Source organism: Longimicrobium sp., from assembly GCF_048594345.1.
Taxonomy (GTDB): Bacteria; Gemmatimonadota; Gemmatimonadetes; order Longimicrobiales; family Longimicrobiaceae; genus Longimicrobium.
The window spans coordinates 1-57,270 of record NZ_JBMDXM010000049.1 but is presented as its reverse complement, the minus strand read 5'-3'; the positions used below and the strand labels follow the sequence as shown (position 1 = coordinate 57,270).

The window sequence follows — 57,270 nt, the reverse complement described above, 5'->3', positions numbered from 1 at the left end:
AGGACAAGCGCCTCGAACTCGGCGAATCCGGATCCAGCGGCGGCGATAGGAAAGCACATGCACCCAATGTAAACTGGACGGGTGTTTGGGCGAGACCTCCCGCCGCGTCACGATGTCAACTTGGACAAAGTCGAGCTCAGAATGACAGCGATCGTCCCATACCCACGGGACTTGTGGTTCGGTAAGATCGTCCGCCGCAACACTGCCAAAGAAAAGCACGCGCCGGGAGCCGAGCCTCACCCTCCCGCACGTTCTGGTGAGAATACCATTGGATCGAAAACCGTTCCCCCATAACTTGCACCCAGGCCCCCGCGCGAACTTCCGCGGAGCGTATGATCCCTCGCGGCATCACGGTCCCCCGTGGCAGGCCGGACCGATCCCTATCCCCCCAGGGCAGACCGGCGAACGTGTCCACCCCCTCATCAGTCCGCTCCCGGATACCCCGCACCGCGATCCTGGCGGCGATGGCGGCGCTCGTGGCCGCCGCGTCGGGAACCCTGTACGTGCCCGCGGCCGTGCGCCTGGCGGAGCCGGTCGTGTGCGGCAAGGAAGCGCGCATCGAGTATCAGCGAGTGCGCTATCCCAACCAGGAATCCACCAGTTCCATCCTGGAGGTGAACTGCGTGGATCGCGCGGGAGCCAGGCGGGACGTCCTCGTCCCGGCGATGGGCACCCTGTTCGTCATCTACCTCGCCGTGCTCTTCCCCGCCCTGCTGTTTTGGCCCCGGTCTCCATCCAGCGCTCGCCCACGAGGCATGTAGCCGGCGGTGCGTGTCAGGATTCGTGATTCGCCCGATGGGCCAGGATGCCGCTCGCGGGCCATTCGAACATGATGTCGCCGCCGCCAAGGTTGAAGACAATGCCGTGGCCGGCCGGCAGCACGGTGATCAGCCAGTCAGCCCCCACACGAAGCCGGTACGGGTACTCCGGCCGAAAGTGGGCGTACTTTCCGTCCAGCTCCAGGTCGGTGAAGACGACGAGGAACTGCTCGCCATCCGCATCTTTGGAGACGGTCGCCGGCTTCCAGCTGATCAGGCGGGCACCCTCCATCACCGGCTGCTCGGCCAAGGGGATGCTGACCTGCGCGGCCAGGATCGACTGCAGCATCTGCTGGATGGGGAGGCGTCCAGCGCGGGCAGCGCGAATGGCCTGGCCAGCCGCAGCCCTTCCGCCGTCTTCCGGATTGTGGGTCAAAGGGTCGGTTCTGGTTGATGTGTACCGCAGGCCGGCTCCGGCCGGGGCTGCGTCCGCGCGTGCATGGCCCGAGGCGCGGACCGTTGAGCCTTGCAAGAAGGGACGCGACCGGCGCCGCCTTTTGTCATCACCTCAGTTGCTGCGTAAGGCAGGCCATCGTGCGTCGCTCCTCGCGGGTAAGAAAGGAATGCACGAAGGCCGCGCCCCGTCCAACGGAGCGCGGCCTCGACCAGCACGGGATGCCGTCGATCAGCACTCCTCGGTCAACACCCTGATCGGGTCGCAGATGCAGGGATCGGTCGGGGCGTAGCATGAGACACAGGAGGGCTTGGTCCCGGTGGCCGCCTGGCCGTACACGGTGCCGCGCACCGCCGCCGCGGCGGGAGAGGTGCCGAATGATTCCACCTTCAGGGCGTCGAGTTCCAGCATCAGCTTGGCCATGGGAGCTTTCTCGATTCAGGGAAAACAAGAGGAGAGGACGCCGCCTCTCATTCCTTAACTAATGGCTTAAACTGTTAAATATGCAAGGGCGCCGCTCCGCCATTTAGTGTGGCCAGGATGACCGTCGCTAGAACTTTGCGTTTTTGCACAATCACGCTTTGCGCTTTTCCCCTCTGCAGCGGGCGGGTTGATGCCGTGAGTAACGCTAGCCGGTTTTAAGCAGCCCGTTGTGGTGCAGCGCCAGGACCACGTCCATCTGCGAATTGTGCGACGCGGCCTTTGCCTCTACACGATTCCAGAGCGTCCTTCTCCCCTTTGTGGCGAGTTCCGGAGCCTCGCGAAGCAGTTCCACGGCCCTAAGCGCATACGCCTTGTTGTCGATGGACCTGGAATAGCTTCCCGCCGGCACGTCGCGCACCAAGCCCTCATCGCACAGGCCGAGGAAAGCGCCGCGTGGACATCCTTTCTGCTGTCGATGTATACGGCCTGGAAAGACCTCGCGCGCGGCCTCATTCCACGCCGCACGCGGCGAATCAACGGTTCCGCTCCGAATCTTTTCTACAGCCCGGATTGCTACATCCCCGTATTCGTTGATCGATTTTGTCTCAACGCGGTTTTTCATATCGCATCCTCATCACTCGAAGCAGGTGCCAGTTCGCGCGCCAAGTACGACGCCCTGCGACTCGTCACGGCGCGGGCCACGACGGCGCGCGGGCCGGCGGCGACTACGTGGGCACTCTCCTCCCCCGCCCCGGGGCCGCGTCGATCACCCAGTCGCCGCCGGGGATCAACACGTATTTCAGACGGAACGTACGCCACCCTTGTTTGGCGGTGCGTCAGCACTGGACGAGCGTTGGCGCCCGATGCGAGGGCATTGGTGCCGGGCTGGTCCCGCGCGCTGTGTTCGAACGGTGGATATCCGGGTGCCGAACCGAGCACCGCGCTCAAAAGCGAGGATGCCGGGCTCGCGGCCCGGCACCGGATGGCCTCAGCAGCAGTCGGTCCCGAGGCAGCGCGAGCACCAGGTGTTCCAGGTGTAGCACGGGTCGGTGGTGGGCGGCATGTCTTCGTGCGCCTTCACCGTGCCGTCCGCCGCCGCCCTGGTCTCCACATCGAAGCTCGTCACGGACAGTTCTTCAACCTGGAGTGTCAGCTTCTTCTTTTGCATGGTGGCCTCTCGGTGTGCGGGGGAACCGATAGATACGCGCGTGAAGGCGCGTCCGGAGCATCATCCAGCGCAGCAGATTCCCGGCCAGCAGCTCTCCCGCCGTGCAACTCGAACAGGTGCAGGTTTCTGGCGGTGACGATTGGAGCCGATGATCACCCTGTGATCGGCACCGCCCCTCCCGGCAATCAGCGCCTGCTCCCTTCGTTGCGCTCACTCCCTAACCTGCGCTCCCGCAACAGCTAAGGCGCCGTGCGGCTCTCCGGCGTCTGCGCCACGAGGGCGGGCCGGCCGGCGGCGACACGCGTCCGCTCTCCTCGCCCGCCCCAAGGCCGATGTCGATCAGCCAATCGCTGTCGGCGATGACGTGCATGTCGTGCTCCACCACCACGACGGTGCTGGCAGCGACCGTTTCATTAACCGGTCAACCCCGGTCTAAGCGTATGGGACGTTACTATTTAGCCGCTACAGGAACGGTAAGTGCTAGCCATTCTTGCAGATGGACATAATCGCGCAAGGAAAGCCGATGACGTAGCTGCCGCTGGAATTCTTTAGCTTCTTTTGTGAAATGTGATGTGGTAACCAATATGCCAGCACTCGCTCGTCTTTGTTCAACTACACCATGCAACGCACGCACCAGTTGCACACCCACTGTTTTATGGGGTGCATATCGTTTACATTCGACCAGATACAAAAACTCTCCCAACCCATCTTTCCAGGCCGCATACATGTCGAACCCACCATCCTTGGATTCGGGAGTCAAAGAGATATCATAACCCAGCTTGTCGAGAATTTCCGCCACTATCTCTTCAAACTTGCGTGGTGGTAGAGTATACAACAATGACGGATTATTCCGGAGCATTTTCAAGATCTGCTCATTCGTGTTGATAACGTCTGTGATGATCTTGCTTCCGGTCAGTTCCTCTCGGGTAAGGGGATATCCGTCAGGACCCAGAATGCCAGGATGGTCAAAATTGTGTGGACCGGTTGGTGTTACTATTGCACCTGCATCATTGCGCCTTAGTTCGTCATGCTCTAATCGCCTCCAAACCGTTACCTCGTCTCCTGCCAGCATGGCGCGCACTTCTCGCGCGGAAATCCCCTCACGTTCTAGATGACTCCGCAGCAACTCGCGGAGCCTAGGAATACGTCGGTACAGCGGCTTCTGTTCGAGCTGCAGTGCGCGTGCAACGTCGGCCACGGTGAGGTTATTGGCATAATACAATCGTACAATTAATCTTTCCTCCGGCTCCAAATGCCCCAAGGCACGCTGCAGCGCTGCCGCGACCTCAGTGCGCCACGTCGCTAGCTCTGATTCGACTACCCGGGCATCAGCACTACTATTAGCGGGTATCCATTTCAAAACAGCATCAGAACTCACATCGATGGGTCGGAGCGGCACCCGTTCGGGTAGCTGAGCAAGTATCTGGGCTAACTCGAAATCAGACAACGTGGTTTGATTGGAAGTACGCAGCATTTCTCCCGCTTGCGACAGTGAATAGCCGTCTCGGCGTACGAGTCGCTCCAGCGGTACCGCTGGCGAACCTCGACGCACCGCTTCGGCTGACGGCCGCCATCGGCCCTGCCGCTCGCGCATATAAGCACTGAGGTGCCGCAACACCACGACCATTAGATAGCTTCGCAGACTTGACTCACCACGAAATCGACGGAGTATTGCATAGTCATCTTCGATCATCCGCATCTTGGCCCAAGCTGCGAAGTCCTCGGCATCATCACCCCGTAGACCGTGTCTCCTACAGACCAGAGAAATGACTTTCTCGATCCAGCCGAGGTGCGTGAGGAATGCAACCTCTGCGTCAAATGGCTCGGGCATGCAGATCGGCGGGTGGGAGTAACCTGTTCATTGTATCGTGCCTAATCATACGATTTGAGACGTACACAGCAATGCATTTAGCGCGGTTCACACCACTCTCTGTGGAGGTTGCTACGTTGCCGTACAGTCAACCATTACAACTAGCCCAACCATTAATGGGCTCAAAGCTGGGGTCTAGGCCTACGTAAACACCTCGACTCACCCGTCCCCATCACTCCCATCCCGTCACCCCACTTGACGCGCCAAGTAGGGCGCGGTGCAGCTCTCCGCCGATTGCGCCACAACTGTAGGCGGACCTTCTGCCACCACTCGGCCGCCCTCCTCCCCCGCTCCAGGGCCGATGTCGATCACCCAGTCGCTGCCGGCAATCACGCGCATGTCGTGCTCCACGACGACGACGGTGTTTCCGGCCCCCACCAGGCCGTGCAGCTGCGCAACCAGCTTCTCCACATCGGAGGGATGCAGGCCGGTGGTCGGCTCGTCGAGCACGTAAAGCGAGTGGCCGCGCTGCTGGCGTTGGAGCTCCGCCGCGAGCTTGATGCGCTGCGCCTCGCCGCCGGACAGCTCCGTCGCCGGCTGGCCCAGGCGCAGGTAGCCGAGGCCGACCTCGCGCAGCACGTGCAGCGCGCGCCGCACGGCATCTTCCCCCGCGAAGAAGTCGTACGCGGCATCGACCGTCATCCCAAGGACTTCGGCGATGTTGCGGCCCTGGTAGCGGATCTCCAGCGTCTTCGCGTTGTAGCGCGCGCCTTGGCAGACGGGGCAGGGCGCGTAGACGCTGGGGAGAAAGAGCAGCTCCACCATCACGAACCCCTCGCCCTCGCAGTTCTCGCAGCGCCCCTTGGCCACGTTGAACGAGAACCGCCCCGCATCGTAACGCCGCTTCTTCGCTTCCGGCGTGGCGGCAAAGAGGCGGCGAACGTGGTCGAACAATCCCGTGTACGTCGCCAGGTTGCTGCGCGGCGTGCGGCCGATCGGCTTCTGATCGACGCGGACGAGCCGGCGGATGCCCTCCATCCCGCCCGCGATCCGCCCGCCGAGCGTTGCGGGGGATGACGACGGATCGGCATCGTCCTCATCCTCCGCTGCCGTCGTGATCTCGTGGCCCAGGTGCGCGGCGACGAGCTCCACCATCACCTGGCTCACCAAGCTCGATTTGCCCGATCCGGATACGCCACTGACGCTCGTGAACACGCCGAGCGGAATCCGCACGTCCAGCCCGTGCAGGTTGTTGCGGGTGACGCCCTCCAGCACCAGCCAGCTCTTCGGCTCGCGCGGGGTGCGCTGTGGCAGCCGGTCCTCGCCGAAGAGGTGGCGGCGCGTCTGCGATTCCGCGACATCCGCGAGGCCCGCGGGCGGGCCGCTGTAGAGCACGCGCCCGCCCTGCTCGCCCGCCGCGGGGCCCACGTCCACGATCCAGTCCGCGTGGCGCACCACGTCCATCTCGTGCTCCACCACGAAGAGCGAGTTGCCCGCGGCCAGCAGCCCGTCCAGCGCGCGGAGCAGCGCCTCCGTGTCCGCCGGATGCAGCCCGGCCGATGGCTCGTCCAGCACGTAGACCACGCCGAACAGGTTGGAGCGCACCTGCGTGGCCAGCCGCAGCCGCTGCAACTCCCCTGGGGACAGCGTGGGCGTGCTGCGCTCGATGGACAGGTATCCCAATCCCAGGTCCAGCAGGGTCGTCAGCCGCGCAGCCAGGTCCTCCGCGATCCGCTGCGCGACCAGCGCCTTTTCGGGATGATCCGCATCCGCCGATCCCGCCGCCGTTCCGTCCGCGTACGGCTGCACGAGCGCCGCCACGCGCGACAGCGGCAGCCGCGACAGCTCGGTAATGTCCATCCCCGCGAACGTCACCGACAGCGACGCGGGATTCAACCGTTTTCCGCCGCAGACGGGGCAGTCGGTGGCGAGCATGTACTGCATCACCCGCCGCCGCATGGACGCGCTCTGCGTGTTGGCGAAGGTGTGCAGCACGTGCCGCCGCGCGCTACTGAAGGTGCCCATGTAGTTGGGCTCCTCTTTGCGCTTGAGCGCCTTTCGGGTCTCCTCCGGCGTGTAGCCCGGGTAGACGGGGACGACGGGCTGCTCGTCGGTGAAGAGGATCCAGTCGCGGAGGTCCTGCGGCAGCTCGCGCCACGGCCGGTCCACGTCGTGGCCCAGGGTGACGAGGATGTCGCGCTGGTTCTGCCCGCCCCACGCCTGCGGCCACGCGGCCACGGCGCGCTCGCGGATGGTGAGCGACGGGTCGGGCACCATCGACTGCTCGGTGACCGTGTAGATGCGGCCATGCCCGTGGCACTCGGGGCAGGCTCCCTCGGGGGTGTTGGGGCTGAACGCCTCAGCGTAGATGATGGGCTGGCCGGGCGGATAGTCGCCGGCGCGCGAGTACAGCATCCGCAGCAGGTTGCTGAGCGTGGTGACGCTGCCGACGGACGAGCGCGTGGTGGGCGTGCCGCGCTGCTGCTGGAGCGCCACGGCGGGCGGGATGCCGTCGATCTCATCGACGTCGGGGATGCCCATCTGGTGGAAGAGCCGCCGCGCGTAGGGCGCCACGGACTCCAGGTAGCGCCGCTGCGCCTCGGCATACAGCGTGCCGAACGCGAGCGACGACTTGCCCGACCCCGACACGCCCGTGAACACCACCAGCGCGTCGCGCGGGATGTCGACATCCACGTTCTTGAGGTTGTGCTCCCGCGCCCCCCGCACCCGCACGAACTCGTGCTGCCGCGCGTCGTCCGACCCGTCCGGCGTGCTACTGCTCTTCCCTGCCCTCATCCGCGCCCCGCCTGCCCGATATGTTCCTGATGATGGAGATGTGGGCACAAGCTAACGAGGAGGAACGTTTAACACGACGGGAGCCTCACCGCGCGAGGCTGCTGGGAATGCTTCCGGACCGCTTCGGCGCCTTGAAGGCCGTCGCGTACTCCTCGATGAAGCTCTCCCGCTACATATCCGAGTGCGAAATGTCAATGGATCTGCTGGTTGCCGAGGCGGTGCTGGAGTTCGGAGATAACCCGCGCGAGGCGGGCCGCAACGTCGATCTCGTCGGCGGCGGGGATCCGCTTTGGTGGAACAGTTGCGTAGCCAACCCACTAGCCCGTTGGCGAGTGCTCCACCATGTTCTCCTGCGGAGTGCGTGTAATTCGTATCCATTCCAGTACATACTTGATTATGAACAAACACAACTCTACCTTCTTATAGGAGCGTAACAAATGCGCCGTTCCTCATATTCAGCGCCAGGAGCGTCCCATGAAGAAGTTGACCTTGAACATTGAGCAGTTGCAGGTGGACTCGTACGAGCCGAGCACCAGGAATACCAGCGAGCGCGGCACGGTCCAGGCCAACGAATGCAGCACCTACACGAATACGACCCGGCCCAACGAGTTCAGCCGACTCGGGACTACCTGCATCGCCGCCTGCTAGGAGCGGGAGAGCGAGGAGGTCGGGATGAAAAGCGCGCAGCCGCCCCGTTATGACGCCTATGTGTGATCCGGTCATACGAGGCGGAGTAGCGGGACGGCTCGCGTTCATGCAGGTGCTCGTCACCGAATCCCGTTTCGTCCGCCGCCAGAAGCGGCTTCTCCACGCGGATGGACGAGCGCGTGGTGGGCGTGCCGCGCTGCTGCTGCAGGGCCACGGCGGACAGGATGCCGGATGTCGACGTCCACGTTCTTGAGGCTGTGCTCCCGCGCCCCCCGCACCCGCACGAACTCGGATCATCCGCCGCGTCCGGGGCCCTGCTGCTCTCGCCTCATTCATCCGCCCCACCCGCCCGATAATCATCCCTGAACTTGGGGTGGTTGATGAGCGTCGACGGACGGTAGTGCGACCGAGCAGCGAGCTCCCGCGCAGCCCTTCTACGCGAAGCGACGACTATCCAGCCGACTGCCCGGCTGCCTTGTGGTCCATCTCGTCGGTGTCGAATTCGGCGGGTTCAATGTCCAGCAGCGTCAGTTCGCCTGCGTGATTGAAGATGAAGTTCAGCCCGGTGCTGCCGATCACCGTCCAGGCGGCGTGGCCATCTCGTCGCTTCTGCGCGTGAGGGGCCCCAGTACAGCCTCCAGAACGCCGACGGATGTGGTGCTCGTGACCTCCAGCAACGTTCCGCGCTCGTTCTGCAGCGCAATCCGGCAGGGAAAAAATTCGGGGAACTCGTCCGCCTCCCCACCAGCGCCCGCCTGGAACACGCAGGTGAAGACGAGTACCTCGGACTTTGCTCCCAGCGCAACCGCCCAGCCCCCGTGGCGCATAGGCAAAGAGCCGCGTTTGGACCGGTCTAGGGTTGCTTGGCTTTCCGAGCACGCTCAGCGCGTCGAACGGGCGTCAAAGGCAATCCCATTCATCTCGCCGCGCAACGTCGAAACGAAGCGGAGTTGTGCCGCTGGCCGGCCAGTTGTGCGTGGGATCTTTGCGGGAGAAGAAGTTGAGCAGGGCCATTCCTAGTGCAGTTCCACACGACAAAGTATGCGAAGTAAACAACGAGGTGTTATCTTGGAGGGATGAACTCCAAGAAGCCACCGCCGTTGTTTGTACGCGAGCCATCTTCTGAGGAACGCGCCGGCCTTGAAGCGGCTCTCCGCTCGGCGGATGCATTTCCGGTTCGCCGGGCCCAGGTGCTACTGGGCAGCGCGCGCAAGGAGCGCGTGTCGAAGATTGCGCGCTCCGTGGGCTGCTCCATGCAGATGGTGCGGAACGTGATCCACGACTTCAACGCACGTGGGGTGGAGAGCCTTGTGCGAGAGTCAACGCGTCCGAAGACCAGCCAGCCGGTTCTGGACGAGGTGCGCCGGGAGCAGTTGCAGCACCTGATGCACCAGAGCCCGCGCGCCTTCGGGAAGCCGAAGAGCCTGTGGACGCTGGACCTGGCAGCCGAGGTCTGCTTTGAGCAGGGGATCACGCCCGAACGGATGAGCGACGAAACCATTCGGCGTGCGCTGAAGCGGCTGGGCACGTCGTGGAAGCGTGCGAAACGGTGGATCACGAGTCCGGATCCGCAGTACCTGCGTAAAAAAAACGCCGGGACTACCTGATCGAGCTGGCGGGGCGCAACCCCGACTGGGTGCTGGGCTTCGAAGACGAGGTGTGGTGGAGCCGGTTGGCCCAGCCCAACGTGTCTGCCTGGGCCACCGAAGGCACCCACCTGCACTTGGAGGAGCAGCAGGAAGCAAAGGGCGAGAAGACAGAGCCCAAGGCATTGGCTTGCTACGGCTTGCTGCGCTACGACACCGGGGGCATGCTGTTGCGCTTCGTGGAGGAGCGGCCTGTCAGCAATGTGACCACGCAGTTTCTTGGCTGGAGTTGCGAGGTACTGGAGGCCGAAGGCAAACGCGTGCTGGTGGTAGTCTGGGATAACGCCGCGTGGCACGTAAGCCGGGAGGTGCGCACCTGGATCAAGGAGCACAACCGCGCAGTCAAGCAGGCAGGTGCGGGAGTACGCATCCTGGTCTGCCGGCTACCGACAAAGAGCCCGTGGCTGAATGCGATTGAGCCCAAATGGGTGCACGGCAAGAAGCAGGTGGTGGAGCCCATGCGAAAGCTGAGCGCCACCGAACTGAAGCAGCGGGTTTGCAGCTACTATGGGTGCGACCTGCTGGACCCGCTTGCAAAGCAGGTCGCGTGAGATTGCACTAGATCGGATACCGTGGTTGTAGAGTCGCCCGTAAGCGGGCTCATCTGGTGAACAAGCCGCCGCGCGTATGGCGCCGCCGACTCGGGTAGTACCGCGTACAGCGCACCGAACGCGAGCGACGACTTGCCCGACCCCGACACGCCCGTGAACACCACCAGCGCGTCACGCGGGATGTCGAAATCCACGTTCTTGAGGTTGTGCTCCCGCGCCCCGCACCCGCACGAACTCGTGCTGCCGCGGATGATCCGCCGCGTCCGGGGCCCTCCACCCTTCCCTGCTCCGCAACCCCGCCCGCCCGTGATGTTTCCCGGCAGTTGAGATCATCCTTTCGTTGCGGTCACTCCAGCCGCCACGTCGAGCGCCACCGCCAGCGTGGTGCCTGCAGCAAACGGATGGAGAGCAGGTGCCCGATCTCGCCACGGTGCTGCGGATTTTGCAAACCCTGCACACCAGCGCCTCAAATCCGTTACTGCGAACGGGTGACGACGGATTGCGGGTCGGACGGCGGCGGGATACGTATCCTCTTGCGGACGATGCGGATGGACGTCGGGCGCGGGAGGCGCACCCCGCCGCCGCGCCGTCCGCGCGAGGCGGAGTGGCGCGTCCGCCCCGGGAGGGTCACGCGGGGATGCGCGGCATGCAGATGAACCCGGCACCTGACAGGAGAATGGACGCGGCACACGGTTCCGGCAACACGGACGGAGAGATGGTCGCCCTGGTGCGCGCGCACGACTGGGCGGCCACGCCGCTGGGGCCCGCGGAGCAGTGGCCGCAAAGCCTGCGCGCGGTGGTGCGGCTGCTGCTCACCTCGCGGTTCGCCATGTGGATGGGGTGGGGGCCGGACCTCACCTTCCTCTACAACGACGCCTACCGCCGCATGACACTGGGGGCCAAGCACCCCTGGGCACTGGGCCGTCCGGCCGGCGTGGTGTGGGCCGAGATCTGGGACGACATCCTGCCCCGCGTTCAGGCGGTGATGCGTTCGGGCGAGGCCACCTGGGACGAGGGGCTGCTGCTGTTCCTGGAGCGCAGCGGCTACCGCGAGGAAACGTCCCACACCTTTTCCTACAGCCCCCTGCACGACGACGCCGCCGCAGTGGCGGGGCTGTACTGCGTGTTGACGGAGGACACGGACCGCGTGATCGCCGAGCGCCGCCTGCGCGTGCTGCGCGAGGTGGCGGCGGCGATTGCGGGCACGCGCACCCAGGCGGACATGTTCGCCGCGATGGGCGAGGTGCTGGGCGCCGGCACCCCCGACCTCCCGTTTCTGCTGGTCTACCTCCCCGAGGCGGATGAGGGGCAGGCCCGGCTCGCCTTTCACGCCGGGGTGGATGCGGGCGATCCCGCCGCGCCCCCGCTGGTGCCGCTGGCGGACGGGGGCGGTCCCTGGCCGCTGGCGGCCGCGCTCGCCGGGGAGCAGGCCGTGCGGGTGGACCTGGCGCAAGCCGGGATCCCCGCGCCCCTGGGCGGCCCGTGGGACGTGCCGCCGTCGCACGCCCTGGTGCTTCCCCTGGCGCGGCCCGGGCAGCCCCGTCCCGCGGGCGTGCTGGTGGCGGGGCTGAACCCCTTTCGGCTGCTGGACGAGCCCTACCAGGGCTTCGTCGACCTGCTGGCGGGCCAGGTGGCCGCGGGGCTGGCCACCGCGCACGCGTATGAGGAAGAGCGGCGGCGCGCCGCGGCCCTGGCCGAGCTGGACCGCGCCAAAACGGTGTTCTTCAGCAACGTGTCGCACGAGTTCCGCACGCCGCTCACCCTCATGCTGGGCCCGGTGGAGGACGCCCTGACGGAGCCGGTGGACGACGAGCAGCGCGAGCGGCTGGAGATCATCCACCGCAACGCACGGCGGCTGCTGCGCCTGGTGAACTCGCTGCTGGACTTCAGCCGCATGGAGGCCGGGCGCGTGCATGCCTCGTTCGAGCCGGTGGACCTGTCCGCGCTCACTACCGAGCTGGCCAGCATGGTCCGCTCGGCCACCGACCGCGCGGGGCTGCGGCTGACGGTGGACGCGCCGCCGCTGGCCGAGCCGGTGTACGTGGACCGGGAGATGTGGGAAAAGGTGGTGCTCAACCTCCTGTCCAACGCCTTCAAGTACACCTTCCGCGGCGAGATCGCCGTCACCGTGCGGGCCCTGCCGAGAGGCCGGGTGGAGTTGCGGGTACGCGACACGGGAACGGGGATCCCCGCCGCGGAGCTCCCCCACCTGTTCCAGCGCTTTCACCGGGTGGAGGGTGCCCAGGGCCGCACGCAGGAGGGCTCCGGCATCGGCCTGGCCCTGGTACACGAGCTGGTGAAGCTGCACGGCGGCGAGGTGTCCGTCACCAGCGTGCCGGGCGAAGGCAGCACCTTCGTGGTGGTGCTTCCGACCGGGGCCGACCACCTGCCCGCGGAGCACCTGGCCTCCGGCGCCCCCGCTCGCGGGGGCGGGGCCGCGGCGGCGTTCGTGGACGAGGCGCTCCGCTGGCTGCCGGCCGGTGCGCCGTCGTCCGCCGCCGGCATGGCCGGCGAAGACACGGAGTGGGAGGACGACGACGAGACCGCGGATCGTCCCCTGGTGCTGCTGGCCGACGACAACGCCGACATGCGCGACTACGTGGGACGGCTGCTGCGCGCCCGTTACCGGCTGCGCACCGCCCCCGACGGCGCCGCCGCCCTGGCCGCCGCGCGCGAGCAGGTGCCCGACCTGGTGCTGTCGGACGTGATGATGCCGGTGCTGGACGGATTTGGCCTGCTGCGCGCGCTGCGGGAGGACCCGGCCACGCGCGAGGTGCCCGTGATTCTGCTTTCCGCGCGCGCGGGCGAAGAGTCGCGCGTGGAGGGGCTGCAGGCGGGGGCCGACGGCTACATGGTCAAGCCGTTCTCCGCCCGCGAGCTGGTGGCGCAGGTGGGGTCGCAGCTGGAGCTGGCGCGCGTGCGGCGCGCTGCCGCCGAGGTGCAGCGTGCCGCGGCCGAGGAGAACGAGCGCCTGTACGAGGAAACGCTGCACGCCAAGGAGCTGCTGCAGGAACAGGCCGCCGAGCTGGAGATGCAGGCGGAGGAGCTGCAGACGCAGGCCACCCACCTGGAAGAGGTGCAGGTGGAGCTGGAGGTGGCCAACGACGAGCTGAGCCGCGCCAACGAGGGGCTGCGCGAGAGCGAGGAGCGCTTCCGCAACATGGCCGACAACGCGCCGGTGATGATGTGGGTGACGGACCCGGCCGCGGTGTGCACCTACCTGAACCGGCGCTGGTACCAGTTCACGGGCCAGACGCCGGAGACGGGTTTGGGCTTCGGCTGGCTGGACGCCACGCACCCGGACGACCGCCAGCGTGCGCACGACATCTTTATCGACGCCAACCAGCGGCACGCGGGGTTTCGCCTGGAGTACCGGCTGCGCCGCCACGACGGCGCGTACCGCTGGGCCATCGACGCGGCGGTCCCCCGCGTGGGCCCCGCCGGCGAGTTCATGGGCTACATCGGCTCCGTGATCGACATCACCGACCGCAAGCTGGTGGAGGAAGAGCGCGAGATGCTGCTGGAAGAGTCGGAGCGCGCCCGCGCCCTGGCCGACGACGCCAACCGCGCCAAGAGCGAGTTCCTGGCCAGCATGAGCCATGAGCTGCGCACGCCTCTGAACGCCATCGCGGGGTACCTGGACCTGCTCAGCCTGGGCATCCACGGCCCCGTGACCGACGCCCAGGTAGACGCCATGGGGCGCATCAAGCGCAACCAGGAAGTGCTGCTGTCGCTCATCAACGACGTGCTCAACTTCGCCAAGCTGGAGGCGGGGCGGCTCACGATCGAGATGGAGGCCGTGGAGGTGGGCCCGCTGCTGGAGGCGCTGGAGCCGCTGATCGCGCCGCAGCTCAACGCCCGCTCTCTGCAGTTCCGCTGCGTGGCGTGCGCGCCCGGGCTGCGGGTGACGGGTGACTACGAGCGCATCCAGCAGATCCTGATCAACCTGCTCACCAACGCCATCAAGTTCACGCCGCACGGCGGGCACATCGAGATCGGCGCGCACGACGGGGACGGCGTGGTGCGCATCGTGGTAGCGGACACGGGGCGCGGGATCCCCACCGAAAAGCTGGAGGCGGTCTTTGATCCGTTCGTGCAGGTGGACCGCCGCGGCACCCTGGCCGAGGTCAGCCAGCAGGGCGTGGGGCTGGGGCTGGCGATCAGCCGCGAGCTGGCGCGGGCCATGGGCGGCGAGCTGACCGCGGAAAGCACCGTGGGCGCGGGCTCCACCTTCACCCTCACCCTGGCCGGCGTGCGGGACTGAGCGCCCGACCGCGATCCGCGCGGCTCCGCGGGAGACGGGCGATCTGCCCGACAACGCGGTGAGCGACGCGTATCATACCATCTGCCGGATTTCGATGTGCAGTGAGGGGAAAGATTTTCACGCGGAGGTGCGGAGAAAACCGAAGAGGCGCGGAGGGAAAGCCAAAACCTCATCAGTTCCTCCGCGCCTCCGCGTGATGCTTTTCCGTCGTTCCTCTGATTGCACAACGAACTGCGAGAAAGGGGTATCACTCGTTCGGGCGATCATCGTACGGGGTTTGATGTGTCCGCCATCCGGCGACGATCCGGCCCGGTCGGGCGCGCGGGCGGCCGGTTGGGCGAACGACGCTTGAGCAGCGCGCAGGGACACGGCACCGTTGGCGCACGTAGCTGTTCCGATCCCCGCAACCGTTGCGAGCGATGATATCTCTCCGCCGTCTCCTGATCCTCCCCCTCCTCCTCACGTCAGCCGTGGCGTCCCCCTCGCACGCGCAGGGGCGGCCCGACGTTGCCGGCAACTGGCTGGTGCGCGTGGCGGGCCCGCAGCCGTTCACGTTGGTGCTTTCGGTGGATGAGCACGGTGGCGTGCTGACGCCGCGCGCCATGTCCCGGTACCAGACGATTTTCCCCAGCTCCGCCGCGCGGACGGATTCGGGGTTGGTGGTGGCGGCGGCGGCGTGGGAACGCGAGCACGCGCTGGACGTGGCCGTGCGCGGCGATTCCCTGCGAGGCAGCTGGAGCACCGCCGGCCAGGCGCCCGCCCCCGCTTCCGGCGTGCGCCTGCCGCGCGAAACGCTGGCGCCGTTGACCGGGACGGCGGTGTTCGACAGTGTTGTGGGGGTGCTGGAGCGGCACTTCTACGATCCCGGCTACAACGGCGCGGACTGGGCCCGGCTGGTGGCCGAGGCGCGCCCCCGCGTCGCCGCCGCCCGCTCCGACGGCGAGGCGTACGCCGTCATCAGTGGGCTGCTTCGGGCGATCGGCACCTCGCACCTGTACTTTACCGCCGTCCCACGCATCTCTCGGCCGCCCTCCACGAGCACGCAGACCCCCACCGCGCCGGCCGCTTCCACCCCGTCCGTGAGCTGGCAGGTCCTGTCGCCGTCGCTGGGATACCTGCGCATCGCGAGCTTTGAACCGTCGGGCGAGTCGCTGCCGCCCGAGGTGGCGCGGATGGACAGCGCGTTCGCGGAGATGGCGGAGCTGCCGGCGATCGTGATCGACCTGCGCGGCAACGAGGGCGGCTCGGTGGACCTGGCCTACCGCCTGGGGCAGCACCTGCAGCGCGAGCCCGTGGCCGCCGGCTACTTCGTCATCCGCCACGGCTACGACGCGCGGGGAATGCGGGCCGCGGCCGCGCTGGATACCGTGATGGTGCCGGCGCTGCCCACCGACGGGTCGGTGACCGGCGCCATGCTGGGGCAGGCGGTGTACGCCGCCGGAGGCGCGGCCATGCTGTACATCGGCGGCGGACTCGCGCGGCCGTACACGGGGCGCATCGCCGTGCTGACGGACGAGAACACGGGGAGCGCCGCGGAGGCGGTGGCCGCCATGCTCCAGGAAGCGCGCGGCGCCGTGGTCGTCGGCGCGCGCACCGCGGGGGCCATGCTCTCCTCCGCCGACGTGATGGTGGCCCCCGGGTGGCGGCTTCGGTATCCCGCAATGGATTATCGCACCGGCGCCGGCCGCCGCTTGGAAGGCGACGGCGTGGCGCCCGACGTCCCCGCGCCGCCCGCCGACCGCGCGGCATTGCTCCGCGCGGCCGCCCAGGCCCTGCGCGTACCCCCTCCCTGATCCGCATGACCGATGCACCGACCGCCGGCTCCGGCCGGCGCCGCTGGATCCTGTACGCCGCGGCCTGGCTTCCCATGCTGGCGGCGTACTTCGGCGCCATCATGGCCGGCGGCGGCTCCGCACTGGAGAGCTTTCTGCTGGCGCTGCACAACGTCGTTCCCGCCGCGCTGGCGGGGATCGGCGTGGTGCTGGCGTGCGCGCGAATCCCGTGGGGCAGCCGCGGCCCGGTCGCGTTCCTGGGTATCCACGCCGCCCTCGCCATCGTCTACGCCCTGGCGTGGGCCGGCGGGATGATCGCCACGCGGACGATCGTGGAATCGCTGTGGACGGGCCGCACGCGGGTGTTCACGCTCACCTTCGACGAGCTGCGCTGGCAGATGGGTGCGGGCGTGCTGCTGTACCTGACCATCGCGGCGATGCGGTACGTGACGGAGGTCGGCGGGCGCCTGCGCGAGCAGGAGGCGCGCGCCGCGCGGGCCGAGGCTCTGCGGGCGCGCGCGGAGATGCAGGCGCTGCGCGCGCAGATCAACCCGCACTTCCTGTTCAACACGCTACACTCGCTGCTGGAGCTGGTGAGCGCGGGCGACGGGCGGGCGGAGGAGGCGATCGAACGCTTTGGCGCGCTGCTGCACCGCACCATCGACGTGCGCCGCAGCGCCGCCGACGACGTGCCGCTGGACGAGGAGATCCAGCTGGTGCGCGACTACCTGTGGATCGAGCAGCTGCGCCTGGGCACGCGCCTGCGCGCCGAAATCGAGGTGGATGACGATGCCCTGCCCTGCACCATCCCCTCCTTCGTGCTGCAGCCGCTGGTGGAGAACGCCGTGAAGCACGCGGCGGCCACCCGCGTGGCGCCCACGTCCATCCGCGTCCGCGCGGCGCGGGAGGGCGGCCGGCTGCTGCTGTCGGTGGAGGATGACGGACCGGGCGCCGTCCTGGAACAGGTGGAGCGGGCGGAGGGCGCCGGGCTGCGGCTGGTGCTCGGGCGGATGGAGGCGCGCTACGGGGGGGATGGGCAGGTGCGGATCACCACGGCGCCGGGCGCGGGGTTCCGCGTGGACCTCGCCCTCCCCTCCGGCGCGCCCGCGTCGATGATGGCGGCACGGCGATGAGCGGGATGATTATGCGGACGGTGGTGGCGGAGGATGAGCCGCTGGCCCGGCAGCGGCTGCGGCGCTTTATCGAGCGCGACCCGCGCCTGGAGCTCGTTGGCGAGGCGGAGAGCGGGATGGCGGCGGTGGAGCTGATCGACACGCTGGCGCCCGACCTGGTGTTTCTGGACGTGCAGATGCCGGAGTGCACCGGGCTGGAGGTGCTGGAGCGGGCGGCGCACCGGCCCGCGCCGGTGTTCACGACGGCGTTCGCGGAGTATGCCCTGCGCGCCTTCGAGGTAGAGGCGTACGACTACCTGGTAAAGCCGTTTGGATGGACGCGCTTTCAGGCGGCGGTGGACCGCGTTGCGCGCCGCCTGGCTGCCCCGCCCGCGCCAGTGCCGGTTTCGACGCCGGCCTCCGCGCCGGAGCCGTACCTGGAGCGGCTGTTCGTGCGCCGGGGCGGCGAGATGGTGCCCGTGAGCATGCGCGACGTGCACCGCATCGACGGCGCGGGCGACTACGTGACGCTGTGCACTGGCGCCGGCCAGGTGCTGGCCGACATCAGCCTGAACGAGCTGGAGCGCCGGCTGGACCCGGCGTGCTTCCTCCGTATCCACCGGGCGCACATCGTGAACCTGGACCACGTTTCCGCCATCCGCCCGTACGACGAGCGCCGCCTGTCCGTCCGCTTCGCCGACGGCTCCGAGGTGGTGGCCAGCCGCGCCGGCTCGCAGTCGCTACGCGAGATGGTGCGCTGACCGGCCAATCCCCTCGCCTGAAGGTCGTCCAGCTTCTGTGCCGGCAGAGGGTGTTGCTAACCCCCTATCGTAGCAATGGCTTCCTTGAGCGTGTGTTTACGAATCTACCAAGAGCTTGATTTCCTGAGGGAGGCGCCGCTCCGAACCTGCTGTACAGAGACACTTGGCGCCGACCGAAGGATCTCGCTGGCAGCGCGCGGGGGCTGGATCTGTGCCGTGGAGCAAGCCCCGCGATCGCCGAGACGAGATCCTTCAGTCGCGCACAAGCGGTTGAGCAACTCCACTTCCGGAGGCGCGCTCCCTCAGGAAATCAATCCTGGGGTTATCCGAAAATCAGATCGTAAACACACTCTGATATTAGCAGAGGACGGCGGACTACAGGAAACAGAGGTCAGGGTACAGAGGAACGGGGAACAGCCAGAGGAACAGTGAAGTGAATGCGGATCACCTCTGTTCCTCTGGCTGTTCTCTGGCCCTCTGTACCTTCCAGTGTTGTTTGTCCGGATTCAGGATTGGTCCCGCGTCACGAACACCGGCTGCACCCACGCGGCTCCCCCGCCCGAATCCAGGACCCGGGCGCGAACGTACGCTTCCTCGCCGGTGAGGGTGAACACGGCTGGATTGGCGTCGGACCGGGCCAGCACCCTGCCCCCGCTTCCGATGAACTCCGTTCGATATCGGAAGTCTCCGCGCTGCCGGATGTGCACCCGCAGCGTGGAGGGCGTAACCACCACGTCCTCCAGTTCCACGCCGGTGCTCGCGTAGAACTGCCCCGCCTCCAGGTTTCGCAGGATCTCGCCCGCGTCGAGCCGCCGTGCGCGGACCGCGATCCAGCCCCGGCCCGGGTTGGACCGCTCCGGCGCAAACTCGCCCTGAAAGTGGTGCGCGTCGTCCACGGCAATTCCGTAGATGCGCTTGCCGCGCGTGAGCAGGCTGTCCCACATGGCCTCCAGGCCGGGAACGTCGCCGCCGCCCTGGTTGTGCACGTGCGGGTGGCCGTTGAAGATCTCCAGCAGCTTGTCGTCGCGTACCTGCGCCAGGACGCGGTGGTCGAACGCCCAGTGAAAGTTGGGATGATTGATGTGCGGCACGCCGCGCACCTCGCGCACCGCGTCCACGTTCGCCTGGATGGTGCCCACGAGCGTGGAGTCCTGCCGCGGCGCGATTACGTGCGGGATGTTGAGGCCGTTTACGTGCACCGGCCGCCGCTGAAACGAGGTCGTCAGCTCCTCGCCGGGGATCAGCAGAAAGGTGGAATCAGCCAGGTGCGCCAGCTGCGCCGGATCGGTAAAGACGTTGTGGTCGGAGAGCACCAGGAACGCGTAGCCATGCGCCCTGTACCAGCGCGCCACCTGCTCCGGGGGCGTGTCGCCGTCGCTGTTGAGCGTGTGGGTGTGGGTGTTCCCCTTGAACCACCGGCCCCCGCTCACCTCGGGAACTTCGAACCGGAACGTCTGGCCGGCGTGCATCGGCCCGCTCTCCACCGCCGGGGCCCGGGTGGCGGGCGCACCGGAACCGGCCTGCACGGACGGGCGTGGTGCGCACGCGGCGAACAGCAGAAGCGCGAGAATCCGGATCATGGCGTCGCGATGAGTGGATGCGGAGGGTGGGGTCGGCGGCCGGGTACCGCGCAATCGATCATCGGGCACACCGCCACAAGAGTGCCGTGTCTCGGGTCGTGCTCAGGTTTCGCGCAACGGGCTGGCACCGACCGAAGGACCTTGTCTATCCGACCGAGGGACTGGAACGGCTCCCGGGGGCTGGGCCTCGCGCGACCCGACAAAGATCCTTCGGTCGCGCGCAAGCTTTTGTGGTTATGAAGGTTGCAGGCGTGCGCTCCCTCAGGATGACAGTGGGCCTCAGGAGCAGGTGAGGTTTGGCACCACCCTCTCCTCAGGAAGTCGATGCTCGGGTATGCGGTGTCGCCAGACCCAATCCGAAGCGTCGGCTTCTTGAGGCTCACGATGACAACAGGCCCCGGAGAGCGGTGCGGATGCGCGGACGATTCCGCGCATCCATTCGTCTCGTGCGCGGTCAGGAAGCGGCGGGCTTTCTGGGCGGCGGGGCCAGGCCCACGAAGATGACGACGCCGTCGCCGCCGGGGTCGCCGCCCTCGGGATCGAAGTCGCTGGCGAAGCCGGGCTTCCAGTTGTTCACCACCCACACGTTCCCCGCCGCGTCGATCTGGCAGCTGGTGGCGCGCATGAAAGGGGTGTAGCAGACCTTGCCGTCGGTGTACACCAGATCGCCGTTGGGAAAGGTCACCGGCATGCCGCCGGAGCGCAGCGTGTAGCCGGTGGGCGGCGAGAGCGGCGTGCCGGTATCCACCCCCTCCGGCTTTGCGTCGCGGTTGGTGCCCTTGAGCCGGGAGAGCGCGCCGGAGAACTCCTGCGTCACCCCCATCTGCCCAAAGTTGGCCACCCAGACGTTGTCCTCCCCATCCACCGCCAGCCCCCACGGCCCGTCGATCCCGCCGCCCTCGTAAGCTCCGCGAATGGCTCCATCGAAGCCCACGTGGTAGACCGTGTTGTCGCCGCTGGACGCCACCCACGCCTCGTTGCGCGAGTCGACCGCGATCACCTTGGTGGCGCGGCCCACGGGCTGCGGCGGCAGCGTCAGCTCCAGCGTGTCGGCGTCGCGCAGGCGAAAGCGGGTCACGGTGCCCTGGTTGGCCGTCGGCCAGCCCAGCCCGCCGCCGTTGGTGACCCACACGTTGTCGTTGCCGTCGATCGCCACGCCGAACGGGTAGCTGCCGCTGTCGCCCCACAACGCGTTGTCGGGGTCGCCGCCCACGTAGACCACCACGCGGCCGTTTTCATAGCTCGCCATCCAGACGTTGCCGTGCCGGTCCGCCACCGTGGCCTGCACGCGGTGCTCGGGTCCGTGCCAGCCGTCCTCGGGCGAGACGGGCCTGCCGTCCAGAAGGAACTCCGAAACGCTGCCGTGGTGCGGGTTCTCCTTGTCGACCCCCCAGCCAAAGTTGCCCACCCACACGTGGTCGTCGGGGGCGATGGTGATCCCCCACCCCGGCCCCTTGATGCCGCCGCCGTACACGGGCGACACCGGCCGTCCGTTCATCCCGCCGCGCGCGGGCCTGCCGTCGGGCCGCAGGACGACGATGAAGTTCCCCGAGTTGGGCGTGCCCTGGGTGACGTTGTTGGCGATCCAGGCGTACCCGTCCTTGTCGAACGCGATGTTGGCCGGGCCGCCGAACGGGACCTGCTCATCCCCCGTGTCGTTGAACTTGACGGCCAGCGTCCAGGCATCGGGCGCGCTCTCCAGCGCCGGGCCAAAGTACTGCACCGCCCTGCGCGACAGGTTGAACAGTCCGGCGACGTTGTGGGCCGGATGATGGGCGATGTTCTGCATCGCCTGAAAGATGTTCGCCGGGGCCGCGCGGCCGGGGACGGTGGTGAGCTTGAAGAACTCCTCCTCGAAAGCGCCGCCGTAGCGCACGCATTGAAAGAGCAGGTTGCCCAGCGAACCCAGGGTCTGCAGCCCGATGGTCTGGTTGGCGTTCGGGGGCGTGAGCAGCACCGGCGACTGCATGCCGATCCCCGGCGCGACCAGGTTGTCGTTCATCCCCGCCGCGATGCGCAGCCCGAACGCGTTGCCGGCGATGCGCGTGCCGTCGCTGAACTGCGCCATGCTGTACGCCGCCGCCACCGTCGACAGCTCGTTGAGGGTGGTGCGCCCCGCGATCCGCGGCCCCACCACGGCCACCAGCAGCACCGTGGGTCGATACTGGGCGGTGGCGTAGTAGATGGTGTCGGCCTCGGGATCGGCGACGGAGATGGTGAAGGCGCCGTCCGCGTCCGTCACCGCCTGGCCGATGGTGACGGGGACGTCCGCCGTGGCCCGGTAGAGCGTCACCGGCACGTTTGGCAGCGGCGTAAAGCCGGCGGCGCCCGACTGCACGGTTCCCACGAGGATGCTGTTTTCCATGTGCACGAATCCGGAAAGGGAGAGAAAGGGAGGTCATGAACCGCGGCCTGCCCGTCCATGATTGCGCCTCCCCCGCCGAATGGGCAACGCTGGTCTGAGGAATGGCGGAGTTGGCGTCAATTCTATTGGCCGCGTGCCCTGCGAACGCCACCGGCCCGCGTCATCCATCCGTCGGGTCCTGCCGCTCTGCCCCACCCCGCTGCTTCCCCGGTTTTCTGGTGATGGAGATGATGAGGACGGGGTGACGATCCTCCGCGCCCGTTCTCCGTGTCCACGATGCCTCGCCGCCCAACCCGGAGGCGTGACCCTATTGGGGAGAGGGCCTGGGACGCTCAGTCAGCGAGTGGTAATCAGGATAAAATCAACTGACGATTCGGCTTGGTGCACGACCATTCTGCGTACTGAGAACTGCTTCCCCCCCCGAGACGTGATCGGTGTCTCAAATTCTGCGGCTGAGGCGCTGACGGGGCGTTCCTCTGGCGCCAGCCGTGGTCTGAGCCATATGATTCCGCCGAAAGCTGTCGCGGCAAACTGGTCGCTCGACCCTGCTCGGCATCACCAGAAGTACGTCTCTTCTCTCAAGTACTGATCGGCTCGCATCCCCATGTCAGATATAGCCGTTTTCGCAGCATCGAAGCTGACTCTTCAGCAACTCGAGGCACACCTGTGGGGTGCCGCCGACATTCTGCGTGGCAGCATCGATTCCGGCGACTACAAGCACTACATCTTTGGGCTGCTCTTCTTCAAGCGCCTCTCCGACGTATGGGAGGAGGAGTACGAGGAGCGCATCGCCCAGTATGGCGACGAGGAGCTCGCGGCGGACCCCGACGAGCACCGCTTCCACATTCCGGCGGGTGCATTCTGGAAGGACATCCGGAAGCACTCCACCAACATTGGCGAGCACCTGAACAGCGCCTTCCACGCGATCGAAGACGCGAACCTGCGGCTGAAGGGTGTCTTTCAGGACGTGGACTTCAACAACAAGGAGCGGTTTCCCGACGACGCCCTGGAACGCCTGCTCCAGCACTTCGAGAAGTACCGGCTGCGCAACGCGGACGTCGAGGCCGACATGCTCGGCAACGCGTACGAGTACCTGATCGCGGAGTTTGCCGACGACGCGGGAAAGAAGGGGGGCGAGTTCTACACGCCCAAGATGGTGGTGCGGCTGATCGTGGAATGCCTACGCCCGCAGGAGGGGATGAGCGTCTACGACCCTGCCTGCGGCTCGGGCGGCATGCTGCTGGAGGCCGTGCACTACATGGAGCGGAACGGAAAGAACCCCAAGTCGCTGCACCTGTTCGGACAAGAGCGCAACCTGAACACCTGGGCCATCGCCCAGATGAACCTGTTTCTGCACGACCTGGGTGACTTCGACGTACGCCGCGGTGACACCCTGCGCGACCCTAAACACGTGCTCCCTGGCGGCAAAGGACTGATGACCTTTGACCGGGTGCTCGCAAACCCGCCGTTCTCGCTCAAAGACTGGGGACATGAGGTATGGAGCAAGGGTGACAAGTGGGCTCGTGACGCATACGGCTCGCCTCCAAAGAGCTACGGCGATTTGGCATTCGTGCAGCACATGCTCGGTAGTCTGAAGGCCGACGGGATGCTCGGAGTAGTACTGCCGCACGGTGTGCTCTTCCGCGGCGGCACTGAGGGAACGATCCGCGAGGGGCTGCTCAAGGACGATTTAGTCGAGGCTGTGATTGGACTCGGTTCGAATCTTTTCTACGGCACCGGCATTCCCGCTTGCATTCTTATCCTCCACCGCAACAAGCCGGCGGACCGGAAAGGAAGGGTGCTCTTCGTCCATGGGGCGGACGAAATGGTGCCAGGAAAAAACCAGCATACACTTTCTCAAACCAACGTAGACCGGCTCGCGGGCGTGTTCCACGCTTTTGTTGACGAGGAGCGATTCAGCCGTGTTGCCACATTAGAGGAAATCGCCGGGAATGACTACAACTTGAACATCACCCGCTATGTGCAAGCGGGAGATGATGAAGAGTGGATCGATGTGCCGACAGAGGTCGCGCGTCTGGTGGAACTGCGTACCCAAAGGGATGCTGCCGAAACCCGAATGATTGGTTTCCTGCGAGAGCTCGGGTATGCAGAGTAGCCTCGAGCCAGCGCCTGGTACGCCCCAGATCTGCATTTGGAACCAGCCTGCCCCTGATGGATGGCGGATTGTCCGGATGTCAGACGTTTTCACGCGTATCACTCGCAAGATCCAGACACACGACCTCCCCATCCTGACGATCTCATCCAAGATCGGCTTCATGAAGCAAGAGGATCGTTATAACCGCTTTATGGCTGGGGAGAGTCTCCTGCGCTACACCGAGCTACACCGAGGTGAGTTCGCGTACAACAAAGGTAACTCAAAAACGTACCCATACGGATGCGTATACCCACTCGACGAGTATGAGAGAGCAGCGGTACCGCATGTGTATTACTGCTTTCGGAGCCACATTGAGATCGATCCGGTTTTTTTCACGCAATATTTTGCTGGTGGTGGCCTGAACGGCCAACTCGCACGGATCAACAACGCGGGTGTGCGGGGGAACGGTCTCCTCAATATCGGAGCTGATGATTTCTTCCAAATGGAAGTGCCGCTCCCACCTCTAGCCGACCAGCGAAGAATCGCATCGATTTTAGGAAGTGTGGACGAGACGATCCGAGCAGCCAAAACCGTCGTTGACCAATCGCGTCAAGCTAAGCGCGGGCTGATGCAGTTACTACTTTCAGGAGGCTTGAGGAAGTCCCCTTTGAAGAGGACTGCCATAGGTTACATTCCTGAATATTGGACGACTGCGCGCCTCGGAGACACGTGTGATTTGTTCAACGGAAAGGCGAGCGGGACAGGAGGTACCCGACTGCGCGTCTTCAAGACAAAGCACGTGTACGATGGACCACTTCTCATGCACCAGCCTGAGTATGTTCCAGATGACCGAGCCGGACATATTCCGCTGCGCGCCCACCTCCAGGATGGAGACGTCCTGACGCCGAACATGGCCCATGGCACCATCGGGCGGGTCGCTTTTGTCGAGAAGGCAGAGTCTGATTGGACAGTAGACGGACAGGTCACGGTAATCAGGTCTCGTGACGCACAACGCCTTCTCCCTCGCTTCTTATTCGATTACCTGTCGTCGTCTGTCGGCCGGAAGCAGATCCTAGAGCGTGAGATCGGGAGTGTCTTCGGTGAGCTTCGCGGACAAACGCACCTCTATCCAAAAGATTTGGCCTCAATCCTGATCCCCGTTCCTCCTGTGGATGAACAGGTTGAGATAGCTAATCAACTGCAAGCGCTCGATTGCTATTCCGCTGAGGAAGAACGTGTGATGCAGCAGTCACGCGTGCTCAAAAACGGGCTATTGCAAGACCTCCTCACCGGCCGCGTTCGCGTCCCCACCATCTGAGGCTGCAATGAGCGAGTACAAACTCGCGGAGAAGCCCACGCTCGACACTCTCCAAGCGCTCGGCTACACGTACCTGCCGCCGAGCGCCCATGCCGCGCACCGGGACGGGGAGAACCACGTCCTCCTCCGCGCCGAGTTCGTACAGGCCGTGCAGCGGATCAACGGCGTTTCCGAGGATGTGGCGCGGCAGGTATACTCCGAAGTGGTGGGCAAGAGCGACAACGAGGAGTGGCTTTCGCTGCTGCGCGGCAATTACAGCAAAACGGTGCCGGGCGAGGCAAAGAAGAAAACCATCCGCCTGATCGACTTCCGCACCCTCGGCAACAACACCTACACCGTCACCAACCAGCTGAAAGTCAGGGCGGAAAAGACCCGTATTGCCGATGTGGTGGTATACGTAAACGGCATTCCGCTGGTGGTGATCGAGGCCAAGAGCCCGCTCGCACCCGGTGACAAGACGGGACAGGCCTTTGACCAGATCAAGCAATACGAGCAGCAGGTTCCCCGATTGTTCTATTCCAACGCGTTCAACGTGGTCACCAACGGCGTCACCACGCTGTACGGCGCGACGGGAGCCTCGTCGGAGCACTGGTCGGAGTGGAAGGATCCGTGGCCGCGGAAAGCCGCGGAGTTTCCCAGCGCGCTGGACGCAGCGCTGTACGCCCTGCTAAACCCTGAGCGCCTGCTCGACATCATCGCGCATTTTACGGTGTTCGAGCGGCGCAATGAAAAGGTGATCAAAAAGGTCTGCCGGTATCAGCAGTTCCGCGCCGTCAACAAGATCATCCAGCGCGTCGTGGCCGAGGAGCACCGCCGCGGGCTGATCTGGCACACGCAGGGAAGCGGAAAGAGCCTCACCATGGTCTTTGCCGCGCTCAAGCTCAAGACGCACCGCACCCTGGAGTCGCCCGCGCTGGCCAGCCCCAACCTGCTGGTGCTCACCGATCGCATTGACCTGGACGACCAGATCGCCCGCACGTTCGAGGCGTGCGGGCTGCCCAACCCCGTGCAGGTGAAGGACGGCGACGATCTGCAGGCCCGCATCCACAGCGGGTCCGCAGGTCAGACCATGCTCTCCACCATCTTCAAGTTCCAGGGCTCAAAAACGCCGGTACCCGACAGCGCCAACTGGATTCTGCTGGTGGACGAGTGCCACCGCACCCAGGAAAAGGACCTGGGAACGTACCTGCGGGCCACCTTTCCGCAGGCGCGGTTCTTCGGCTTCACCGGCACCCCCATCAAGAAGAACGACAAGGACACGTATCAGAACTTTGGCGCGCCGGGCGAGGGATACTTGGACCGCTACTCCATCGACGACGCGGTTCGCGATGGAGCCACCGTGCCCATCTTCTACACGGCGCGCAAAACGGAGTGGGCCGTCGACACCACCAAGATCGACATCCTCTTCGATCAGTGGTTTTCCGACGAGCCCGAAGACGTGCAGGCCGCCATCAAGAAGCGCGGCGTGAGCGTGGCGGACTTAGCGCGGCACCCGCGGCGCATCGACCTGATCGCCACCGACATCTGGGCGCACTTTCGCGCGCATGCCCAGCCCGACGGCCTCAAGGCCCAGATCGTGGCCATTGACCGCGAGGCGCTGATCCTCTACAAGCGCGCTCTGGACCGCGCCATCGCAAAGACACTGATGGCGAAAGGGATGGATCCCGACGAGGCCCGCGCGCACGCGGCTGGCATGAGCGCGTGCGTCTACAGCAAGGGCCAGGAGGATGAAAAGCCGAGCGAGGATCCCTACACGGAATCCATCCGGGCTGACCTGCGCCGCCTGTACCTGGACCGGGACGCGGAAAAGACCGTGAAGGACCGCTTCATCTCGGCCACGGACCCGCTGTCGTTCCTCATCGTCTGCAACAAGCTGCTGACGGGCTTCGACGCGCCCGTGGAAGCGGTGATGTACCTGGACAGCCCGCTGACGGACCACAGCCTGCTGCAGGCCATCGCCCGCACCAACCGGGTGTACGCCGGGAAGCAGAACGGGCTGATCGTGGATTACATCGGCATCTCGCGCAAGCTGGACGATGCGCTTGCCAGCTACCGTGCCGACGACGTGCAGAACGCCATGCGCGACGCCAATGCCCTGCTGTCAGAGCTTCGCACCGCGCATGCCGGCGTGATGGCGCTCACCAGGGGGATCAAGCGAAACACCCAGAACCTGAAAGCCGAGTACGACGCGCTGATCCAAGTGCTGGGAACGGAAGAGCACTGGTTTACCTTCCGCCGCAAAGCCAGGGAGTTCGTGGCTGCGTACACGGCGCTTACTCCAGATCCCGAGACGCTCCAGTTCCAGACCGACCTCAAGTGGGTGGTGGGTTTCATCCACTACGCCGCCGTGGTGTTCGACAAGGACGAGGGTCCCAGTCTGGGCGACTACAGCGCGAAAATCCGCGAAATGCTGCGCGACGAGCTGGAGGTGACCGGCATTCGCACCCTCACCAAGCTGCGCAACCTTACGGACCCGAAGTTCTGGGAAGACTTCCAGCCCGGAAACGCGGCTGGGGACCTCAAGATGGCCGCCATCCGCAAGAGCGCGGAGCTAAAGAAGATCACCACCGACAAGGCAGCCGAGAACCCCGCGCAGTACGGACCGTTCTCGGCGCGTGTACTGGAGGCGATCCACAAGTTCGAGCAGCAGCAGATCGACGCGCTGGAACTGCTCCGCACCATGGAGGAGGTAGCGCACGACCTGCAGGCCGAAGAAAGCGCGCACCACGCCACGGGGCTGTCGGCGCGTGCGTACGGCATCTACAAGATCCTGCTCGCCGGCTTCCCCACCCCTGAGCCGGGCGCGGCCGCGCCGCACGGGGCCTCCAACGGTGCCGGCCAAAGGGGCGCGCATGCATCGCCGGCACCGGACCCCGCACAGCAGGTCGCGGTGGAGATAGACCAGGTGTATGCATCGGACCAGAGCGCCCCGCCGGGATGGCACCTCAAGGAACAGCTTCGAAAGGAGTTGCGCCAGCAGGTCAAGCGCGTTCTGATTCCCGCCGGGTTCAGCTGGAAGGAGATCCCGGGGCAGGTGGAAGAGTACGCGTTGAAGACCTACCTGAAGGGATAGAGATGCAGGTTCTGGAGGTGGGAAGCCGGCGGATTCCGTACGTTGTCCGGCGCTCCGCGCGGGCGCGCCGGCAGCGCATCGTGGTTACGCCCGGGCAGGTGGAGGTCATTGCGCCCGAGTCGCACACGGATGAAGAGATCGCCAGCTTCGTGCACCGCCGCAGGCGCTGGGTACACGACGAAACCGAGCGGATGGCCGAGCGAACGCGTCCGGACCCCGCGGCCCCCACACGGTTCGTCACCGGGGCAAAGGTGCTTTATCGGGGCCGCCGACTTCGCCTTACCGTCCAGCTTGCCGACGGCGACGCGGTGCGGGTCACCCACCACGGTGGAATCGTGGTCGAGGTTCCGCGCGCGCTGACAGACCAGGCGCGGAACGACGCGGCGGAGAAGGGCATCGTGGCCTGGCTTCGTGCACGCGTGCGTGAAGACGTGGAGCAGATGGTCCGGCGCCATGCGCCACGCATCGGCGTGTCGCCGGGTCCGGTGAGGATCAAGGCACAGAAACACCTGTGGGGAAGCTGCGGCCGCGACGGGAGCATCAACATCAACTGGCAGCTCGTTTTCGCTCCCAGAGCCGTGCTCGAGTATGCGGTGGTCCACGAACTCTGCCACCTTAAAGAGCGCAGCCACGGGCCGGATTTCTGGACTCTGCTCGGGCGAGTAATGCCCGATTTCGGCGCAAGGAAGCACTGGCTGGAAGGCAACGAGTGGAGTTGCCGCTGGGCACCCGCTCACTGACACGTACCCAGCCGGCCCCGATTGCCGGGCGCCGATGCGATCTCGAATAGCACCACCGTCCTCTCCTCTACCTCTTCCCTCCCCTGGTGCGCCTGCCGTGCAGATCCGGCGCGCGCTGGTCGCGCGTCCGCGACCAGCGCCAACGAAACGGCTCTGATCCCTGATGAGGACACGTGTTTGTGGAGGCCGAGCCCCAAACCGGGACACGGCCTCCCCACCCGTCCGTGTCCACAAATTTCTGACAATTTCGCAAAACTCGTTTGGGGACACGCGGTTGTAGCAGATTTGCAAAACAACTTGTTGTTGGCGCCATTTATGCTGCGCCCTTCCAGCGACCGGCAGGGCTCCACCGCCCCGCACAGACGAACCTCGCAGCACGCGCCGTGCACGCGCGGCGTCCGATCCATGCTCCAGCTGAACCTTGCACCGAACGCCGCCGCGGACAGCGCGCCGGCGGCAACGGTTGTCCTTGAAAACGGCGCGCCCCCTCCCGTGCGCGCCATCGTGGCCGCATCGGTGCGGCTTTATCGCGACGGGCTGGCGCACAGCCTGGGCGCGGCCATGCACGTGGTCGCGCAGACCGGCGATGCCCCGGCCACCCTGGCCGCGGCGGGGCGCCTGTGTCCGGACGTGGTCCTGCTGGACGTGGCCCTGGATGGCGCGCTGGCGCTGGTGCGCTCCATCTACGAGACCGTCCCCACCACGCGCATGGTGGCGTTTGCCGTGGACGACCGGGCCGAGCACCAGGTGCTGGCGTACGCGGAGGCCGGCGTAGCGGGGTGGATCGGGCGCGACGCCACGGCGGCGGAGGTGGTGGACTCGGTGCTGCGCGCGGCGCGGGGCGAGCTGCTGTGCTCCGCGCGCACGGCCGCGCTCCTTACGCGGCGCCTGGCCGCCCTGGCGCGCGAGCGTCCGCCCTCCGCCCCCTCGCCCGGCACGCCGCTCACCCCGCGCGAGGCGGAGATCGGCGAGCTGCTTAGCCAGGGGCTGAGCAACAAGCACATCGCGCGGGCACTGGGGCTGCGGCTGGCCACCGTAAAGAACCACGTGCACAACATCCTGGAAAAGCTGGAGGTGCGCAGCCGCGGCGAAGCGGGTGCGCGCCTTAGAAGCTCCGTCTCCATCGGCGCCTGATCCCCCGCCCCGCCTCGCAACAACAACGGAGGAAGGGGTACAGAGGAACAGACAAAAGCCAGAGGAACAGAGGAAATTGACTCCTCTGTTCCTCTGGCTTTCTCTGTTCCTCTGTACCCCATCCTCTTTTCCGGAGCCTGAATACGCTTCAGAGCCTGAGGATTCATGGGGAGATGAACCCTTTGATCCATCCACCGAAGCATGAGCATTTCTCAGGCTCCAGAAGGATTTGGGAGAAGCGCAATCGTCCCGAGGATCCATTCATCCACCTCTGGATCCACCTCGTCAAGACGCGCGGAGATCGGGGACCGGGGGGGACCGCGCGGTGGATCGTATCGCCCATTCACCCCGACGCGGCGCGGCCCCACTGTTCGCGCCGGTCCCGCGGAGCCCTGACGCCCACCCGTGTACCGGACGCCTTCCGTTTGATCACGGTCGCCCTGCGGGTGCAGCCACCCGTGCTCCACAGCCTGCTGGTGAGCCTGCTGGCCACCGACCCGGAGATCCGCGTCCTGGACCCGGCCGCCGAGCCGTCCCTGGCCGACGTGCTGCTGCTTTCGCAACCCGACCCGGAAAACGAGGACGTTCCCGTTTCCATGCTGATCCAGTCCCCGCGCTCCCGCGTGCTGGCCCTGGGCCCCGATGCCCGCCGCGCCGTGCTGTACGAGCTGCGCCCGCACCGCACCCCGCTGCGAGAGCTTTCGCGCGAGGCGCTGCTGGCCGCCGTGCACGGCGCTTCCGGCGAGGCGGCATGAGCGGGCACGCGGGGATCGCCAGCACGCTGGAGGCGGTGGTGCGCGTGCTTCGCGCCGCGTACGACCCGGCCGACTTCAACGGAGCCGTGCTGGACTTTCAGGTCTACGTGTCGGACGACTTTACGCACCCCATGGAGCAGGGCGTCTCGCTCTTTCTGTACCGCATCTACCCCAACGGCGCCGTGCGCGCGCCGCAGGGGCGGCTGCTGCCCGACGGGCGCCGCCAGCGCAACAAGCTGCCGCTGGACCTGCACTTTCTGGCCACGGCCTGGGCCCGCAAGGCGTCGCTGCAGCACGAGATCGCCGGGTGGATGATGCGCGTGCTTGAAGACAACACCGTGCTGACGGCCGACCTGCTGAACGCGCCCCGGCCCGGCGTATTTCAGCCGGACGAGACGGTGGCGCTCACGCACACGGACCTGAGCGTGGAAGACACCTTCCGCATCTGGGACACGGTGATCGACCACTCGTACCAGCTTTCCGTGCCCTACGTGGCGCGGACGGTGGAGATCGAGTCGCCGCGGCTGCAGGGGTGGGGGCAGGTGCAGGAGCGCGTGTTCGCCCCCGGAACGCTGGTGGCGCCGTGAGCGTGCAGATCAGGGTGCTGGAGCGCGACCGCACCTTTACCCCGCTGGGGATCCGCTTTTGGGACGCGGCGCTGGACACGCCGGTGACGGACCGGCTGCAGGTGCACGCGTGGCTGCGCGACAGCGCGTACCCGCCCGTCCCCGCCGTGCGCTCGCCCTCGGGCGTGTACGCGTTCCACCGCCTCCCCGGCCAGGCCAGCGCGGAAAAGCCCGCCGGCGACGACGCGCGGCCGGAGACGGACGGGCCCGCGGGCGAGTTCGTGATCGCCGTGGACGACCCCGGCGGGCGGTACATGGGCGCCGCGTTCAGCGTGCCGCTGCCGCTGGGCTACCGCGGCGAGTTTCTGTCCGGCGGGCCGCAGCCGGGCAAGGCGTACCTGTTCCCCGCCGTGTCGCGCCCGGTGCCGCCGGGGGTGGCGGCGATCCGCGCGGACCTGGCGGACCCGGACACGGGCGCACCCGCTGCGTACGCGGTGCTGAGCGCCACCGTGGGCGGCATCACCCGCACCGCCGTGGCCGACGAGGCGGGGCGCGCCGTGGTGCTGGTCCCCTTTCCCACCCCCGAGCGGCTGCGGCAGGGCTCGCCCCCGGCCGACACGCGCGCGGCCACGTGGCCGGTGTCGCTGCGGGCGCGGTGGGAGCCGGCGGCGCTGCGGTACCCCTTTCCGGCGCGCGAAGGGATGAACCCCGCGTGGGCAGCGCGCCCCTCGCTCAAGAGCATTCTCGACGAGCAGCGAACCGCGCTCGTGTGGACGGACGAAGGCCAGGTGCCGGCGGTGGAGTGGACGGAAACGCTCGTCCACGGGCAGGAGCTGCGGCTCCGCACCACCTTGGCGGGCGGGGGAAGCGCCCCCACCCTCTGGGTCTCCGCCGGAGCGTCACCCCCGTAACCCCTCAGGAGACTGAAGATGCCCGAATACCTGGCCCCCGGCGTATACGTCGAGGAAACGAGCTTCCGCGCCAAGAGCATCGAGGGCGTGAGCACCAGCACCGCCGGCTTCGTGGGGCCGGCGCGCTACGGCCCCGTGGACGGCCCGCCCACCCTGATCACCTCGTTCGCCGAGTTCGAGCGGGTGTTTGGCGGGATGGACCGGCTGGAGTTCGACAACGGGGGCGGCGGCACCGTCCGCACGCACAACTACCTGGCTCAGGGCGTCTTCAACTTCTTCGACAACGGCGGCAGCCGGGTTTACGTGTCGCGCATCTTTGGCTACCCCGACAACGCCGACACCGGCACGTACGGCCGCGCCACGGCCGACGTGGGGAACACCGGGATGACGGTGATGGCCCGCTTTCCCGGCCAGGCCGGCGCGGCGCGGGTCACGCTTACGCTGCGGGTGGGCGGCAACGTGCTGGCGCAGGAGGGCGCCGACTTTCGCGTGCTGCGCGGGGTGAACCCGGGCGACGTGGTGTGGGTGTCGGACGCGGGGTCGCCCGCGGGGGGCACGCCCGCCGGCGGCAACCTGTTCACCGCCGAGCGCTACTTCGACAGCCAGGGCCGCGCCAACTGGCGGCTGGTGGGCGCCGGCAACGTCACGTGGGAGCTGCAGTCGCTGTACGTGGGCGACCCGGCCGTTTCCGACCGGGTGCACGTGGTAAGCGTGACGCTGAGCGTAAAGCACGTGGACCGCACCGGGCGCACGGTGCGCGAGGAAAGCTGGGAGAACCTGGGCTTTTCGGAAGACGGGCGTAACTCGCTGCCGGTGATGTTCGGCGCCGACCTGGCCTCGCGCACCCGCGAGCTGCGCATCCCGGTGATCCTGGACGCCGGTGGGCGCAGCGGGGTGGAGCTGGCGGGGCTGCTGATCTCGGCGGTGGGCGCGTCGGCGGCGGGGAACCTGGCGGCGGACAGCGGCAAGGGGATCGAGCTTACGCTGGATGCGGGCTCGGACGGGGTGCAGCCCAGCGCGGCGGACTACATCGGCAGCGAGGACCCCAGCGACCCCAGCGCCAAGACGGGCCTCAAGTCGCTGGAAGACATCGCCGACATCTCCATCGTGGCGGCGCCCGGCTACTCGGCGGGCGGCAACGCCGGCGCCGCCGACGCCACGCGGGTGCAGACGGTCTCCAACGCCCTCATCAGCCACGCGGAAAAGATGCGCTACCGCATCGCCGTGCTGGACAGCGCCGACGGGCAGTCGCTGGCCGACGTGCGCGCGCAGCGGGCGCAGCTCGACAGCGCGTGGGCGGCCTTCTACTACCCGTGGGTGGAGGTGCTGGACCAGGTCACGGGCGAAGAGATCCTGCTGCCGCCCAGCGGCTTCGTGAGCGGCATCTACGCCCGCAACGACGTGGAAAAGGGCGTGCACAAGGCGCCCGCCAACGAGGTGGTGCGCGGGGCGCTGGGCTTTGAGGTGATGCTCAACAAGGGCCAGCAGGACGTGCTGAACCCCGAGGGCATCAACTGCTTCCGCTTCTTCGAGGGCCGCGGCAACCGGCTGTGGGGCGCCCGCACGGCCAGCAGCGACCCCGAGTGGAAGTACGTGAACCTGCGCCGCTACTTCGCCTACCTGGAGCGCTCCATCGAGCGCGGCACGCAGTGGGCCGTGTTCGAGAACAACAACGAGCCGCTGTGGGCCAACATCCGCCGCACCATCGAGGACTTTCTGTTCAGCGAGTGGAGCCAGGCGCACCTGATGGGCGACAAGCCGGAGGGCGCCTACTTCGTCAAGTGCGACCGCAGCACCATGACGCAGAACGACATCGACAACGGCCGCCTGGTGTGCCTGATCGGCGTGGCACCGGTGCGCCCCGCGGAGTTCGTGATCTTCCGCATCGGCCAGTGGACGGCCGAGGCGCGGCAGTAGGGGCGAACGGACGTGCGTGAGTACGAAAGTACGAAAGTACGAGGTACGAAAGTACGGACGCACTCACGCACTGACGCACTAACGCACTAACGCACTAACGCGATCAAGCACGTCGTACTCTCGTACTCTCGTACTTTCGTACTTTCCAGGAGGATCCGATGGCGGTGGAGCGCGACAGGCCGTACGGCCAGTTCAACTTCCGGGTGGTGATCGAGGGCGGGCCCGACGCGGCCAGCACCAAGGCGGCGTTTCAGGAGGTCTCGGGGCTGGGGCTTGAGATCACCGTGGCGGAGTACCGCGGCGGCAACTTCAAGACCAACGGCCCCATGAAGGTGACCGGCACCTTCAAGGTCCCCGACGTTACGCTTAAGCGCGGCGTGATCGGCGACCCGGGCACGCTGTGGGGATGGATCAACGAAGTGCGCAACGGCAGCCAGACGGCGCTGCGCACCGTGACCGTCGAGCTGTGGGACGAGTCGCACAACGGCGCGGTGCAGGCGTGGAAGCTCACCAACGCCCGGCCCACCAAGTACACCGGCCCCTCGCTGAGCGGCAAGGGAACGGACGTGGCCATCGAGGAGCTGGTGCTGGCGTCCGAGCGCATCGACCTGGAATAACCCGCGCGCGCCGCCCGCCATCATGCCCATCTCCGCGCCCCGCCTTCCCGGCCTGCGCTTTGAGACCGCCCGTCCCCCGGCAGACGCCGAGCTGCCGCGGATGGACGTGGCCGCGTTCGTCGGCTTTGCCAGCACGGGGCCGGTGGGCGTGCCCGTGGCGGTGGACGACGAGGTGCGCTTTCGCCAGGTGTTTGGCCCCGACCTGCCGATCGCCTGGGACGCGCAGCGCGGCGAGACCGTGCACGCGCACCTGGCGCCCGCCGTTCGCGAGTTCTTTCGCAACGGCGGGCGGCGGTGCTGGATCGTGCGGGTGGCGGGCGACTCGGGGCTGGAAACGTCGTCGTTCCGCATCCCGGGGATGCTGCACGGGCTGGGGCGCACGCTGTGGCCGGCCTACCTGCTGGCCTCGTCGCCGGGCAGCTGGGCGGACGGCATGTCGCTCAACGCCACGCTGAACGCCACGCTCGTCGCCGGGGGCACGGAGCGGAACAACGGCATCGTGCTGGCGGCCGACAGCCCCGACCTGCTGCGCATCGAGTGGCCGGACGACCGCGTGGTGGGCTTCTTTCCGCCGCAGACGGCGCTGCCCGCGCGCGACTCTACGTTCGAAGAGCGCGAGGCAGCCCGGGTGCGGCTGTTTGCCGACGCCTGGTTCTTTCGCGCGCTCACCCCGGCGCAGCTGCCCTTTGCGCACGACGCCGTGTTCCTGGCCGGCCCCGACGAGATTCCGCTTCTCACGCCGCCGGTCAAGTGGCGGCAGGGGGACAACGGCGCGCTGGAGATCCCCCTGATCCCCGGCAAGTCCGACGCGCTGCAGCCCGGCTGCTGGATCCGCGTGATCCTGGACGACGCGCTGGGCGGCGTGCACGCCTTCATGGCCCCGCCCGCCGATCCCAAGGACAAGAAGCCCGGCGACGACGGCCTGCCTTCCCTCTGGGTCCCGCCCGTCGCCAGCATCGAGCCGATCGACCCCGATGCGCTGGTCCCGGACGATTCCGATCAGGGCATCGCGCCCGGAAAGGGCGGCGGCAAGGGTGGCGGCGATGAGAAGGAACCCGGCTCCGGCCAGGGCTCCGTCGGTGGATCGGGCCAGGGCGGCAATCCCGGACAGGGTTCCGGCTCCGGCCAGGGCTCCGGTAGCGGCTCGGGCTCGGGAAGCGGATCTGGTTCCGGCGAGGGTCCCGGGTCCGGCGAGGGATCGGGCTCGGGTAGTGACTCCGGCTCAGGCACCGGTTCGAGTGAAGGATCGGGCTCCGGAAGCGGATCGGGTGAAGAACAGGGCTCCGGAAGTGGATCTGGGTCCGGCTCCGGTAGCGGATCCGGTTCCGGCGAAGAGTCGGGCTCCGGTGGATCTGGTTCCGGCGAAGGAACTGGCAGCGGATCCGGGTCCAGCGAGGGACAGGGCTCCGGTCAGGGCGGCGGCAACTCCGGCGAGGGAAACTCCGGCCAAGGCAACTCGGGCGGTGGGAACTCGGGCGGTGGGAACTCCGGCGGTGGGAACTCCGGCGGAGGCAATTCCGGCGAGGGCAAGTCCGGCGGAGAGAACTCGGGCGGGGGAAATTCCGGCGAGGGCAACTCCGGCCAAGGCAACTCGGGCGGTGGGAACTCCGGCGGGGGAAATTCCGGCGAGGGCAACTCCGGCCACGGCAACTCCGGTCAGGGGAACTCGGGCGGAGGCAACCCCGGCCAGGGCAACTCCGGTCAGGGCTCCGGCCAGGGCGGCTCCGGCCAGGGCGCGCCGCAGTCCGGGGGAACCGGCACCACCCCGGCGCCCAGCCTGTACGGCAGGCGCGCGTACCTGCTGGTGGACGAGGTGAAGTACGAGAACGGCCAGCGCATCGCGGTGATCCGGCAGGCGTGGCGCACCATGCACCACGACCTGGCGTGGGCCAGGCTGCGGGGCCGCCGCAGCGTGGGCGCGCTGGTGAACGTGGAGCTGTGGACGCGCCGCGCAGACGGCTCCGAGGTGCGCCTGCCCAACGTGGGGCTGGTGCCGCGGCACCCGCGCTTTCTGGGCAAGCTGCCGCCGGACGACGTGCTCTTTGCCCCCACCGAGCAGCTTACGCAGACGACCAACGACGCGCTGTTCACCGAGCTGGCGCTGCGCCGCTTTCAGCTGGCCGCGCCCGGCTCCGACGCGTTCAGCGCCACGCAGCCGTCCGAGCTGCAGGCGCTGACGGCTGACGCGGGCACCGGCGGCCATGACACGGGCCAGGGCCAGGGCCACCACCAGCACGGCCAGGGACACGGGTACGGCCACGACCACCACGGCCATGGCCACGGGCAGGACGATCCCCAGGACTACGTCCACCATGACGACGAGGGCGTGCCGGGCGAGGCGCCGGAAATCTACCTGCCGCTGGGCGTGCCGGGGGTGCTGCGGGACGAGTTCTACCAGGGCGCCTACCACTCCGGCGCCTCCGCGCTGGAGCGCGACGGGCTGGCCACCTTCTCCGCCGACCTGTTCCTGGACCCCTGGCTGCGGAACGAGACCGCCGAGACGCTGCTGACCCGCGCCTTTCAGAACGCCTACGTCTTTCAGCCGCCGCAGCCGCCGGTGCGCATGCACGCGCTGCTCCCCGTGGACGAGGTGTCGCTGCTGGCCGTCCCCGACGCGGTGCACACCGGGTGGTCGCTGAACGCCATCGAGCTGCCGCCCGACGCACCGGGCGCGCCGTACCTGGTCATCTTCAATCCGCGGCGCGACGCGGAGGGGCACATCCGGGTGGAGTGGAGCCCCGTGGGCGGCGCGCGAGGCTACACCCTGCAGGACTCGCCCGACCCGCGCTTTCGCACTGGCGTGCGCGCGACCGAGACCGTCACCGACGCCACCGGCGCGGGAACGCACACCACCGTGGTGCGCCCGCAGCCCTGCCCCGAGCGGCTGTACTTCCGCGTCCGCGCGCGCACGGAGCAGGGGCTTAGCCCGTGGTCGGCCGCCGCGCTGATCGACATCCCCGAGGACCTGTTCGACGTGTGCGGCACCAGGCCGCTGCGCGCCCCCCACGTGGACGTAAGCGCGCAGGGCGAGCGCCTGATCGTGCGCTGGGAGCCGGCGGGGGAAGAGCTGGACGCGGAGGAAAGGGCCCGCCGCAAGGGATACTCGCTGTGGTACCGGGTGGAATCGTCCCCCGAGCCGGCGTTCGGCATCCCCGAGCTGGTCTACGAGGGGCCGCTAAAGGAGGCGGAGCTGTGGCGGCCGCTGAACGGCACCGTGTACTTCCGCGCCGCCGCCCGCCTGCAGCGCGACGCCGATCCGGAGGACGGGGTGCCGCCCCACCTGCTGGAGGAAAGCCCGTGGTCCGCCTCGGTGCGGTACGCGGCGCAGCAGCCCAGCCGCTGGGAAACGCTGGCCCCGTCCGCCGCCAACCCGCAGCACCTGTACGCGCTGCACGTGGCCATGCTGCGGTTCTGCGCCGCCCGGTCGGACTGCTTTGCCGTGCTGGCGCTGCCGCGGCACTACCGCGAGCCCCAGGCGCTGGCCCACGCGCGGGTGCTGACCGCCGCGCTGGGCGGAAGCCAGGAGGTGGGCGACCTGGGCGCGCGCACCCTCAGCTTTGGCGCGCTCTACCACCCGTGGACGGTGGTGCGCGCGCCCGGCCCCGGCGCGTCGGCCGGATCCGCGCAGCAGGAGGCGGCCACCCTGCCGCTGGCCGGCGGCTTCAACGCGCCGCAGCAGCAGGGGCAGCAGGCGCTGGCCGCGTACGCCGCGCCGGTGCTGACCACCGCGGGCGGCGCCGCCCCGCTGCGCGCCATCCCGCCCGACGGCGCCACCGTGGGCATCATGGCCACCCGCGCCAACCTGGTGGGCGCCTGGGCCGCGCCCGCCAACCAGCCGGTCGACGGCGTCGCCATCCTCGATCCCAAACTGCCGGAATCCGCCCGGGCCACGTTCCTGGGGAACAAGGTGAACGTGATCGCGCCGTTCCCCCGCGGCTTCATGGCGTGGAGCGAGGAAACGCTCTCCGACGACCCCGAGCTGCGCGGCGTGGGCGTGCGGCGGCTGCTGATCCTGCTGCGCCGGCTGGTGGTGCGCGACGGCAACACCTGGGTGTTCGAGCCCAACAACGCCGCCTTCCGCCGCAAGGTGCAGCGGCAGTGGGACGGGCTGATGGGGATGCTGTTCGTCCGCGGCGCCTTCGCCGGCGGCAGCCACGCCGAGGCGTACCGCGTGGTGACCGACGACACCGTCAACCCGCCGGGGCTGGTGGACCAGGGCCGCTTCGTGGTGGAGCTGCGGGTGGCGCCCAGCCGGCCCATGGCGTTTCTCACCGTGCGCCTGGTGCAGACCGGCGCCGGCCTTACCGTGCAGGAGGGGTAGCGTGCCCGGACCGTTCGATCCCGCCGACCCGGTGGCCCACCCGTTCACCGCCTTCAACTTCCTGGTGGAGGTGCAGGTGGGCGGGATCAGCGGGGAGCTGGCGATGGCCGCCTTCAGCGAAGCCGACGGGCTGGAGATGAGCATGGAGCCCAAGACCATCCGCGAGGGCGGCCGCAACGCCAGCCCCGTGCACATGGCCGGACCGGTGAGCTACGGCCAGCTCACCCTCAAGCGGGGGATGACGGCCAACGTGGACCTGTGGAAGTGGTTCGAGCGGGTGAGCGCCCCCGGCGGCGGCGGCCTGCGCGGCAGCGCCGAGGTGGTGATGATGGCCGCCGACGGCGCCACCGAGCAGCTGCGCTACCGGCTGGGCGGCTGCCTTCCCGTCAAGCTCAAGGGAAGCCCGCTGAACGCCAAGGACGGGCAGATCGCCGTGGAAGAGATGCAGATCGCCTACGAGTCGCTGCAGCTGCTGCTGGGCGGCCAGCCGGTCACCGGGTGACGAGAGGGATAGAGATCCAATGCCCATCACCGGCAAGCTGGAAAAGGCCACCCTTACCGAGATGTGGCCGGGGGGACCCAACAACGCGCTGACCATCAAGGGGCAGAACGGACCCGAAAAGATCGTCAAGGTCCAGTTCAACCCCCAGACGCTCAAGCTGTCGTTCAGCAACCAGAACGCGGGGGGCAACCAGTCCGGCGGCAGCCCCACCCAGTTCGCGGGCCAGGGCACCACCAAGCTTTCGCTGGAGCTGTGGTTTGACGTAACGCTGCCCCGCGCCGGCGGCGCCGATCCCGAAGGCGACGTGCGCAACCTCACCAAGGAGGTCGCGTACTTCATGTCCCCGCAAAAGCTCAAGGACGGCTCGGGCTTCGCGCCGCCGGGGGTGCAGTTTCAGTGGGGCACCTTTCTGTTCAAGGGGACGGTGGACTCCATGGAGGAGACGCTGGACCTGTTCAGCGAGGACGGCAAGCCGCTCCGCGCCGGCGTCACCCTGTCGCTTTCCAAGCAGGACCTGAACTTCGACTTCCACAAGCCGGACCCGGCCGCCGCCGCGGCCGCCGCCGCCGGGACGCCGGGCGCCGGGGGCGGGCCCGCCGCGGGGACGCAGCCGCTGTCGATGGCCAAGTCCGGCGACACCGTGCAGGGGATGGCCGCCGCCGGGGGGGTGAGCGACTGGAAGGCGGTGGCCATCGCCAACGGGATCGAGAACCCGCGGCGCATGTCGCCGGGCGCGCTGCTGAACGTGTCCGGCTCGCTTTCCGGTTCCGGCGCGGCCTCGCTGGGCCTTACCGGGGGGACCGCGGCCACGATGGGCGCCGCGTCCGGCGTGTCGATCGGCGGCGGCATGTCCGGATCGACCGCCCCGTCCGTAGCCGCTTCCGCGTCGGGATCGATCCGCGTGGAGGGATCGGGATCCGGCTCGTCGGGGCTTTCCGCGTCGTCGTCGCTGCGCTTCACCGGCCCGCTGGGCCCCAGCCGGTAGACCGCCCATGCCCGTGGTGATCAACGAGATCCAGGTATCGACCGAGCCCGACACCGAGCCCATGCCGGGCGGCACCCCGCGCGAGACGCCGCCGCCCCTGACGCCGCTGGAGATCGCGGAGCTGCTGGAGCGCCGCGCCCGCAACGAGCTGCGCCTGTTCGCCCACTGAGAGACCGATGCCAGACGCGGGATCCGCACCCAGCCTGTACCCGTCACGCCCCCGCATCCTGGTGGAGGGGCGCGACGAAGCCGCGCTCCCCGAGCAGCTGCAGTCGCTGCTGGTGGAAGAAACCACGGCCGGGCTGTACCGCTGCGAGATGACCTTTTCCAACTGGGGCAACAAGGACGGCTCCCTGGGCTACCTGTACTTCGACCGCCGCACCCTGGACTTCGGCAAGAAGATCAGGGTCGAGATGGGCGCCGGCGACGGGCGCGGACCGATCTTCGAGGGCCGCATCACGGGGCTGGAAGGGCGCTTCGTGGGGAACCGCCCCCCCGAGTTGCTGGTGCTGGCCGAAGACCGGCTGCAGGACCTGCGGATGACCCGCCGCACCCGGACCTTCGAAAACGCCAGCGACGCCGACGTCATCCGCCAGGTGGCGCAGGCGCACAGCCTTGCGGCCGACGTGAACGTGAGCGGGCCCACGCACCGGGTGATCGCGCAGGTGAACCAGAGCGACCTGGCGCTGGCCCGCGAGCGCGCCCAGGCCGCCGGGGCGGAGCTGTGGATCGAGGGCGACACCCTCAAGGCCCGCCCGCGCACCGGCCGCGGCGCCGGCTCGCTTTCCCTGACCTACGGCCAGGGACTGCACGAGCTGGCCGTCTCGGCCGACCTGGCCCACCAGTCCACCGGCTTTACCGTCTCCGGCTGGGACGTGTCCAGCAAGCAGGGGGTGCACCCCGAAGCGACCGCCTCCGTGGTCCAGGGCGAGCTGAACGGGGGGACCAGCGGCAGCGACATCCTGCGGCAGGCGTTCGGCGCGCGAAAGCAGCAGGTGGTGCACGACCTTCCCGTGAACGAGGACGAGGCCCGCGCCCTGGCCGAGGCGCACTTTGCCCGCGCGGCGCGGCGCTTTGTCCTGGGCAACGGCGTGGCGGAGGGCGACGCGCGGCTCCGCGTGGGCGCCGAGCTGGAATTGAAGCAGGTGGGGCCGCTGTTCGAGGGCAAGTACACCGTCACCCGGGTGCGCCACACCTTTGACTTGGGCAACGGCTTCCGCACCCTCTTCTCGGTGGAGCGCCCGGCGCTGGGGAGGGCCGCGTGATCGCCGACCCGTTCATGCTCGAGGTGCACGAGGCGCGCGTCCCCCGCGGCTGGGGCGGCCTGTTCTACGGCGCCTACCCGGCCCTGGTCACGGACGTGGCGGACCCGGACGGCCAGGGGCGCGTGAAGGTGGAGCTGCCCTGGTCGCCCGACGGCGGGGGATCGAAGTACGAGGCCTGGGCGCGGCTGGCGACCATGATGGCGGGGAACAACCGCGGCAGCTGGTTCGTCCCCGACGTGAACGACGAGGTGCTGCTGGTGTTCGTGGGCGGCGACCCGCGCTTTCCCTGCGTGGTGGGCGCCATGTGGAACGGGCAGGACACGCCGCCCGCGACCATGGACGGCGGCGGGCAGAACTACATCAAGAAGCTGCGCAGCCGCAACGGCGTGCAGGTGACGATGGACGACCACGACGGCCAGGAAACGCTGATCCTGGAAACCCCCGGCGGGCAGAAGGTGACGCTCAAGGACGGGCCCGGGCAGGTGGAGGTCGTGGATTCGAACGGCAACTCGCTCAAGATGGAGGCGTCGGGCATCACCATCACCGCCGCGGCCAAGGTGACGGTGACCGCCGGCGCCACCGTGGAGGTGACGGCCAGCATGGTGAAGGTGAGCGCGGGGATGAGCCAGTTCAGCGGCGTGGTGCAGTGCGACACGCTGATCACCAACTCCGTGGTCAGCGCCAGCTACACCCCCGGCGCGGGGAACATCTGGTGAGCCAGGTACGCTTCTTCGCCCCGTCCCCGCTGTGGGACGACCTGGTGGCCGCGCCCGCGCGCTTCCGCGCCCCCGCGCTGCTCCGCTTCGCCGGCGACGACTTCATCGACCAGTACCAGGCGGTGCTGGAAACCGAGCCGAAGGGGCTGCGCGGCTTCGTGGCCCGGCCGGAGACGTGGCGCAAGCCCGCCGTGGGGCTGGACGGCCCCGTGTCCAAGGACCCGCTGCGCCTGTACCAGCCCGTCCACGGCCGCTTCTACCTGGTCGCCACCTCCCTCGCCTGCCGCGTCCCCGGCCTCCCGGAGCACACGGTGGATACGGCCAAGGAAGAAGCCGTCGCCTTCGTGCTGCGCCGCATCACCACGGTGAAGAACGCCAAGGGGATCGAGACGGAAACGGGCGAGTGGGCGTGGGTGCAGCGCACGGACGGAAGCAAGGGGTGGGTGCGGGCGGACGGCACGGGGCTGGCCGCGGACGAAGAGCGCATCCCCATGTTCGCCAGCACCTTCGCGGGGGCGGGCGGGCTGCGCAACACGCCCATGCGGCGCCGCGTCTTTGCCGGGCTGATCCCCGCCTCGCGGCGCGAGACGTACGCCAACGGGGCGGAGCTTTCCGCGCAGGCCCAGCCCCCCCGCCCCGCCGCCGGCAGTCTGGACGATCCGCGCGTCATCGACTTTCAGCGCTCCGTGCTGGATCCGTGGACGGAGATGAAGGAGTGGTACGACACGCAGCGGCGCACGCTGCCGGGCGAGGCGGACGAGGACCGGCGGCGGTTCGCGCTCGACAGCGTGGAGCAGTCCAGCGCGCTGCTGCTGATCGACCTGTACGCCTGGTGCGAGGCCGAGCTTCCGCGCCTGGCCGAGGCGCTGGCCGGCACCCGCGGCGCGTCCACGCTGGTCCCCGCGCAGAAGGCGCTGTACGACGCCCTGGCCGCCGTGCGGGTGACCGACCGCGCGCTGGGCAACCGCGCGGACCTGGTTCAGTCCATCCGCCACGCGCTGGCCTTCCGCACGAAGATCGAGACGCTGGCCGCGCCGGACGGGCTTCCCGCCGGCTACGTGCGCCGGGTGCTGATCGGCGATCCGCGCCAGTTTCCCGCCCTCCCCGCCCCGCCGCCGGCCGGCACGCCGAAGGACGACGAGGCGGCGCTGATCAAGCTGATCGGCGACCGCATCGGGCCGCCGTGGGAGCTGGAGCCGAGCGAGCTCCCCGGGGGGCTGGGCGTGCGCCGGCTGAAGAAGCTGGTGATGGACGCGCTGGCGGCGGCCGGGCTGGCGCTGGTGCCCGCGGTGCTGGCCGAGCAGCTCCCCGCGCGCCGCCCGGCCAGCGTGCAGGGCGACGACTGGTTCGTGGTGCGCTGCGTGTACCTGCGCCCCCACTGCGGCCGCCGCCAGCCGCCGCTGGTAAGCGACCGCTCGGAGCGCTTTCAGCTCACCTCGTTCTTCGAGCCCGACGCGCCGGCGCGGCACCTTCGCGTGGCGCTGCCGGTGGACACCAGCCCGGCCACGCTGCGCAAGTACAACCGCAACGTCGCCTTTATGCTCAGCGACCAGCTGCGGCGGCAGATGAGCCGCGCCAGCAACCTCAAAAAGCTGGTGGACGGCGAGGTGGGCGACGAGGACTCGGGGATCAAGTTCGGCGTCATCTGCTCGTTCAGCATCCCCATCATCACCATCTGCGCGCTCATCCTGCTGATGATCCTGGTGGCGCTGCTGAACATCGTGTTCTGGTGGATCCCGCTGTTCAAGATCTGCTTCCCGGTACCGAAGAGGGGGTGAGAGATGGCCCGTGACACCGTGTTTGGATCGGGGATCTCGTTCCCCATGCGCCTGGGGCCCGACGGCCGCGTGGCCGTGTCGGCCGGCCCGGACAACATCCGCGAGATGATCCGCGTGATCCTGCTTACCGAGCCGGGCGAGCGGCTGCAGCTGCCCGGCTTTGGCGGCGGCGCCGGGCGCTTTCTGTTCGAGCCCAACACCGTGGGCACCCGCCGCCGGGTGCAGGAGCGCATCGAGGAAGCGCTTCGCCAGTGGGAGCCGCGCATCGCCCTGCAGGCGGTGAGCGTGGAAGAAGATCCGGACGACCCGCAGTCGGCCATCGCCACGATCCGCTACCAGCTGGTCGCCAACCGCGCCTCGGAGCAGGTGGCGGTGCGCGTGCAGCTGTCCAGCTGAAGCGAACGACATCATGCCCCTGACCATCCCCAGGATCGACGACCGCGACTACCCGCGGATCCTGAACGAGGCGCTGGCCCGCATCCCGGTGCACAACCCGGAGTGGACCAACTTCAACGACGCCGACCCCGGCGTTACGCTGCTGCAGCTGTTCGCCTTTATGACGGACAGCCTGCTGTACCGCGCCAACCTGATCCCCGAGCGCAACCGGCTCAAGTTCCTGGAGCTGCTGGGGATCCCCCTGCGCCCGCCCGCGGCGGCCACCGGCGTGGCCGCCATCGCCAACGAGCGCGGGCCGCTGGAGACGGTCACCCTGCCGCGCGAGCTGCAATTGTTCTCCGGCCCGGTGGGCTTTGTCACGCGCAACGCGCTGGACGTGCTGCCGGTGGAGGGGCGCGTGTTCTACCGCGCGCCGCTGCTGCCGGGGACGGAAGAGCAGACGGCGCAGCGCATCTACACGCAGCTGTACGGCGATGGCGACGAAGACGCGGCGGCGCTGGACTTCTACCGGACCACGCCGTTCGATCCGCCCGTCAACGGCGCGCGCATCGGCGCGGTAAGCCTGACCGGCGACGCGGTGGACCGCGCGCTCTGGCTGGCGCTGCTGGTGCGGCCGTCGGACATGAACGCCGGCGGCCAGGGCAGCCCGCCCGTGGACCCGCGCGACGTGGTGCGCGCGGCGATCGCGGGAAAGACGCTGACGCTGGGCTTCGTCCCCGCGTGGGACGGCAAGCAGCGCGTGCTGCGCCCCGGCGGCGCCCCGCCCCGCCAGCTGCCCACGCTCTCGTTCGACATCTCTACCGGTCGCTTCAGCGGCGACACCCCCGTCTACCTGCGGCTGGACGCCGCCGCGGACGACGACGCGCTGGAGAACCTGACCCTGGTCCAGCTCACCCTCCCGCAGGCGGAGGGCTTCGCGCCCTGGGACGACCTGGATCCCATGGAAGACGGCGTGGGCGAGCTGCCCCCGGCGCTGGACGACGAGAACCTGGCCGCGCGCGTCCTCTGCTGGATCCGCATCCGCCTGGACGAGGCGGGAAACGAGGGCGAGGCGTCGAAAGGGTGGGAGGCGCGCTTCAGCTGGGCGGGGATCAACGCCGTGCGCCTGTCGCAGCGCGTTCCCGTCCCCGGGCTGCGCGTGGGGACGGGGACGGGGGAGCCGGATCAGTCGCTCACCCTGCCCAACACGCCCGTCCTCCCCGACTCCGTCGTCCTGACCGTTGGGGGAGAGATCTGGACGCGGGTGGACGACCTGCTGTCGTCGCCGCCGGAGGTGCCGGTGCGCGACCCCTCGCTTCCCCCCGGCGCCGCGGCGCCCGCGGCCGGCGACCCGCGCGTGTACGCGGTGGACCGCGAGAGCGGGGTGGTGCGCTTCGGGACCGGGTACGCGGGGATGCGGCCGCCGCCCGGCGCGCCGATCGTGGCCGCGTACGCGTACGGCGGCGGCAAGGCGGGGAACGTGGGCGTGGGGGCCATCAAGACGGCGCCGCGCCTTCCCGCCGGCTTCAAGCCCTCCAACCCCGTCCCCACCTGGGGCGGCGACGACGGCGAGAGCGTAACGGAGGCGGAGCGCCGCATCCCGCTGCACCTGAAGCACCAGGACCGCGCGGTGAGCGAAGAGGACTTTCGCGAGATCGTCCCCCAGACGCCGGGGATCGCGCTGGGGCGGATGGAGGTGATGGCCAGCTACCACCCGGAGATCGGCTCGCCCGCGCCCGGCGTCATCACGCTGCTGCTGATCCCGGACGACCCGCTCCGTCCGGAAGGGCCGGTCCCGGACCGCCTCTTCCTCCAGGCCGTCTGCCGCTACCTGGAGCCGCGCCGCCTGCTGACGACGGAGGTGCACCTCCGCGGCCCGGACTACGTGCCGCTCTCCATCTCCGTGGGCTTCGACCCCATCGCGGGGAGCGACATCGCGGCGGTGCGCGAAGAGGTGAAGGCGGCGCTGCGGCGCTTCCTCTCCCCCCTCGTCGGAGGGCATCCCGTGCGGGTGAACCCGTTCGAGACGGCGGCGCCCCGCGGGTGGCCGCTGGAGACGGCGGTGGAAGACCGCGAGCTGTGGGCGCAGGTGGCGCGCGTACCCGGCGTGAGCAGCGTGCGCGCGGTGCGGATGTGGGACGGGTCCGGCGCGTCGATCCAGTCGCTCCCCCTCTCCGGCCTGCGCCTGCCGCGGCTGGACAACATCTCCGTGCGCGCGGGCGACGCGGAAGACCTGACGGACGTGATCCGCTCCGGCGCGGGCGCCGGCGGCGCGGCGGGATCGGGCGGCGCGGCGGGTCGCAGGCGCCGGCCGGTGCCGGTGATCCCGCGGAGCTGCTGAGGAGGCGCCCGTGGACGCGAACGGAACCCGGTTTCACCTGGTGCTGGGCAAGGACGACTGGTTCCCCCAGCCCTGGCCGACCTGCCTTCCCGACGAGAAAGGGGAGCGGCCGGACTACCCCTGCGCGGAGTGGGACGACGACACGGCCACGGTGGGGCTTACCCGCCTGGCGGTGACCTTTCCCCCGCGCAAGCAGGAGCGCCCGCCCACGGACGACGACCGGCGGGGCGCGGGGCGTGACCGCTTTGGCCACTGGTACTCCATCGGCCCGGACGGCCGCTCCATCCTGGCGCGCACGCCCGGCGGCGCCGAGCCGGTGCCGTTCTGGCCGCACCCGGCCGCCGAGCCGTCGCCGCCCCCGCCGTCCGCGGGCGACTTTGAGCCCGTCGCGCCGCCGCCCCCTCCCCCGCCGCCGCGGCTGCGCGGGCTGGCGGTGACCAGCGAGCACTACCTGGTGGCCGGCGCCCCGGACGAGTCGGGGCTGATCGTCTGGGACTTGGCCGCGGGGGGCCCGCCGGTGGCGCTGCGCTGGCCGGCGGCGGTGCCGCTCTCCGCGTGGGACATCCGCGCCACGGCGGACGGGGGCGTGTGCGTGCTGGACCGCGACCACGCGCGGGTGTGGCTGCTGGACCGCCTGTTCCGCGTCCGCGAAGCCCGCCCCTCGCCCCTGCCGGACGATCCGCCGGACTTCACACCCGCCGATCCGCGGGCGCCGGATCCGAATGCGACGGAGTTCTGGGAGGGGCCGGTGACGCCGGCCGCCGCCATCGACATCTCCGCCACGCAGAACCCGGTCTCCGTCGCGGTGCTGTGCGACGGCAGCGTGCTGGTGCTGGGCGACGACACCGTCAGCCCCATCCTGTACCGCTTTACCCTGGCGGAGGGCGGCACCTGGCGGCGGCGGCTGTTCGACGAGATCGCCGACCGCAACGTGCGCGACGAGCTGCCGCGCGGGCACGAGATGGCGTACGTCCCCGGGGCGGGGTGCTCGGGCGACTCCATCAGCGGGCAGGTCTACATCGTCACGCCGGACGGCAACCAGGCCTTTGCGTTCACCCTCTCCGGCCCGACGGACGAGCTGCAGGCCAGGTTCGACCCGCGCTTCTTTCCCATGCGCCGCTTTGGCGGGCGGGCGCTGGTCACGCAGGGCGGCGAGGCGCACTACGACAGCGGTGACAGCTGGGTGTCCCTGCTGGAGTACCCGCGCCCCAACTTTGCCCGCGCGGCGGTGCTGAACCTTCCCGTGCGGATGGGCGGGCCGTCCGTCCCCGGCAGCCGGCCGCTGTACGCCTACGACGGGCGCGAGCCGGGGTGCGTGTGGCACCGCCTGTTCCTGGACGCCTGCATTCCGCCGGAGTCGTCGGTGCTCATCGAGAGCCGCGCGGCGGACGAGCTGGAGCAGCTGGACGCGCTGGAGTGGGTGGCGGAGCCCATGCCCTACCTGCGCGGCAACGGCTCCGAGCTCCCCTTTACCCGCACGGCGCCCGGCGGGCCGGAAGGGCAGACGGGGACGTGGGAGCTGCTCTTTCAGCACGCCGTCGGCCGCTGGCTGCAGCTGCGGGTGACGCTGCGGGGCAACGGGCGCATCACGCCGCGCATCCGCTCCCTTCGCGCCTACTACCCGCGCTTCAGCTACCTGCGCGAGTACCTGCCCGCCGCGTACCGCGAGGACGCCGCGTCCGCATCGTTCCTGGACCGCTACCTGGCCGGGATCGAGGGCGGATTTACGACGATCGAAGACCGCATCGCCAACGCGCAGATGCTCTTTGATCCCGGCACCGTGCCGCCGGAGTTCCTGGAGTGGCTGGCGGGATGGATGGGCGCCGCGCTGGACGCCAGCTGGAGCGAGGCGAAGAAGCGGCACTTCCTCTCCCACGCCATGGAGATGTTCGTCAGCCGCGGCACGCGCGACGGGCTGATCCGCGCCCTGCGGCTGGCGCTGGAAGACTGCGTGGATCCGCACCTGTTCGATCCCGAGGGGACCACGACGCTCGTCGTCCCCTCCCCCGCGCCGTCGACCTCATCGACCCCGTCCACCGCCGTGGCGAAGAAGGACTGCGGATGCGGATGCGGCGGCGGATGGTCCACCAGCACCGGGCCCACGGAGGCGGCGAACGCGCGCTTCACCGTCCGCGTGGTGGAGCAGTTCCTTACCCGCGGCGCGCCGGGCGTGGCCTACGGCGACGTGGGCGGACTCGCGGGCCCGGGCACGACGACGACGGCGCTGCAGTGGACGCCGGCGCAGGGCACGGAGCCGCTGCACACCCGCTGGCGCGAGTGGCTGGCGGCGCGCTACGCCAGCATCAAGGCGCTCAAGGAAGCGTGGGGGATCACCCCGCCGGCGGCGGCGACGGGCAAGGCGTCCGGCGCGGCGAAACGGAGGGCGAACGCCATCACGGTGACGGCGGACGGGGCGGCGAGCATCAAGATCGGCTCGCAGCTGGGCGCCGGGTTCGAGATGGAGATCCCCACCGCCGCCGTGGTGGTGGAGGACGAGGACTACGATTCGTTCGCCGATCCGCGGCTGCGGATGCCGGCCACCACGCCGCGCAACGCCGCCAAGGCGGCGGACTGGACGCGCTTTCTGTGCGAGGGGCTGGGCTTTACCTACGCCGTCCCCGACAACGCGGGCGACCTGGCCAACTGGCGGGACTTTCTGGCCCGCCGCTACGGGCAGCCGGGGGACCTGTCCCGCGCCTGGGGGCTGCAGCGGGGCAAGGGATACACCTCGTTCCTGGCCGTTCCCTATCCCACCGCCCTCCCCGAGCAGGGGACGGCGCTGGCCGACTGGATCACCTTCGTCTCCACGGTCGTCCCCATGCGCCGCGCGGCGCACCGGTTCACGGTGCTGGTGCCCGTGGGCCCGGGCGAGGACCGCGAAAAGCAGCGGCAGCGCCGCGAGCTGGCGCGCCGCATCGCCCTCCTGGAAAAGCCCGCCCACACCATCGTGGAAACGCGCCTGTACTGGGCCGCCTTCCGCGTGGGCGAGGCGCGGCTGGGACGCGACACCCTGCTGGGCCAGGGAAGCCGGTTTACCGCGCTGGTGCTGGACCGCGGCGAGCTGGCGGGAAGCTACCTGGGTTGGACGGAGCCCTGGAACGTACGCGGGCGGCTGGTCGTCGGGCGGGACCCGGTGGCTCCTGCGCCCCAAACAGGCGGAACATCACAGAGGTGGACATGATCGCACAGGCATCGCCCGCGGCCGGGCCGCTCCAGACCGACCCCTCCAAGCGCGTCAACTACACGCTGGGCCTGGTGCTGGGGGTTGACGAGTTTCAGCAGGACCAGCTGTACCACGCCGCCGGGCGGCGGGGCCACAACCGCCTGCTGCACGGCTACGGCACCGTGTCGGGGCTGGCGGTGGGCCCCGTCACCCAGGGCGCGGACCCGGAGATCCAGGTGGACGCCGGCGTGGCGGTTGACCCCGCCGGCCGCGAGATCCACGTCCCCGACCGCATGTGCGTCAAGGTGAACCGGTGGCTGGACCGCCACCAGGAGGCCCTGCGCGACCTGTACGGCAACACGCCCTCGCGGCCGATCCCGGTGGCGGTGGTCCTGTGCCACCGCGAGTGCCCCACCGACACCGTCCCGGTCCCCGGCGAGCCCTGCCGCAGCCAGGACGACGCCATGCAGCCGTCGCGCATCCGCGAAAGCTTTGAGCTCAAGCTCATGCTGCGCGACGACGCGCCGTGGAACGCGCCGCTGCGGGTGAACCCCCACGGGTTGGACGTCTACCGCCTGCACCACCCGGAGGAGCAGGCGGTGCGCGCCTTTGGCGAGCTGCTGGCGCGGGTGCAGAGCACCACCGACCCGCTGCTGGACGATCACGGCCGCGGCGAGCTGCTGCGCGGCGTGCGCGCCCTGGCCACCGCCGCCGACGAGCGCGAGCTGGCCAGCCCTCCGGAGGCCACGGACGACCCGATCCTCCTTCCCGCCCCCACCGCCCCCGACATCCTGCGCGAGGCGTTTCGCGTGTGGGTGACGGAGGTGCGCCCGGCGATCCGCGGGCAGGAAGACCCGGGCGCCTGCAACGAGGACCAGTGCTGCGTGCTGCTGGCGGAGTACGACCTGCCGGTCACCGCGCTGTGGGCGGTGCAGGCCGGCACCACGCCGGAGACGGCGGTGCGGCCCATGGAGGACCGGCGCCCGTACCTGCTGCACACCCGGCTGCTGCAGGAGTGGCTGATCGCCACCGGCGGCGAGGAAGGCCGGCCCGACGTGGACAGCTGGGCCACGCTCCAGATCCTGGGTCCCCGCCGCATCCGCATGTGGGTGCACCACGACGCGTGGCTGGACGTGCCGCGCGACGCCATCACCGTGGTGCTGAACGACGTGCCGCTCCCCGCGGACCGCATCTCCACCATGGTGTGGGCCGACGTGCGCAACGTGTGGGACGTGGTGCTCACCAACGAGATGCGCGACGGCGACGTGGTGGAGATCCGCTTCGACACCGAGCTGATCGAGCTGGTCGAGGCGCCGCCGGAGCCGGAGTTCGCGCAGGGGAAGGCGGAGCTGGTCCGCACGCCCGTGCCGCGGCGGGTAAAGGACGCCATCGCGCGCGTGGTGGACGTCGCCGAGCGGCTGACCGGCACGGGCGAGGGCGAGGACAAGGACAAGCTCGAGGTCGAGGCGTCCGCGGAGCGTGGGCCCGGCGAAGAGACCGACGAGGAGATGGGCGACGAGGACCCCATCGACCGCGAAACCGGCTACGGCGAGTGGACGCCCGCCGGCGCCGACCGCCTGCAGCCGCCGCGGTCCGTCGCCGACGAGCTGCGCGGCCCCTCGGGCGAGTACCTGGACCGCTACGGGTGGACGCTCTCCGCGTTCATCGTCTACAACCGACTGCAGGGCGGCGACCTGGCGGGCGAGTACAAGCTCCCCATCGTCGCCAAGATCCAGCGGACGCCGGTTTCCACCACGCGCCCCAGCGACAAGGAGCACTACCTGCGCTTTGACGGGGTCAAGTGGGCGCCCGCGTTCCTGGACGACGGGGAGAACGACCTGGCGGGCCGCTACCCCCGGAGCACGGTGGCGAAGCTGCAGGGCAAGACGGTCACCGCGCCCAACCCGCAGCAGCACCAGGTGCTCACCTTCAACGGCACGTCGTGGGTGCCCGCGCCGGTCGCGTTCGATCCGGTCGTAAGCGACCTGAAGGGTGATGCGCCCAACACCACCATCGCGAAGCTGCAGGGCAGGACGCTCACCGCGCCCACCCCGCTGCAGTTCGAGGTGCTCACCTTCAACGGCAGCGCATGGGTGCCCGCGGCGGTCGCCTTCAACGCGGAGGGAAGCGACCTGGAGGGCGCGGCCCCCAACACCCGGATCGCCCGGCTGCAGGGCAACACGGTCACCGCGGGCGATCCCGAGCAGCACCAGGTGCTCACCTTCAACGGCCGCGCCTGGGTGCCGGCGGCCGTGGCGTTCGATCCGGCGGAGAGCGACCTAACCGGCGATGCGCCCACCACCACGATCGCGAAGCTGCAGGGGAACACCGTCACCGCGGGCGATCCCGACCAGCACCAGGTGCTCACCTTCAACGGCACGTCGTGGGTGCCGGCGGCGGTCGCGTTCGACGCGGAAACCAGCGACCTGACGGGCGACGCGCCCGGCACCACCATCGCCAGGCTGCAGGGCAACCCGGTGGCCGCGGAGAGCCCGGGTGCGGGCCAGCTTCTCTCGTTCGATGGAACCTCCTGGGTCCCGGGCACCGTCGGCTTTTCGGAGGCCAGCGACCTGACCGGCGACGCGCCGGACACCACGATCGCCAAGCTGCAGGGGCATCCGCTGGCGGCGCAGGGGCCGGAGCCGGGCCAGTTCCTTTCGTTCGACGGGACCTCGTGGGTGCCGGCGGCGGTGGAGTTCTCGGAGGACGGCGACCTGTCGGGAACCGCGCCCAACCCCACGGTCGCCCGGCTGCAGGGGAACGCGCTCGACGCGCAGAACCCGGACAACGGCCAGGCGCTCACCTGGAACGGCTCGGCGTGGGTGCCGGCGTCGGTGGGATTCGATCCGCAGACGGGCGACCTGGCGGGCGACGCGCCCCACACCACGATCGCGAAGCTGCAGGGGCAGCCGGTGGACGCGGGGAGCCCGGCCGCCAACCAGGTGCTCACCTTCAACGGCTCCGCGTGGGTGGCGGCCACCCCGCCCTCGGGCGGCGGCAGCGGCGGCGGCCTGCCCTCGGGCACCGCGAGCGGCGACCTGGCGGGCACCTATCCCGGGCCCTCCATCGGCCGGCTGCAGGGGCAGACGCTGGACGCGGCGCAGCCGGCGCAGGGGCAGGTGCTGATGTTCAACGGCTCGGCGTGGATGCCGGCCCATCCGGCCGGGCTGCCCACGGGCCCCGCGGGCGGCGACCTGGACGGCACCTATCCCTCGCCCGACGTGCGCGGGCTGATGGGCGCGCCCATCGGCCCCGGCCGCGGGGAGCGGCAGGTGCTGTTCATGAGGACGGATCCGCGGCTGGGCCGGCTGGTGGAGTGGGTGCCCGGCCACGTGGTTGAGGCACCGTCGGGGGCGTACGGAATCGTGGCGGCGGGGACCTTCGAGGTGCGCAACTCGCCGGGCGACGCCATCCCGCTCGCGGCGCCGTACGGCGGACTGATCCTCAAGCCGCTGGGCGACCAGGTGTGGCTGCTCACCGGGTACCCGTTCGACGTCCGCAACTTCGTCTACATCGTCAAGGGGACGGCGCAGGACAGCCCCGTGCTGCTGGCGAACAACCCGGACTTTCCCGACGAGCTGCGCATCCGCCTTCCCGGCGTGGTGGGCGACAACTGGGCCGAGCTGCACCTGGAGGTGAGCGCCTACCGGCGGCAGGCGCCGGAGTCCGGCCGCTTCTCCAACGAAAGCCTGCGCAAGACGGACACCGCCACCAGCAAGGAATCGGCGGCGGCGACGTCGGCCGGGACCGCGCCGGCGGCGGCAACGGCGCCGGTCAAGAAGACGGCCGTCCGCACCCCCAAGAAGCCCTAACCGGAGAGCTTGGACGATGGCAACCGAGCTGCTGCAGCCGGTGGTGGAGGACGGCGTCCGCATCACCAACTTTTTCAACGGCCGCCTGCTCACGGCCGAGGACCTGCGCCGCGAGCAGGACGCGGTGCGCGACCGGCACCGCGGGCTGGCGGGCGCGGTGGGCGAGGGCGTGGTGCAGGGTCTGGAGGTAAGCCTGGACACCCGCGAGCTTCCCGCCCCTACCGTGCGCATTACCGCCGGATTGGGCTTCAACCGCGACGGCGACCCGGTGGCGCTGCCGCGCGACGTGCAGCTGCGCCTGCTTCCCGCGCAGCCGCAGGTGGACCCGCGGGCGGGGTTGTTCGCCCTGTGCGACGACCGCCCGGCGGTGATCGCGCAGATCACCAACCCCGGCTTCTACATCCTGGCCGCGCGCCCCGCCCAGGGGCTCAGCCGCGACCAGGTGCCCACGGTGGACCTGTCGCAGGAGGGGCTGGGCACCCGCTGCGGCGCCAAGTACGCCGAGTCGGGCGCGGCGTTCTCGCTGATCCCCCTGCCCCTTCCCGCCGGCAGCGCCGAAGCCCCGCTGGCGCGCCGGCTGACGGAGCTCACGGGGACGATCGCCACGCTGGTGGAAAAGTGGCGCGGCAACGACCTGTCCGTGGGGCTGGAGCTGGACAAGGCGCTCAGCCGGCTGCGCAACGGCGTGGCGTACTGGATCGCCGGGCACGACGTGGCACCGGCGCGGGTGGCCTCGCTGGCCACGCCCGCGCCGTCGGGGCCCACCCTTCCCGACGCGCCGCTGGAGGCGCTGCGCAGCGCGGGGGCGCTAGCGGGGTGCGACCTGCCCATCGCGCTGCTGTTCGTCACCCGCCGCCAGCTGGAGTGGGTGGACGGCTGGGCGGTGCGCCGCACGCCGGTGCCGCGGGTGGAGCCGGACCCGCTGTCGCTGGCGGGCGACCTGCCGTCGGCGGACGGGATCGCGGCGTTCATGCAGTTTCGCGAGCACGCGGCGTCGTTCCTGGCGGACAAGCCGGCGCTGGCGTCGGCGCAGGTGCGGGCGTCGGACTGGTTCCTGTACCTCCCCCCGGCCGGCGTCCTTCCGCTGCACGGCACCGCCGGAACGGCCGGGTTCGACGCGGGGCAGTTCTTTCCGGCGCTGCGGGTGAACGGGCCGGAGGACCTGGCCCCGGCGCGCATCCCCGCGCTGCTGCGCGAGGCGCTGGAGCATCCGCCGGTGGACCTGTCGGCGACGACGGAGCGCATCTGGCTCTACACGGTCACCGGTCCGCGGCCGGCGGGAACGGCGCCCTCCGTCCTGTTCACCAGCTACCCGCTGGAGCCGGACCTGGAGCTGAGCCCGGTTCGCATCACCAGCATCACCACCTGGGCAAAGCAGACGGAGGAGGGCACCGGCATTCCCATCGTGCACGTGGGCGAGCCGGTGGTGGTCACGGGCAAGAACTTCGAGGCGTCGCAGAACGCCCACCAGGTGCTGGTGGACGGCACGCCGGTGCCCCGGCTGTCCATCGACGCCACCGACACCCGGCTGGCGTTTCAGCTCCCCGCGCTCCCCGACCTTCCCGAGGCGGGGCGGCCGGCGCTGCTGGTGGTGAGCAACCGCAGCACCTCGGCCTTCCGGCCGCTCAAGGTGCTTCCCGCCAGCGCCCCCACCAGGGGCGACGTCGACGTGGAGTTCGTGCAGGTGACGCCCGCCGAGCCGCTGCCGGGGGAGGCGGCGACCTTTCGCTTTACCGTGCGCAACCGCACCGCGCAGCAGGCCACGGTGGGGCTCACCCTGCAGACGTCGGAGCCGTCGTGGAGCCCCCGGCTGCTGCCCGCCGCCGCGGCCGACACCAGCAAGCCCATCACCGGCGTGCTGCTGAACCCCGGCGAAGAGCGCAGCGTGTTCGTGCGGATGGAGATCCCGGCCGCCGTCGTGGCCACCAAAAAGTTCACGCTGGAGCTGATCGGTTCGGCGGGAACGGTCACGGGGTCGTCGCGCGAGCTGGAGTTTGGCGTGCACCTGCCCAGCAACACGCCCGACCTGCACGTCACGTCCATCGCGCTGGTCACGGCCAATCCGCCCAGCGCGCTCAACGCCAACCGCGACCGGGTGAGCGTGTCGCCGTTCTACCCGGCGCAGGTGCTGGCGAACGTGGCGGTGGACATGGCGGCCACCTACAGGGTCAGGGTGGACTTCGTGACCAGCGCCGGCGCCGAGGTCCCGCTCACCGGGTGGAGCGTCAAACTGCAGAAGACCAACGAGACGCCGGCGGGGGAGGTCAGCTACACCGTGACGGGGCAGACCACGCTCACGCCGCGGGTGGTGCTCTCCAACAACTACGCGGACTCCACGGCCCAGGACGGGCTGGTGCGCATCCGCGTGACGCGCCAGGGCCAGAGCGTGCCCGCGGGCCAGGAGCAGGTGCGCGACTTTACGTTCTCGGTCCAGCGCATTGCCTACTGGTGGTACTACTACTTTTGAGCGGGAGGGGGACGATGAAGGACCGTTCCCGCTCCCGCCGTGACGCGGCGGCGCCCCCCGCGGGGCACCGTCCGCGCGCGCGGCCGTGAGCACGCACGCGCCGGCGGGCGCGGCGCGGCGGGCGCAGGTGCGGCGGCTGCTGTCCGCGGCGGAGCTGGAGCCGCCGGGGCTGCCGCCGTCGTCCGTGCTGGTGGTACGCGCGCTCTCCGCGCCGGGGCGCCTGGCGCCCCGGCCGGGCGACGTGCGCCCGCCTCCGGAGTGGGAGCGCGCCGTCCGCTCCGCGCTGGCGGACGCCTGGCGCGGCGCCGCCC

The 57,270-nt window shown here is 69.0% G+C and carries 41 protein-coding genes and 1 pseudogene; 32 read left to right on the top strand and 10 right to left on the bottom strand.

Annotated elements, in window-relative coordinates; all coding sequences use genetic code 11:
• Nucleotides 1-464: 464 nt before the first annotated feature.
• Nucleotides 465-761: a hypothetical protein gene (locus tag ACOJUJ_RS05735; protein WP_420125894.1), complete on the top strand. Its 297-nt coding sequence runs from the start codon at nt 465-467 to the stop codon at nt 759-761.
• 13 nt (nt 762-774) lie between these two features.
• On the opposite strand, the gene ACOJUJ_RS05730 is transcribed toward ACOJUJ_RS05735, so the two are convergent.
• The 6 genes from ACOJUJ_RS05730 to ACOJUJ_RS05705 all read right to left on the bottom strand — a co-directional run bounded on the left by ACOJUJ_RS05730 (nt 775) and on the right by ACOJUJ_RS05705 (nt 7,409).
• Entirely contained in the window at nt 775-1,194 is a 420-nt protein-coding gene (locus tag ACOJUJ_RS05730) for an SseB family protein (RefSeq protein ID WP_420125893.1), read from the bottom strand.
• 249 nt (nt 1,195-1,443) lie between these two features.
• On the bottom strand, nt 1,444-1,635 hold the full coding sequence (locus ACOJUJ_RS05725) for a hypothetical protein (protein ID WP_420125892.1): 192 nt from the start codon (nt 1,633-1,635) through the stop codon (nt 1,444-1,446).
• Between the two features lie 205 nt (nt 1,636-1,840).
• Nucleotides 1,841-2,257 (bottom strand): DUF6979 family protein, encoded by a 417-nt coding sequence (locus tag ACOJUJ_RS05720; protein ID WP_420125891.1) that lies wholly within the window; start codon nt 2,255-2,257, stop codon nt 1,841-1,843.
• A 366-nt stretch (nt 2,258-2,623) separates the two neighbouring features.
• Complete coding sequence (locus ACOJUJ_RS05715; protein ID WP_420125890.1) at nt 2,624-2,803, bottom strand: hypothetical protein; 180 nt, start codon at nt 2,801-2,803, stop codon at nt 2,624-2,626.
• Nucleotides 2,804-3,254: 451 nt separating this feature from the next.
• Complete coding sequence (locus ACOJUJ_RS05710) at nt 3,255-4,634, bottom strand: sigma-70 family RNA polymerase sigma factor (RefSeq protein WP_420125889.1); 1,380 nt, start codon at nt 4,632-4,634, stop codon at nt 3,255-3,257.
• 225 nt (nt 4,635-4,859) lie between these two features.
• Complete coding sequence (locus tag ACOJUJ_RS05705) at nt 4,860-7,409, bottom strand: excinuclease ABC subunit A (RefSeq protein WP_420125888.1); 2,550 nt, start codon at nt 7,407-7,409, stop codon at nt 4,860-4,862.
• Between the two features lie 20 nt (nt 7,410-7,429).
• Here ACOJUJ_RS05705 and ACOJUJ_RS05700 point away from each other — a divergent pair, with 20 nt between their 5' ends.
• Both ACOJUJ_RS05700 and ACOJUJ_RS05695 read left to right on the top strand, forming a co-directional pair.
• Nucleotides 7,430-7,843: a hypothetical protein gene (locus ACOJUJ_RS05700; RefSeq protein WP_420125887.1), complete on the top strand. Its 414-nt coding sequence runs from the start codon at nt 7,430-7,432 to the stop codon at nt 7,841-7,843.
• Between the two features lie 40 nt (nt 7,844-7,883).
• On the top strand, nt 7,884-8,057 hold the full coding sequence (locus tag ACOJUJ_RS05695; protein ID WP_420125886.1) for a hypothetical protein: 174 nt from the start codon (nt 7,884-7,886) through the stop codon (nt 8,055-8,057).
• A gap of 450 nt (nt 8,058-8,507) precedes the next feature.
• Here the strand turns inward: ACOJUJ_RS05695 and ACOJUJ_RS05690 are convergent, their stop codons facing one another.
• The gene (locus tag ACOJUJ_RS05690) at nt 8,508-8,636 is read right to left on the bottom strand and encodes a hypothetical protein (protein ID WP_420125885.1); all 129 of its coding nucleotides are present in this window, start codon (nt 8,634-8,636) and stop codon (nt 8,508-8,510) included.
• A 497-nt stretch (nt 8,637-9,133) separates the two neighbouring features.
• Here ACOJUJ_RS05690 and ACOJUJ_RS05685 point away from each other — a divergent pair, with 497 nt between their 5' ends.
• Nucleotides 9,134-9,664, top strand: a complete 531-nt coding sequence (locus ACOJUJ_RS05685) for a helix-turn-helix domain-containing protein (protein WP_420125884.1) — start codon at nt 9,134-9,136, stop codon at nt 9,662-9,664.
• 29 nt (nt 9,665-9,693) lie between these two features.
• A complete protein-coding gene (locus ACOJUJ_RS05680; protein WP_420125883.1) occupies nt 9,694-10,254 on the top strand; it encodes a transposase in 561 nt (186 codons plus the stop codon).
• A 29-nt stretch (nt 10,255-10,283) separates the two neighbouring features.
• On the opposite strand, the pseudogene ACOJUJ_RS05675 reads toward ACOJUJ_RS05680, so the two are convergent.
• Nucleotides 10,284-10,508 (bottom strand): annotated as a pseudogene (locus tag ACOJUJ_RS05675) (hypothetical protein); the annotation flags it as partial.
• Nucleotides 10,509-10,930: 422 nt separating this feature from the next.
• Here ACOJUJ_RS05675 and ACOJUJ_RS05670 point away from each other — a divergent pair.
• From ACOJUJ_RS05670 to ACOJUJ_RS05655, 4 genes are all read left to right on the top strand, one after another.
• Nucleotides 10,931-14,518, top strand: a complete 3,588-nt coding sequence (locus tag ACOJUJ_RS05670; protein WP_420125882.1) for an ATP-binding protein — start codon at nt 10,931-10,933, stop codon at nt 14,516-14,518.
• A gap of 470 nt (nt 14,519-14,988) precedes the next feature.
• Nucleotides 14,989-16,311, top strand: a complete 1,323-nt coding sequence (locus ACOJUJ_RS05665; protein WP_420125881.1) for a S41 family peptidase — start codon at nt 14,989-14,991, stop codon at nt 16,309-16,311.
• A 5-nt stretch (nt 16,312-16,316) separates the two neighbouring features.
• On the top strand, nt 16,317-17,423 hold the full coding sequence (locus tag ACOJUJ_RS05660; protein ID WP_420125880.1) for a sensor histidine kinase: 1,107 nt from the start codon (nt 16,317-16,319) through the stop codon (nt 17,421-17,423).
• Nucleotides 17,420-18,163 carry a LytR/AlgR family response regulator transcription factor gene (locus ACOJUJ_RS05655; protein WP_420125879.1) on the top strand — a complete coding sequence of 248 codons (744 nt, stop codon included), beginning with the start codon at nt 17,420-17,422 and terminating at the stop codon, nt 18,161-18,163. Before ACOJUJ_RS05660 ends, ACOJUJ_RS05655 begins: the two co-directional genes overlap by 4 nt.
• A gap of 506 nt (nt 18,164-18,669) precedes the next feature.
• Here the strand turns inward: ACOJUJ_RS05655 and ACOJUJ_RS05650 are convergent.
• Both ACOJUJ_RS05650 and ACOJUJ_RS05645 read right to left on the bottom strand, forming a co-directional pair.
• On the bottom strand, nt 18,670-19,743 hold the full coding sequence (locus ACOJUJ_RS05650; protein ID WP_420125878.1) for a CehA/McbA family metallohydrolase: 1,074 nt from the start codon (nt 19,741-19,743) through the stop codon (nt 18,670-18,672).
• Between the two features lie 454 nt (nt 19,744-20,197).
• The gene (locus ACOJUJ_RS05645) at nt 20,198-22,108 is read right to left on the bottom strand and encodes a hypothetical protein (RefSeq protein ID WP_420125877.1); all 1,911 of its coding nucleotides are present in this window, start codon (nt 22,106-22,108) and stop codon (nt 20,198-20,200) included.
• 604 nt (nt 22,109-22,712) lie between these two features.
• Here ACOJUJ_RS05645 and ACOJUJ_RS05640 point away from each other — a divergent pair.
• The 23 genes from ACOJUJ_RS05640 to ACOJUJ_RS05530 all read left to right on the top strand — a co-directional run.
• The gene (locus ACOJUJ_RS05640) at nt 22,713-24,224 is read left to right on the top strand and encodes a type I restriction-modification system subunit M (RefSeq protein WP_420125876.1); all 1,512 of its coding nucleotides are present in this window, start codon (nt 22,713-22,715) and stop codon (nt 24,222-24,224) included.
• Nucleotides 24,214-25,521 (top strand): restriction endonuclease subunit S, encoded by a 1,308-nt coding sequence (locus ACOJUJ_RS05635; RefSeq protein ID WP_420125875.1) that lies wholly within the window; start codon nt 24,214-24,216, stop codon nt 25,519-25,521. Before ACOJUJ_RS05640 ends, ACOJUJ_RS05635 begins: the two co-directional genes overlap by 11 nt.
• Nucleotides 25,522-25,528: 7 nt before the next feature.
• Nucleotides 25,529-28,594, top strand: a complete 3,066-nt coding sequence (locus tag ACOJUJ_RS05630) for a type I restriction endonuclease subunit R (RefSeq protein ID WP_420125874.1) — start codon at nt 25,529-25,531, stop codon at nt 28,592-28,594.
• 2 nt (nt 28,595-28,596) lie between these two features.
• On the top strand, nt 28,597-29,334 hold the full coding sequence (locus tag ACOJUJ_RS05625) for a M48 family metallopeptidase (protein WP_420125873.1): 738 nt from the start codon (nt 28,597-28,599) through the stop codon (nt 29,332-29,334).
• A gap of 405 nt (nt 29,335-29,739) precedes the next feature.
• Nucleotides 29,740-30,468: a LuxR C-terminal-related transcriptional regulator gene (locus tag ACOJUJ_RS05620; RefSeq protein ID WP_420125872.1), complete on the top strand. Its 729-nt coding sequence runs from the start codon at nt 29,740-29,742 to the stop codon at nt 30,466-30,468.
• A 425-nt stretch (nt 30,469-30,893) separates the two neighbouring features.
• Entirely contained in the window at nt 30,894-31,223 is a 330-nt protein-coding gene (locus ACOJUJ_RS05615) for a hypothetical protein (RefSeq protein WP_420125871.1), read from the top strand.
• Nucleotides 31,220-31,810: a DUF4255 domain-containing protein gene (locus ACOJUJ_RS05610; protein WP_420125870.1), complete on the top strand. Its 591-nt coding sequence runs from the start codon at nt 31,220-31,222 to the stop codon at nt 31,808-31,810. Before ACOJUJ_RS05615 ends, ACOJUJ_RS05610 begins: the two co-directional genes overlap by 4 nt.
• On the top strand, nt 31,807-32,700 hold the full coding sequence (locus tag ACOJUJ_RS05605) for a hypothetical protein (RefSeq protein ID WP_420125869.1): 894 nt from the start codon (nt 31,807-31,809) through the stop codon (nt 32,698-32,700). The genes ACOJUJ_RS05610 and ACOJUJ_RS05605 overlap by 4 nt, the downstream gene beginning before the upstream one ends.
• Nucleotides 32,701-32,718: 18 nt before the next feature.
• Entirely contained in the window at nt 32,719-34,617 is a 1,899-nt protein-coding gene (locus ACOJUJ_RS05600; protein ID WP_420125868.1) for a phage tail sheath family protein, read from the top strand.
• A 158-nt stretch (nt 34,618-34,775) separates the two neighbouring features.
• Nucleotides 34,776-35,234: a phage tail protein gene (locus ACOJUJ_RS05595; RefSeq protein ID WP_420125867.1), complete on the top strand. Its 459-nt coding sequence runs from the start codon at nt 34,776-34,778 to the stop codon at nt 35,232-35,234.
• Between the two features lie 22 nt (nt 35,235-35,256).
• Nucleotides 35,257-39,555 carry a hypothetical protein gene (locus ACOJUJ_RS05590; protein WP_420125866.1) on the top strand — a complete coding sequence of 1,433 codons (4,299 nt, stop codon included), beginning with the start codon at nt 35,257-35,259 and terminating at the stop codon, nt 39,553-39,555.
• A gap of 1 nt (nt 39,556) precedes the next feature.
• Nucleotides 39,557-40,057: a phage tail protein gene (locus ACOJUJ_RS05585; protein ID WP_420125865.1), complete on the top strand. Its 501-nt coding sequence runs from the start codon at nt 39,557-39,559 to the stop codon at nt 40,055-40,057.
• A gap of 19 nt (nt 40,058-40,076) precedes the next feature.
• On the top strand, nt 40,077-41,042 hold the full coding sequence (locus ACOJUJ_RS05580; RefSeq protein ID WP_420125864.1) for a peptidoglycan-binding protein: 966 nt from the start codon (nt 40,077-40,079) through the stop codon (nt 41,040-41,042).
• 7 nt (nt 41,043-41,049) lie between these two features.
• The gene (locus tag ACOJUJ_RS05575) at nt 41,050-41,211 is read left to right on the top strand and encodes a hypothetical protein (RefSeq protein ID WP_420125863.1); all 162 of its coding nucleotides are present in this window, start codon (nt 41,050-41,052) and stop codon (nt 41,209-41,211) included.
• A gap of 7 nt (nt 41,212-41,218) precedes the next feature.
• Nucleotides 41,219-42,307, top strand: coding sequence for a phage late control D family protein (locus ACOJUJ_RS05570; protein WP_420125862.1), 1,089 nt, complete (start codon nt 41,219-41,221; stop codon nt 42,305-42,307).
• Entirely contained in the window at nt 42,304-43,023 is a 720-nt protein-coding gene (locus ACOJUJ_RS05565; RefSeq protein WP_420125861.1) for a phage baseplate assembly protein V, read from the top strand. The genes ACOJUJ_RS05570 and ACOJUJ_RS05565 overlap by 4 nt, the downstream gene beginning before the upstream one ends.
• A complete protein-coding gene (locus ACOJUJ_RS05560) occupies nt 43,020-44,801 on the top strand; it encodes a hypothetical protein (RefSeq protein ID WP_420125860.1) in 1,782 nt (593 codons plus the stop codon). The genes ACOJUJ_RS05565 and ACOJUJ_RS05560 overlap by 4 nt, the downstream gene beginning before the upstream one ends.
• A 3-nt stretch (nt 44,802-44,804) precedes the next feature.
• Nucleotides 44,805-45,197: a GPW/gp25 family protein gene (locus ACOJUJ_RS05555; protein ID WP_420125859.1), complete on the top strand. Its 393-nt coding sequence runs from the start codon at nt 44,805-44,807 to the stop codon at nt 45,195-45,197.
• A 13-nt stretch (nt 45,198-45,210) separates the two neighbouring features.
• Nucleotides 45,211-47,517 carry a baseplate J/gp47 family protein gene (locus ACOJUJ_RS05550; RefSeq protein WP_420125858.1) on the top strand — a complete coding sequence of 769 codons (2,307 nt, stop codon included), beginning with the start codon at nt 45,211-45,213 and terminating at the stop codon, nt 47,515-47,517.
• Between the two features lie 10 nt (nt 47,518-47,527).
• Nucleotides 47,528-50,698: a phage tail protein gene (locus tag ACOJUJ_RS05545; protein WP_420125857.1), complete on the top strand. Its 3,171-nt coding sequence runs from the start codon at nt 47,528-47,530 to the stop codon at nt 50,696-50,698.
• The gene (locus ACOJUJ_RS05540; protein WP_420125856.1) at nt 50,695-54,492 is read left to right on the top strand and encodes a hypothetical protein; all 3,798 of its coding nucleotides are present in this window, start codon (nt 50,695-50,697) and stop codon (nt 54,490-54,492) included. The genes ACOJUJ_RS05545 and ACOJUJ_RS05540 overlap by 4 nt, the downstream gene beginning before the upstream one ends.
• Nucleotides 54,493-54,508: 16 nt before the next feature.
• Entirely contained in the window at nt 54,509-56,959 is a 2,451-nt protein-coding gene (locus ACOJUJ_RS05535; protein ID WP_420125855.1) for a hypothetical protein, read from the top strand.
• Nucleotides 56,960-57,044: 85 nt separating this feature from the next.
• Nucleotides 57,045-57,270, top strand: a 226-nt coding sequence (locus ACOJUJ_RS05530) for a hypothetical protein (RefSeq protein ID WP_420125854.1), incomplete at its 3' end; no start/stop codon positions are given.

Coding starts and splice junctions, on each gene's coding strand:
- ACOJUJ_RS05590 (WP_420125866.1), top strand. CDS start 35,257: ATGCCCATCTCCGCGCCCCGCCTTCCCGGCCTGCGCTTTGAGACCGCC.
- ACOJUJ_RS05640 (WP_420125876.1), top strand. CDS start 22,713: ATGTCAGATATAGCCGTTTTCGCAGCATCGAAGCTGACTCTTCAGCAA.
- ACOJUJ_RS05645 (WP_420125877.1), bottom strand. CDS start 22,108: ATGGAAAACAGCATCCTCGTGGGAACCGTGCAGTCGGGCGCCGCCGGC.
- ACOJUJ_RS05610 (WP_420125870.1), top strand. CDS start 31,220: ATGAGCGGGCACGCGGGGATCGCCAGCACGCTGGAGGCGGTGGTGCGC.
- ACOJUJ_RS05630 (WP_420125874.1), top strand. CDS start 25,529: ATGAGCGAGTACAAACTCGCGGAGAAGCCCACGCTCGACACTCTCCAA.
- ACOJUJ_RS05700 (WP_420125887.1), top strand. CDS start 7,430: ATGTTCCTGATGATGGAGATGTGGGCACAAGCTAACGAGGAGGAACGT.
- ACOJUJ_RS05625 (WP_420125873.1), top strand. CDS start 28,597: ATGCAGGTTCTGGAGGTGGGAAGCCGGCGGATTCCGTACGTTGTCCGG.
- ACOJUJ_RS05535 (WP_420125855.1), top strand. CDS start 54,509: ATGGCAACCGAGCTGCTGCAGCCGGTGGTGGAGGACGGCGTCCGCATC.
- ACOJUJ_RS05600 (WP_420125868.1), top strand. CDS start 32,719: ATGCCCGAATACCTGGCCCCCGGCGTATACGTCGAGGAAACGAGCTTC.
- ACOJUJ_RS05575 (WP_420125863.1), top strand. CDS start 41,050: ATGCCCGTGGTGATCAACGAGATCCAGGTATCGACCGAGCCCGACACC.
- ACOJUJ_RS05620 (WP_420125872.1), top strand. CDS start 29,740: ATGCTCCAGCTGAACCTTGCACCGAACGCCGCCGCGGACAGCGCGCCG.
- ACOJUJ_RS05715 (WP_420125890.1), bottom strand. CDS start 2,803: ATGCAAAAGAAGAAGCTGACACTCCAGGTTGAAGAACTGTCCGTGACG.
- ACOJUJ_RS05685 (WP_420125884.1), top strand. CDS start 9,134: ATGAACTCCAAGAAGCCACCGCCGTTGTTTGTACGCGAGCCATCTTCT.
- ACOJUJ_RS05570 (WP_420125862.1), top strand. CDS start 41,219: ATGCCAGACGCGGGATCCGCACCCAGCCTGTACCCGTCACGCCCCCGC.
- ACOJUJ_RS05655 (WP_420125879.1), top strand. CDS start 17,420: ATGAGCGGGATGATTATGCGGACGGTGGTGGCGGAGGATGAGCCGCTG.
- ACOJUJ_RS05660 (WP_420125880.1), top strand. CDS start 16,317: ATGACCGATGCACCGACCGCCGGCTCCGGCCGGCGCCGCTGGATCCTG.
- ACOJUJ_RS05580 (WP_420125864.1), top strand. CDS start 40,077: ATGCCCATCACCGGCAAGCTGGAAAAGGCCACCCTTACCGAGATGTGG.
- ACOJUJ_RS05705 (WP_420125888.1), bottom strand. CDS start 7,409: ATGAGGGCAGGGAAGAGCAGTAGCACGCCGGACGGGTCGGACGACGCG.
- ACOJUJ_RS05735 (WP_420125894.1), top strand. CDS start 465: ATGGCGGCGCTCGTGGCCGCCGCGTCGGGAACCCTGTACGTGCCCGCG.
- ACOJUJ_RS05695 (WP_420125886.1), top strand. CDS start 7,884: ATGAAGAAGTTGACCTTGAACATTGAGCAGTTGCAGGTGGACTCGTAC.
- ACOJUJ_RS05540 (WP_420125856.1), top strand. CDS start 50,695: ATGATCGCACAGGCATCGCCCGCGGCCGGGCCGCTCCAGACCGACCCC.
- ACOJUJ_RS05635 (WP_420125875.1), top strand. CDS start 24,214: ATGCAGAGTAGCCTCGAGCCAGCGCCTGGTACGCCCCAGATCTGCATT.
- ACOJUJ_RS05720 (WP_420125891.1), bottom strand. CDS start 2,257: ATGAAAAACCGCGTTGAGACAAAATCGATCAACGAATACGGGGATGTA.
- ACOJUJ_RS05725 (WP_420125892.1), bottom strand. CDS start 1,635: ATGGCCAAGCTGATGCTGGAACTCGACGCCCTGAAGGTGGAATCATTC.
- ACOJUJ_RS05710 (WP_420125889.1), bottom strand. CDS start 4,634: ATGCCCGAGCCATTTGACGCAGAGGTTGCATTCCTCACGCACCTCGGC.
- ACOJUJ_RS05650 (WP_420125878.1), bottom strand. CDS start 19,743: ATGATCCGGATTCTCGCGCTTCTGCTGTTCGCCGCGTGCGCACCACGC.
- ACOJUJ_RS05595 (WP_420125867.1), top strand. CDS start 34,776: ATGGCGGTGGAGCGCGACAGGCCGTACGGCCAGTTCAACTTCCGGGTG.
- ACOJUJ_RS05555 (WP_420125859.1), top strand. CDS start 44,805: ATGGCCCGTGACACCGTGTTTGGATCGGGGATCTCGTTCCCCATGCGC.
- ACOJUJ_RS05670 (WP_420125882.1), top strand. CDS start 10,931: ATGGACGCGGCACACGGTTCCGGCAACACGGACGGAGAGATGGTCGCC.
- ACOJUJ_RS05550 (WP_420125858.1), top strand. CDS start 45,211: ATGCCCCTGACCATCCCCAGGATCGACGACCGCGACTACCCGCGGATC.